At 40.3% G+C, this 57,671-nt stretch carries 50 protein-coding genes and 1 tRNA gene (1 of these 51 running past the window's edge); 8 read left to right on the top strand and 43 right to left on the bottom strand.

What is annotated here, in order from left to right; translation table 11 throughout:
* The 5 genes from alr to FC85_RS15220 form a co-directional block, all read right to left on the bottom strand.
* A protein-coding gene (gene alr / locus FC85_RS15240) for an alanine racemase (protein WP_057866380.1) crosses the window boundary here: on the bottom strand, positions 1-1,110 show its 5' portion. It extends 15 nt beyond the left edge of the window; 1,110 of the gene's 1,125 nt are visible here — the first part of the coding sequence; it begins with the start codon at positions 1,108-1,110; its stop codon lies off the left edge, out of view.
* A gap of 4 nt (positions 1,111-1,114) precedes the next feature.
* The gene (acpS, locus tag FC85_RS15235) at positions 1,115-1,474 is read right to left on the bottom strand and encodes a holo-ACP synthase (RefSeq protein ID WP_057866379.1); all 360 of its coding nucleotides are present in this window, start codon (positions 1,472-1,474) and stop codon (positions 1,115-1,117) included.
* 130 nt (positions 1,475-1,604) lie between these two features.
* Positions 1,605-3,113 (bottom strand): degradosome RNA helicase CshA, encoded by a 1,509-nt coding sequence (cshA, locus tag FC85_RS15230; RefSeq protein WP_057866378.1) that lies wholly within the window; start codon positions 3,111-3,113, stop codon positions 1,605-1,607.
* A gap of 247 nt (positions 3,114-3,360) precedes the next feature.
* The gene (locus FC85_RS15225) at positions 3,361-4,743 is read right to left on the bottom strand and encodes a UDP-N-acetylmuramoyl-tripeptide--D-alanyl-D-alanine ligase (RefSeq protein ID WP_057866377.1); all 1,383 of its coding nucleotides are present in this window, start codon (positions 4,741-4,743) and stop codon (positions 3,361-3,363) included.
* Between the two features lie 56 nt (positions 4,744-4,799).
* The gene (locus FC85_RS15220; RefSeq protein WP_057866376.1) at positions 4,800-5,567 is read right to left on the bottom strand and encodes a hypothetical protein; all 768 of its coding nucleotides are present in this window, start codon (positions 5,565-5,567) and stop codon (positions 4,800-4,802) included.
* Between the two features lie 149 nt (positions 5,568-5,716).
* Between FC85_RS15220 and FC85_RS15215 the strand changes: the two genes are divergently transcribed.
* Complete coding sequence (locus FC85_RS15215; RefSeq protein ID WP_057866375.1) at positions 5,717-6,184, top strand: low molecular weight protein-tyrosine-phosphatase; 468 nt, start codon at positions 5,717-5,719, stop codon at positions 6,182-6,184.
* Here the strand turns inward: FC85_RS15215 and FC85_RS15210 are convergent.
* Entirely contained in the window at positions 6,181-6,900 is a 720-nt protein-coding gene (locus tag FC85_RS15210) for a class A sortase (protein ID WP_057866374.1), read from the bottom strand. The two genes, FC85_RS15215 and FC85_RS15210, sit on opposite strands and share 4 nt — an antisense overlap.
* Before the next feature lie 54 nt (positions 6,901-6,954).
* Between FC85_RS15210 and FC85_RS15205 the strand changes: the two genes are divergently transcribed.
* Positions 6,955-8,172, top strand: coding sequence for a multidrug efflux MFS transporter (locus FC85_RS15205; protein ID WP_057866373.1), 1,218 nt, complete (start codon positions 6,955-6,957; stop codon positions 8,170-8,172).
* 188 nt (positions 8,173-8,360) lie between these two features.
* Here the strand turns inward: FC85_RS15205 and FC85_RS15200 are convergent, their stop codons facing one another.
* The 5 genes from FC85_RS15200 to FC85_RS15180 all read right to left on the bottom strand — a co-directional run bounded on the left by FC85_RS15200 (position 8,361) and on the right by FC85_RS15180 (position 13,070).
* Positions 8,361-8,612 carry a type B 50S ribosomal protein L31 gene (locus tag FC85_RS15200; protein ID WP_057866372.1) on the bottom strand — a complete coding sequence of 84 codons (252 nt, stop codon included), beginning with the start codon at positions 8,610-8,612 and terminating at the stop codon, positions 8,361-8,363.
* A 103-nt stretch (positions 8,613-8,715) separates the two neighbouring features.
* On the bottom strand, positions 8,716-9,996 hold the full coding sequence (locus tag FC85_RS15195; RefSeq protein ID WP_057866371.1) for a UDP-N-acetylglucosamine 1-carboxyvinyltransferase: 1,281 nt from the start codon (positions 9,994-9,996) through the stop codon (positions 8,716-8,718).
* Between the two features lie 178 nt (positions 9,997-10,174).
* A complete protein-coding gene (locus FC85_RS15190) occupies positions 10,175-11,791 on the bottom strand; it encodes a CTP synthase (protein WP_057866370.1) in 1,617 nt (538 codons plus the stop codon).
* Between the two features lie 161 nt (positions 11,792-11,952).
* Positions 11,953-12,591, bottom strand: coding sequence for a DNA-directed RNA polymerase subunit delta (gene rpoE / locus FC85_RS15185; RefSeq protein ID WP_057866369.1), 639 nt, complete (start codon positions 12,589-12,591; stop codon positions 11,953-11,955).
* Positions 12,592-12,635: 44 nt separating this feature from the next.
* On the bottom strand, positions 12,636-13,070 hold the full coding sequence (locus FC85_RS15180; RefSeq protein ID WP_057866368.1) for a YwiB family protein: 435 nt from the start codon (positions 13,068-13,070) through the stop codon (positions 12,636-12,638).
* Between the two features lie 222 nt (positions 13,071-13,292).
* Here FC85_RS15180 and FC85_RS15175 point away from each other — a divergent pair, with 222 nt between their 5' ends.
* From FC85_RS15175 to yidA, 3 genes are read left to right on the top strand one after another with little or no spacing between them, the layout of a single operon-like run.
* The gene (locus FC85_RS15175; protein ID WP_057866367.1) at positions 13,293-14,120 is read left to right on the top strand and encodes a lipoyl protein ligase domain-containing protein; all 828 of its coding nucleotides are present in this window, start codon (positions 13,293-13,295) and stop codon (positions 14,118-14,120) included.
* 12 nt (positions 14,121-14,132) lie between these two features.
* The gene (locus tag FC85_RS15170; protein WP_057866366.1) at positions 14,133-15,479 is read left to right on the top strand and encodes an HD domain-containing protein; all 1,347 of its coding nucleotides are present in this window, start codon (positions 14,133-14,135) and stop codon (positions 15,477-15,479) included.
* Between the two features lie 4 nt (positions 15,480-15,483).
* Positions 15,484-16,290, top strand: coding sequence for a sugar-phosphatase (yidA, locus tag FC85_RS15165; protein ID WP_057866365.1), 807 nt, complete (start codon positions 15,484-15,486; stop codon positions 16,288-16,290).
* A 440-nt stretch (positions 16,291-16,730) separates the two neighbouring features.
* Here yidA and FC85_RS15160 read toward each other — a convergent pair whose 3' ends face one another.
* The 19 genes from FC85_RS15160 to FC85_RS15070 all read right to left on the bottom strand — a co-directional run bounded on the left by FC85_RS15160 (position 16,731) and on the right by FC85_RS15070 (position 35,860).
* Positions 16,731-17,102, bottom strand: a complete 372-nt coding sequence (locus FC85_RS15160; protein ID WP_057866364.1) for a DUF3899 domain-containing protein — start codon at positions 17,100-17,102, stop codon at positions 16,731-16,733.
* Positions 17,102-18,082 (bottom strand): ribose-phosphate diphosphokinase, encoded by a 981-nt coding sequence (locus FC85_RS15155; protein ID WP_057866363.1) that lies wholly within the window; start codon positions 18,080-18,082, stop codon positions 17,102-17,104. The genes FC85_RS15160 and FC85_RS15155 overlap by 1 nt, the downstream gene beginning before the upstream one ends.
* 72 nt (positions 18,083-18,154) lie before the next feature.
* Complete coding sequence (gene glmU / locus FC85_RS15150) at positions 18,155-19,531, bottom strand: bifunctional UDP-N-acetylglucosamine diphosphorylase/glucosamine-1-phosphate N-acetyltransferase GlmU (protein ID WP_057866362.1); 1,377 nt, start codon at positions 19,529-19,531, stop codon at positions 18,155-18,157.
* Between the two features lie 23 nt (positions 19,532-19,554).
* Complete coding sequence (gene purR / locus FC85_RS15145; RefSeq protein WP_083485169.1) at positions 19,555-20,373, bottom strand: pur operon repressor; 819 nt, start codon at positions 20,371-20,373, stop codon at positions 19,555-19,557.
* Between the two features lie 190 nt (positions 20,374-20,563).
* The gene (locus FC85_RS15140; RefSeq protein WP_057866361.1) at positions 20,564-21,367 is read right to left on the bottom strand and encodes a metal ABC transporter permease; all 804 of its coding nucleotides are present in this window, start codon (positions 21,365-21,367) and stop codon (positions 20,564-20,566) included.
* Entirely contained in the window at positions 21,360-22,043 is a 684-nt protein-coding gene (locus tag FC85_RS15135; protein ID WP_057866360.1) for a metal ABC transporter ATP-binding protein, read from the bottom strand. Before FC85_RS15135 ends, FC85_RS15140 begins: the two co-directional genes overlap by 8 nt.
* Before the next feature lie 405 nt (positions 22,044-22,448).
* Positions 22,449-23,309 (bottom strand): 4-(cytidine 5'-diphospho)-2-C-methyl-D-erythritol kinase, encoded by an 861-nt coding sequence (ispE, locus tag FC85_RS15130; protein ID WP_057866359.1) that lies wholly within the window; start codon positions 23,307-23,309, stop codon positions 22,449-22,451.
* A 130-nt stretch (positions 23,310-23,439) separates the two neighbouring features.
* Entirely contained in the window at positions 23,440-23,688 is a 249-nt protein-coding gene (locus tag FC85_RS15125) for a Veg family protein (protein ID WP_057866358.1), read from the bottom strand.
* A 97-nt stretch (positions 23,689-23,785) separates the two neighbouring features.
* Positions 23,786-24,676: a 16S rRNA (adenine(1518)-N(6)/adenine(1519)-N(6))-dimethyltransferase RsmA gene (rsmA, locus tag FC85_RS15120; RefSeq protein ID WP_057866357.1), complete on the bottom strand. Its 891-nt coding sequence runs from the start codon at positions 24,674-24,676 to the stop codon at positions 23,786-23,788.
* Positions 24,669-25,235 carry a ribonuclease M5 gene (gene rnmV, locus FC85_RS15115; protein ID WP_057866395.1) on the bottom strand — a complete coding sequence of 189 codons (567 nt, stop codon included), beginning with the start codon at positions 25,233-25,235 and terminating at the stop codon, positions 24,669-24,671. The genes rsmA and rnmV overlap by 8 nt, the downstream gene beginning before the upstream one ends.
* A gap of 5 nt (positions 25,236-25,240) precedes the next feature.
* A complete protein-coding gene (locus FC85_RS15110; protein ID WP_057866356.1) occupies positions 25,241-26,014 on the bottom strand; it encodes a TatD family hydrolase in 774 nt (257 codons plus the stop codon).
* A 355-nt stretch (positions 26,015-26,369) separates the two neighbouring features.
* Positions 26,370-28,397, bottom strand: coding sequence for a methionine--tRNA ligase (gene metG, locus FC85_RS15105; RefSeq protein WP_057866355.1), 2,028 nt, complete (start codon positions 28,395-28,397; stop codon positions 26,370-26,372).
* Between the two features lie 186 nt (positions 28,398-28,583).
* On the bottom strand, positions 28,584-29,432 hold the full coding sequence (locus tag FC85_RS15100; RefSeq protein WP_057866354.1) for a DUF72 domain-containing protein: 849 nt from the start codon (positions 29,430-29,432) through the stop codon (positions 28,584-28,586).
* A 28-nt stretch (positions 29,433-29,460) separates the two neighbouring features.
* On the bottom strand, positions 29,461-30,177 hold the full coding sequence (locus FC85_RS15095) for an NAD-dependent protein deacylase (protein ID WP_057866353.1): 717 nt from the start codon (positions 30,175-30,177) through the stop codon (positions 29,461-29,463).
* A gap of 18 nt (positions 30,178-30,195) precedes the next feature.
* The gene (locus FC85_RS15090; RefSeq protein ID WP_057866352.1) at positions 30,196-31,170 is read right to left on the bottom strand and encodes a hypothetical protein; all 975 of its coding nucleotides are present in this window, start codon (positions 31,168-31,170) and stop codon (positions 30,196-30,198) included.
* A 10-nt stretch (positions 31,171-31,180) separates the two neighbouring features.
* On the bottom strand, positions 31,181-32,431 hold the full coding sequence (locus FC85_RS15085; protein WP_057866351.1) for a hydroxymethylglutaryl-CoA reductase, degradative: 1,251 nt from the start codon (positions 32,429-32,431) through the stop codon (positions 31,181-31,183).
* Positions 32,432-32,542: 111 nt separating this feature from the next.
* Positions 32,543-33,478: a Ppx/GppA family phosphatase gene (locus tag FC85_RS15080; RefSeq protein ID WP_057866350.1), complete on the bottom strand. Its 936-nt coding sequence runs from the start codon at positions 33,476-33,478 to the stop codon at positions 32,543-32,545.
* A 23-nt stretch (positions 33,479-33,501) separates the two neighbouring features.
* A complete protein-coding gene (gene trpS / locus FC85_RS15075) occupies positions 33,502-34,518 on the bottom strand; it encodes a tryptophan--tRNA ligase (RefSeq protein WP_057866349.1) in 1,017 nt (338 codons plus the stop codon).
* Between the two features lie 394 nt (positions 34,519-34,912).
* Positions 34,913-35,860 carry an NAD(P)-dependent oxidoreductase gene (locus FC85_RS15070; RefSeq protein WP_057866348.1) on the bottom strand — a complete coding sequence of 316 codons (948 nt, stop codon included), beginning with the start codon at positions 35,858-35,860 and terminating at the stop codon, positions 34,913-34,915.
* Between the two features lie 164 nt (positions 35,861-36,024).
* Between FC85_RS15070 and helD the strand changes: the two genes are divergently transcribed.
* Positions 36,025-38,334 carry an RNA polymerase recycling motor HelD gene (helD, locus tag FC85_RS15065; protein ID WP_057866347.1) on the top strand — a complete coding sequence of 770 codons (2,310 nt, stop codon included), beginning with the start codon at positions 36,025-36,027 and terminating at the stop codon, positions 38,332-38,334.
* A gap of 483 nt (positions 38,335-38,817) precedes the next feature.
* On the opposite strand, the gene FC85_RS15060 is transcribed toward helD, so the two are convergent.
* From FC85_RS15060 to FC85_RS15050, 3 genes are read right to left on the bottom strand one after another with little or no spacing between them, the layout of a single operon-like run.
* Positions 38,818-40,149 (bottom strand): dihydrolipoyl dehydrogenase family protein, encoded by a 1,332-nt coding sequence (locus FC85_RS15060; RefSeq protein WP_057866346.1) that lies wholly within the window; start codon positions 40,147-40,149, stop codon positions 38,818-38,820.
* An 11-nt stretch (positions 40,150-40,160) separates the two neighbouring features.
* Positions 40,161-41,123, bottom strand: coding sequence for an ABC transporter ATP-binding protein (locus FC85_RS15055; protein WP_057866345.1), 963 nt, complete (start codon positions 41,121-41,123; stop codon positions 40,161-40,163).
* A complete protein-coding gene (locus FC85_RS15050; protein WP_057866344.1) occupies positions 41,120-42,649 on the bottom strand; it encodes an ABC transporter permease/substrate-binding protein in 1,530 nt (509 codons plus the stop codon). Before FC85_RS15050 ends, FC85_RS15055 begins: the two co-directional genes overlap by 4 nt.
* Before the next feature lie 139 nt (positions 42,650-42,788).
* On the opposite strand from FC85_RS15050, the gene FC85_RS15045 reads away from it, so the two are divergent.
* Entirely contained in the window at positions 42,789-43,766 is a 978-nt protein-coding gene (locus FC85_RS15045) for a polyprenyl synthetase family protein (RefSeq protein WP_057866343.1), read from the top strand.
* An 800-nt stretch (positions 43,767-44,566) separates the two neighbouring features.
* On the opposite strand, the gene cydC is transcribed toward FC85_RS15045, so the two are convergent.
* From cydC to FC85_RS15025, 4 genes are all read right to left on the bottom strand, one after another.
* Positions 44,567-46,309, bottom strand: coding sequence for a thiol reductant ABC exporter subunit CydC (gene cydC / locus FC85_RS15040; protein ID WP_057866342.1), 1,743 nt, complete (start codon positions 46,307-46,309; stop codon positions 44,567-44,569).
* Positions 46,306-48,036, bottom strand: coding sequence for a thiol reductant ABC exporter subunit CydD (gene cydD / locus FC85_RS15035; protein WP_057866341.1), 1,731 nt, complete (start codon positions 48,034-48,036; stop codon positions 46,306-46,308). Before cydD ends, cydC begins: the two co-directional genes overlap by 4 nt.
* 266 nt (positions 48,037-48,302) lie before the next feature.
* Positions 48,303-49,316: a cytochrome d ubiquinol oxidase subunit II gene (gene cydB, locus FC85_RS15030; protein WP_057866340.1), complete on the bottom strand. Its 1,014-nt coding sequence runs from the start codon at positions 49,314-49,316 to the stop codon at positions 48,303-48,305.
* The gene (locus FC85_RS15025) at positions 49,309-50,778 is read right to left on the bottom strand and encodes a cytochrome ubiquinol oxidase subunit I (protein ID WP_057866339.1); all 1,470 of its coding nucleotides are present in this window, start codon (positions 50,776-50,778) and stop codon (positions 49,309-49,311) included. The genes cydB and FC85_RS15025 overlap by 8 nt, the downstream gene beginning before the upstream one ends.
* A 344-nt stretch (positions 50,779-51,122) precedes the next feature.
* On the opposite strand from FC85_RS15025, the gene FC85_RS15020 reads away from it, so the two are divergent.
* Positions 51,123-52,763 carry an FAD-dependent oxidoreductase gene (locus FC85_RS15020; RefSeq protein ID WP_057866338.1) on the top strand — a complete coding sequence of 547 codons (1,641 nt, stop codon included), beginning with the start codon at positions 51,123-51,125 and terminating at the stop codon, positions 52,761-52,763.
* 254 nt (positions 52,764-53,017) lie between these two features.
* On the opposite strand, the gene FC85_RS15015 is transcribed toward FC85_RS15020, so the two are convergent.
* From FC85_RS15015 to FC85_RS14995, 6 genes are all read right to left on the bottom strand, one after another.
* Positions 53,018-53,956 carry a C40 family peptidase gene (locus FC85_RS15015; protein ID WP_225427563.1) on the bottom strand — a complete coding sequence of 313 codons (939 nt, stop codon included), beginning with the start codon at positions 53,954-53,956 and terminating at the stop codon, positions 53,018-53,020.
* A gap of 17 nt (positions 53,957-53,973) precedes the next feature.
* A complete protein-coding gene (locus tag FC85_RS15010; protein WP_057866337.1) occupies positions 53,974-54,819 on the bottom strand; it encodes a C39 family peptidase in 846 nt (281 codons plus the stop codon).
* A gap of 326 nt (positions 54,820-55,145) precedes the next feature.
* Positions 55,146-55,421, bottom strand: a complete 276-nt coding sequence (locus tag FC85_RS15005) for a hypothetical protein (RefSeq protein ID WP_057866336.1) — start codon at positions 55,419-55,421, stop codon at positions 55,146-55,148.
* 154 nt (positions 55,422-55,575) lie between these two features.
* On the bottom strand, positions 55,576-56,745 hold the full coding sequence (locus FC85_RS15000; protein WP_057866335.1) for an IS110 family RNA-guided transposase: 1,170 nt from the start codon (positions 56,743-56,745) through the stop codon (positions 55,576-55,578).
* A 206-nt stretch (positions 56,746-56,951) separates the two neighbouring features.
* Entirely contained in the window at positions 56,952-57,140 is a 189-nt protein-coding gene (locus tag FC85_RS15785) for a hypothetical protein (protein ID WP_147008496.1), read from the bottom strand.
* A 101-nt stretch (positions 57,141-57,241) separates the two neighbouring features.
* Positions 57,242-57,314 (bottom strand) — tRNA-Thr (locus FC85_RS14995).
* Positions 57,315-57,671: the final 357 nt, after the last annotated feature.

The raw sequence follows: 57,671 nt of genomic DNA, 5'->3' as shown, positions 1-57,671 counted from the left end.
GTTTAAACGGGAACTAAAACCACACACAACTTCATAATTAATAGTTCCAAGATAATTTGCCATATCTTCAGTAGTGATTTTTTCCGCACCTGATGTACCAATAATGGTAACTTGGGTTCCGTAAGGGTATTTTTTGGGCAATTTAATCATAAATTGATCCATGCAAACACGACCAACAATTGGGCAAAAATGGCCATCAACTAACACCGAGAAGCCTTGCATCTTTCTTGGCACACCGTCTGCATATCCCACCGGAACAGTCCCAATCCACTCATTATCAGTCGTCTGATAGGTCGCACCATAGCCAATTGATTTACCGGCTTGAACCAATTTAACATAAATGAGTGTTGATTGAAATGTCATAGCGGGTTTAAGCTGATATGGCAACTTAGTTATTTCGTTTCCAGAAGGGTTCAACCCATAAGTCGTAATCCCCAAACGAATAAGATTGCCTTCACATTTTTTATGCCATAAACTAGTAGCGGAATTAGCAACATGGACATATTTTGGCCGATGATCAATAACTGCCATAAAATCACGAAAGTTCTGATATTGATATTTAAAATACGATTCATCTTTACTATCAGCCGTCGCAAAATGAGTAAAGATTCCCTCAAAACCAAAGATGTCAGCTTGTTGATTCAAATAAGCGAGAGCTGATTTCAACTCATCGGGTTTTTGAAATCCAATCCGCCCCATCCCGGTGTCCAAGGCTAAATGAACGTTGAGTTTTAATGCTGTTTTTGACGCACTCAAAATTTGATCTGCTTGCTCTAACCACTCACTCGAACCAACCGTTAGTGAAATTTGGTTGTCTCTCGCGATTGGAGTATCAGTGGGGTCCGTAATGCCAAGGACTAAAATTGGCTGAGTAAATCCGGCATCACGTAATTCGAGTGCCTCATCAAGAAGTGCGACACAAAATCCATTTGCACCTGCTTTTTCAGCAACTCGAGCTACTTGAATAGCCCCGTGACCATAACCATTAGCTTTTAAAACAACAAATACGTCCGTGCCTGGCTCAGCATATTCTTTTGCATGTCGAATATTTTCATAAAGTGCTTCTTGATTAATGACTAGCTGTGCATTCCGAAGTTTTCCAATCACCATCTGCTTATCCTCGATTCTCTAAAATAACTTCAGTAACAACAATCTCATCCGTATGCGATATGGAGACAAAGGCATTCCCATCAAATGGGTGATGGGAAACAATCGGCTTGCCGTCCTCATTATTGATAATTGTTAAATCGTGAAACTTAACAATCGGGCCTAATCCGGATCCCATTGCTTTTGAATAAGCTTCTTTTGCAGAAAACCTACCGGAAATATATTCAAAGCGACGTTTTTCAGAAAGCGAATCAAGTTGATTAATCTCTTCTGAAGTTAGAATTCTGTTAATAAAATGACGATTACGTTCTACAGCTTTTTTTATTCTACAAATATCAGTAACATCAATTCCAATTCCAGCAATCATTAGCGTGTCCTCACAAATAAAAAGTTACAGTATATAATAACACAAAAAAAGACGGCTTGAACACAAAACAAAAGTTTTATGTCAAGCCGTCCCTTATTAAGTTTAAATTCCGAAGATCATGGTCGTCAAATTACGAATTTTTAATGGTAAAACGACGCTTTTTATTATTTGATCGATCGTTACGTTTCCGATCATGGTTACCACCATCATGCCGACTCCGATTGTGACTTGAGTTCCGATCACCATTACGACGGTTCCGAGAACCATTCCAATGGCCACCGCCACGATGACCACCACCGCCATTTCGCCGGCCACCGCCATGGTGACGTGATAACGGTCGCTCAGGTGTAATTTTAACCTTCACATTGTCACGGGTAATATCGTTCAGCAACGCCGCAACCAAATCAGTGGCTTCATACTCATCAAGTAGCTTATCAGCCATTTTTTCGTATTTACCAGTATTAGTATGCTTGATTAACTTAGCAATGTCACTCTCAGCTGAGTTAAGCTGACCAACAAACGCTTCTTGTTCTGTTGGTGGCTTCAATGGGAGCATTCGCACCTTGGTTAATTTTTCGATCTCTCGAAGATAATCCATTTCATTTGGCGTTGCAAATGTAATGGAAACACCATGTTGACCGGCACGACCTGTACGACCAACCCGATGAACATAACCATCAGGATCTTGAGGGATATCATAATTATAAACATGCGTTACCCCGGAAATATCAATACCACGGGCAGCAACATCAGTAGCAACCAAAATATCAATCTTAGCTTGCTTAAATTGCTGCATAATTTGCGTTCGACGAGCTTGCGTTAAGTCTCCGTGTAACCCAGCGGCTTTGTAACCACGGGCTTCAAGGCCCTTAGAAACTTCGTCTACCCGACGCTTAGTTCGGCAAAAGACGATCGTAACTTCTGGATCTTGAACATCAAAGAAACGAGTCATGACATCGAATTTTTCATATTCTTTAACTCGAACATAATATTGATCAATTAAGTCAGTTGTTAATTCTTTTGCTTTAATCTTAACCTGATGGGGATCTTTCATAAATTGAACCCCAACCCGCTTAATTTGAGCTGGCATTGTCGCAGAGAACAACAGGGTTTGACGATCCTTAGGAGTTTGTTTGATGATTGATTCAATATCATCTAAAAATCCCATATTTAACATTTCATCAGCTTCATCCAACACTAAAGTTTTAATGTGTTCAAGCTTTAATGTATGTCGTCGAATATGATCAAGGATTCGGCCCGGAGTTCCAACCACAATCTGTGGGTGCCCCTTTAAGGCATTGATCTGGCGGCGAATATCTGCCCCACCATAAACCACTTGAACCTTTGCCTTTTCATCCTTACCTAAACGATAAACTTCCTCTTGTGTCTGAATCGCAAGCTCACGAGTTGGCGAAATAATCAGAGCTTGAACATTGGGATTGTCAAAATCAATATTTTGCAAGATTGGTAATCCAAATGCGGCCGTTTTTCCAGTACCCGTTTGGGCTTGGCCGATAACGTCTTCACCTTTAAGGACCATAGGAATGGTCTCAGCCTGGATAGGTGTTGCTTCTTCAAAACCGCTATTGGAAATAGCTGTTAGTAAGCGGTCTGATAATCCTAATTCACTAAACTTCAAATATGTTTCCTCCTAAATTGAAACAATTAAGGTTCCACAGCTAACTAGAAAAAAATCCGTTTTTCGTGATGCGTCAGCCACTTGACCATAAATCATTTATTACAAAATAACTTTTTTAGTCTACACCGTTTATCCTTATTTAGCAAGAGAAATGAATAGGCGGGTTAAACTGCTAAATTATTTGTTCAACAATACCTGTTCCCTGTTACCCAAAACAGTTTATGATTAATCGCGCACAAATCGTCTCCTAACCCCTAATAGCAGCAACAACATTTTCCAAATGAATGCCATGACTAGCCTTTAGTAACACTTCGTCATCAGCTTTTAAGTCGCTTGCCAAATCTGTCGTCAAATCCTGGAGCTGGCTGGCGTGATAATAATGAAGATTTTCAGGCGCAAAAAACGGCTTCAACCGATCAAACAATGCTACCATATCTTCGCCTATTAGATAAACCTCGGAAATTTCACTTGAGTCAATATTTTCTGAGAGCGAGGCATGCATTTGCTTAGATTTAGTGCCCAATTCCAGCATGTCACCTAGAACAGCAATTCGCCGACCTGCTGTTTTGGTCCGGCTAAATGCAGCCAATACTTCTTTAGCGGCCGTGGGGTTTGAATTATAAACATCACTTAAGATCTTTTCACCATTTTTTCCAGTCAACCATTCTGTTCGATTCTTGGTCAGATCAAATTTTTTAAGTCGATTAATAATTGCCAATTTGGGAATTCTAAAAATTTGAGCAACTGCAATTGCCGCCAAAGCATTATTCACATTATAGTCGCCAATCATTGGAATAGTGACATCTTCATCCGGCCATAAGTTAACATTAAACGTTGTTTGGTACTGACCATCACTGGTGCTAATCGGATAAATATCATTATTATGGTTCCGACCGAATGTGGATTTAGCCACCGAAACCTGTTTTGCTCGATCAATCAGTAATGGTTCATCTCCATCATAAACGAAGTAACCATCGTCTTTTAATCCATGGGTTATTTCCATTTTGGCATCCGCAATTTTATCCCGAGTTCCAAAAAACTCTATGTGGGCCTCACCAATCATTGTGATAACCGCCACATCCGGTTCAACTAATTTCGACAAAAAATCAAGCTGGCCTGGTCGATCCATTCCCATTTCAACAACTAGGAATTCAGTATTTGACTCCATTTGCAACAAGGTATATGGGACACCAATTTCATTATTAAAATTGTCATGGGTCTTCGTTACATTAAATGTGCTGGCAAGAACTGAAGCAATCATATCTTTGGTAGTTGTCTTACCATTACTGCCGGTGATTGCAATAACACGCGGGTTGATTTTGGCCAAATAATATTTGCTTAATTTTTGAAATGCTTTTAACGGATTATCAACAACCAGTGCGGGAATCTTTAATGGTAATCGATCAACATGGTCAGTTGCCCATAATGTCGCAGCTGCACCACTGGTGATCGCACGATCAATGTAATCATGTCCATCATGTGCACCGGCAAGTGGGATAAATAGTTTACCAGGCAACATCTTTCGAGTGTCAAAACAAACACCACTAACTTCGGTGTTTAAAGAATCATCTAAAATATCAGTTGTGTCGGCATTGATTGCTTTTGCAATCTCACCAATCGTCATTTTCATTAGTATTGCGCTCCAATTTTTATTAGCTACCTCAAAGTATAGCAAAAAACAAACGGCTAAACATGCGCCGCTTGATTCTGCCAATCCAGATGCCATTCAGATTTTTGCAAATTATATGTAAGATCACCCGCATAGTCGGTGTTCTCAACAACTGTTTTAGTTCTTAAAATAATTGACGCTTGATCCGGATTTTTTAAAATCCGCAAAGGGATATGATAAGTTCGGTTACGCTCGTGCAACGACCCAAACAGGATAAAAAGGCCATCATTTGCCTTTGTTATTAAATCAATCAAGATTGAGTTGTCAACGTCTTTAACGGCTAACGGTCTCAAAAAGACTCGCAAGGTATTGTGTGTATCACGCAAATTTCGTTTGAGTGCGATCTCCAGCACATGATTAAAATCAGAGAATCGACGATAATAAGTGCGTGTCGTATGATCGTTTTGAGTTAGATAGATATAATGATTTAATAACTTGGAAGAAAATGGTCGTCCCAATGGCGTTCCCATATGTGCCAGATACAATAATTCCGCAATCTCATAGGGCGAAAGATTATTTACACTATCTTCTGTATCGAAATCAATAAACTTCTTCTGTTCATTTGGATTTTTCAAAAGATAACGTTTAATCTCAGATGAACCCGTAATCAAATTAAATTTAGAATGAGAATTATAGCCATTTGCCCCTTGGTCATCATTATTCAAAAGTATGATGTTATCCGGCAACTCCTCTAAACCGTTAATATAATCAGCGGCACTAATTCCCGAGGATAAAATCATATTGGAGATTGGATTTGTGTTTATAAAAATGAAATTGCCCTTCATAGTTTCATTTCCTCATATCAAGTTCTAGTTTTATTGTACTCTCGTTCATGCCATCTGTCCCCAATTAACTTAAAAAACCATAAGTTTGCCCTTTGGTTAAATAATTGGTACCATTGTTATTAATTCAATATAATGATGAGGTTACGAAAATGACTAACGTTTTATTTGTTTGTCTTGGAAACATCTGTCGTTCACCCATGGCAGAGGCAATGTTCGATCAGATGGTTAAAAATGATAATTTGGAAAATCAAATTCACATTGATTCAGCAGGAATTAGTAATGAAGAAGAGGGAAACTCCCCTCATCCTGGTGCACAAGCAGAAATGAAAAAACATGGCATCGATATTTCCAGAATGATTTCTCGTCCAATAACTAACGAAGATTTTACTTGGGCCGATTTAATTATTGGTATGGATAGTCAAAATGTTTATTTTCTTAAACAGATGGCTCCAAAAGCCGATCAAGCAAAGATTCATCTTTGTTTGGATATTTTGCCAGACGAAGCTGGCCAAGACATTCCCGATCCTTGGTACGACCATAAGTTTGGCAGGACATACGCACAACTTTCACGTTCCTTGCCAAAGTGGTTGGCTTACGTGGAAACTAACTTCAATTAATTATTAGCGGGCCTCAAAAGGGCTCGCTTTAATTTTGGCGTTGCAGTATTCAAGGGATACTTGTTGACCAGTTTCCCTCTAATCATCAGTCTGCCAGCACCCGTTGCATCACAAGTAACTAAAGTAACAATTGGCTTTCTCGTTTGATCAACAACGTCTACTCGATTAGCAGCAATAAATTTACGCTGATAGGCTTGGTACTGATAAATCGTTTTCATATCAGTTAAAAAGATCCGATCACCAACTTTGGTCTTGAAATATAAGGGACCGAACAGAACATAATGATTCACCATGTGGTGGCCAGCCAGCGGATAATTTCCCGTTCCCATTTTCTGATCTGGTCTCATCGTTCCGGCAGCTAACGCCAGGGTTGTATTTGAAACACCCAACCCAATGGGCAAATGAATACCAGACTTAGGAACTAATATTTGACCGACCATTTCAATTTGATTACTAGCCATTCTTGCTTTGACCGCTGTTTCAAAGTCAAGTGACTTCACTTTTTTAAAGTTGTAGCTGACATTATGACGATGTCGTTTCGTATCTTGCCTTTGTCTTTGCTCAGCACGAAGAACGACCCTCCTGGATACTTTAGGATGGTAAGAATTGATAATTTGATTTTTAATTGGCCGATTAAAAATCATTACAAGCGCTACTAAAACGAGTAAGATAAACACAATATTAATAGTTATTTTAAAAAACACATTTTTTTTCATGGTTAACCCTCATCTGCATTAATACTACAAAATTAGTTAGGAGGAAGAAAACAATTGGCTACAAATAGTGCCAATCCAAACTCATGGCGAAAGAATTTAGCAGTGCTATGGTTTGGAACTTTCATGGCCGGCGTTGGCTTTAGCGAAATTATGCCATTTCTGTCACTCTATGTCGACTCATTAGGCAACTTTACTCATGATGAGTTGAGTTTGTACAGTGGCCTTGCCTTTGCAGCAAGTTATTTTGTGACGGCCTTAGCCTCCCCACTATGGGGGAAATTGGCAGATCGAACCGGACGTAAATTGATGCTGGTCCGTGCCTCGGCAGGCATGGCCATCGTCTTCATCTTAATGGGGCTCGTCACAAATGTCTGGGAGCTCATTGGTCTTCGATTACTACAAGGTGTCTTCTCAGGTTATATTAGCAATGCTAACGCTTTAATTGCAACTCAAGTGCCTAAGAGAAAAAGCGGCCAGGCATTGGGAACATTAGTTACTGGCAACGTGTCAGGAACCTTGCTTGGCCCTTTACTTGGTGGAACACTCGCTTCCATCTTTACTTATCGAGTCACTTTTTTTATTACAGGTTTTCTTTTTCTAATCGTATTCCTAATCACAACATTTATGGTTCACGAAGATTTTCAACCTGTTTTAAAATCCAAAATGTTAAACACTAAAGATGTCATTGGCGAATTGTCAAACGCTAAACTTGTCTTTGGAATGTTTGTTACAACAATGATCATCCAAGCAGCTAACAACTCAATTGTTCCCATCTTGGCGCTATATGTCAGACAAATTATGCATAATAGTCCCGCAACAACTTTTTACAGTGGAATTGTTGCTGCAGTTCCCGGAATTGCGACCCTATTTGCCGCACCGTTACTGGGGCGCCTGGGAGACCGACTGGGAACAGACAAAATTCTGATTGCCGGTTTAATTTTAGCAATGGTCGTTTATGTCCCAATGGCGTTTGTAACCAATGTTTGGCAACTAATTGCTTTGAGATTCCTAATTGGAATTTCCAATGCTTCGATGCTACCTGCCGTTCAAGCAATTTTGGCAAAAAACACCCCACCACACGTAACCGGTCGGGTATTCAGTTGGAACCAATCGTTCCAAGCAATGGGAAACGTTGCCGGTCCAATGATTGGATCGGTGGTTTCTTCTGAATTCGACTATGCTGGTGTCTTCATTTCAACCGCCCTTTTAGTTGTCGTTAACCTGACAATGGTTTATTTTAACACCCGAGCAATGAGAAAAGCTCGCGTATAATCTCTTTAACCACTTAGTTTAAAAAAGACAGGAGGCGTTCAAACCACTATGGTGCTTTGAACGCTTTATTTTCGCCAAATAATCCACCATCCCCAGTTCACATCATTGCATAACAAATACATTCCCCCAAAAGAAAGTTAAAAAGCCAACAAAAAAGCGAGGCACCAAGTGTCCCGCTAAAAGTGATGCTAGTTGTTTGTAAGACCATATTTCTTGTTGAAACGATCCACGGCACCATCGGCCTGTGTAAACTTTTGCTTACCAGTATAGAATGGATGAGAATCAGATGAAATTTCAACACGAATTAATGGGTAGGTGTTGCCATCTTCCCACTTAATTGTTTCGTCAGAACCCTTAGTAGAACCTGATAAAAATTTAAAACCGGTACTTGAATCTTGAAACACAACTTGATGGTATTCTGGATGAATTCCCTTTTTCATAATATATATCGCTCCTTTGCCCTGAACCAATCTGATGATCCAGAGATTATCGATTAGTCAACCTTGTTAGTTTACCATAAAAGAAATATTCAATCAATAACAATTAAACTCTTTCTTCAATTTCCAATTTAACATTAGCACCAATGCCTGTGAGCTTGTCAACAATGTTGCCATAGCCACGCAAAATATTTTCGGCATGTGAGATTTCTGTAGTTCCCTTAGCCATTAGTCCGGCGATTAACAACGATGCACCAGCACGAATTTCGCCAGCATCAACTTTTGCTCCAACTAGATGGGGTGAATTATCAACAACAATAATGCCTTCTTCAGTATCTTCCGACTTGATCTTACCACCAAGTTTAGTTAACTGAGAAATATGTTTAATTCGTTGAGGATAAATGGTATCAATAATAATACTACGCCCCTGAGCTTTGAACAGCAATGGTGTGACAGGTTGTTGCAAATCGGTTGCAAACCCAGGATATGGCATCACTTTGATGCGAATAGGATTTAAATGATTCGAAGGGCCAACATAGATGCTGTCTTCATAAACCGTCAAATCACATCCCATCTCCTCTAATTTGGCAACAAACGCTTCCAAATGTTCAGGAATAATGTTAGTGATTAAAATACCGTCACCGACTGCGGCGGCAAGTGATAAATAAGTACCAGCTTCAATTCGGTCTGGAATAATCGTATGTGTATTTTTAGCCTGCAGGGTTGGGACACCTTCAATTCGAATAACATCAGTGCCCGCACCTCGAATGTTAGCGCCCATATTATTGAGGAAAGTGGCAATATCAATAATTTCCGGCTCCTTGGCGGCGTTGCCAATCACCGTTGTTCCCGGTGCTTTAACAGATGCCAAAATTGTGTTAATAGTGGCGCCAACCGACACCATGTCTAAAAATATCTGAGCACCATGAAGCCCATTTGGCCCCGTGGTAATCGAAACGGTACCATCATGTTCACTCACTTGTGCCCCCAGTGCTTTAAACGCCTTAATATGCTGATCGATCGGCCGGGGACCAATATTGTCGCCACCAGGAAAACTGACAGTCGCCCGTTGAAACCGACCGAGTAATGCCCCCATAAAGTAATAGGAAGCTCGCAAGCTTTTAATCGCTTTGCTTGGCAATGGTGCTTCGACAATATTCGTTGGATCAATCGTCAAAACATCACCTTTAAACACTGATGAAACATTCATTGATTTTAAGATTAACATTAAATTATGAACATCTAAAATGTCTGGGACTGAGTCAAATTTAACAGGCGTATCTGCTAAAATGGCCGCTGGAATTAAGGCAACAGTACTATTCTTAGCACCGCCAATTGACACCTCTCCAGAAAGACGGTTCCCACCATTTATTATTAATTTACTCATCGAAACTTTCCTCACTTTTACATTCGAACATTTTTCATGTCAAGAAACATATTATAGAAAATAACTGCAAAATACAATACCTTCAATTGAATTATACAATTTGTAACAATTAAAACAATTCCTGAAGACACACAAAAAGGAGTCAAGCCTTGGCCTGACTCCTTTTTGTAGATTGAAATTACTTTGATCGTTCAATATATCGATCATTGGCAGCTGAAACAAACTCTTTGAATAAACCTTCAGGACGATTAGGTCTTGATATAAATTCTGGATGGTATTGTGATCCAACAAAAAACTTATTAGCTGGAATTTCAACAACTTCTACTAAATGGTTATCAGGTGATGTTCCTGAAATGACCATTCCGTGTGCTTCCATTTCTTTTCGATAAGCATTATTAAATTCGTAACGGTGACGATGACGTTCTGAAATGACATCCGCATTATTATACGCAGCGGCAGCTACCGTTCCGGGTTTTAACTTACAAGGATATGCACCAAGTCTTTGAGTACCACCCATATCGTGGACGTCCTCTTGGTCAGCCATTAAATCAATCACGTTGTGTTTTGTCCGAGGATTCATTTCGGTCGAATTAGCATCTTTATCGCCGAGAACATCTCTGGCGAATTCAACACAAGCCATTTGCATTCCTAAACAAACGCCAAGATATGGCACATCTTTCTCACGCGCATATTTAATTGCCGTGATCATACCCTCGATTCCGCGATCACCAAATCCACCAGGAACAATAATCCCATCAGCCGGTGCTAGTAACTCTTCAACATTCTCGGGCGTAATTTTCTCCGAATCAAGCATTTCAAGATCAATATCGGCATCAACCGGGTAACCCGCATGCTTTAAAGCTTCTGCAACTGATATATAAGCATCGTGCAGACCAACGTATTTGCCAACCAGGGTAATGTGAACTTTTCGCTTCAAATGCTGAACATGTTGTTCAAGCTCTTTCCATTCTTCCATGTCAGCAACAGGTTTTTGAATGCCAAAATGATCAAGAATCTGCTGATCCATTCCTTGCTTTTGCAACATTAGCGGAATCGTATACAGCGTTGGAACGTCTAATGATTCAACAACAGCCTGTGGTTTAACATCACAAAAGAGAGAAATCTTTTTACGCATAGAATCAGTGATAGGCTTTTCAGAACGAACCACTAATAAATTCGGTTGAATTCCCAAGCTGCGAAGTTCTTTAACACTATGCTGAGTTGGCTTAGTCTTCATTTCATGAGCAGCATGTAGATAAGGCACTAACGTTGTGTGAATATAAAAGGTGTTCTCGTCGCCAACTTCCGTCTTCATTTGACGAATGGCTTCCAAAAATGGCAATGATTCAATATCACCAACCGTACCACCAATTTCAGTAATCACAATTTCGGCATCAGTCACTTTGGCTGCCCGCATAATTTTTTCTTTGATCATTCCCGTAATATGAGGAATAACTTGCACGGTTGCGCCAAGATAATCCCCATGTCGTTCTTTTCGGAGAACTTCATCGTAAATCTTACCCGTTGTAACGTTCGAGTACTTATTCAAATCATTATCGATGAATCGTTCATAATGGCCAAGATCTAGATCAGTTTCGGTTCCGTCGTTAGTAACAAAAACCTCACCGTGTTGATACGGATTCATGGTTCCTGGGTCAACGTTGATGTACGGATCAAACTTTTGAATAGTAACATTTAACCCTCGATTTTTCAACAATCGGCCTAATGATGCTGCCACAATTCCTTTGCCTAAGGAAGAAACAACGCCACCAGTTACAAAAATATATTTGGTCATTATATAATCCTCTCCTCTTAATAATTAGCCGGGGAATTCACAAATAAAAAAATCCCTATCCAAAAGTGAATAGGGAACATTTTAATCATCGTTCAGATGTCCTTGAAAACTTCAAGGAGCCCAAAAAACATAATACATACATTCTCAACTTTAGTCAAGGATTAATGACCATCTTTTGAGTTGAAATCATCGTCGTCATCGTCATCGTCGAATGAATCATCATCGTCATCATTCAATTCATTTAACTGGCCTTCAATCCCATCCGGTAAATCGGTATCATCAGGATCGTCGGTGTCATCATCAATGTCTTGAAGATCTTTATTGTACTTACCAAGATCTTCACCACTCTCATCGTCTGAGTCTTCATCATCGTCGTCATCCACCAGATCTTCGTCGTCTTGATCTTCGGGATCATCATCATCGTAATCAATGACATCGTCATCATCGGAAGCATCGGCAAGAAAAGCATTAACCTTGCGTCGTTTCTTACGCTTAGGACGATCCTCATCTTCATCTTCCGCATGAACAGTGGCTTCATCAATGGATTCGTATGGGTACCATGTTCGCAAGCCCCAAAGATTATCGCCAAGCGAAATAAAGCTACCGTCAATGTTCAAATCAGTATAAAATTGCGACAATCGTTCTCTAATTTCCTTGTTACTATCGCCTAAGTAACCCTGCACAGCATTAGCCAAATCGGCAAATGGCATCGTGTCGCCACGTTGGGCTAAGATTGCGTGGGCAACCTCGATCATCGATAGTTCACTTTTGTTTTGGCCTTTAAAGACTTCTAATTCCAAACTGGTACACGTCCTTTCAACAGTCTAAAAACTACTATACCCGATTAAATTGTAAATTGCAATCGAATATGATACTTACCTAGTAATTCATTTCCTGCGTACAACAAATAATCAATTTCTATATTTCCCCGAAGCGGCTGATTTAAAATTTCCATATTCAAGGAAGACGTCACAGTTTGAATATCTAAATTGCCATACGGTGTTCGGTATCGGGCAGCGACTCGTTTGCCATCACTAAACAGCAATTGTAATCTATTTTGAGCAGAACGGGTTAATTTAACATCCCCATTCTCCATAATTTTAATTGTGACGGGGACTGGTCCTTCATCAGCATCCTCATTATAACGAATATAAATACTGGTACCCATTTTAACCAGTTGTCCGGTTACGTCAAACATAAAATCAGACGTTTTACCATCCTGAACAATACTAGTTTCCAAATGAATTTGCGCGGGTACGCCAGTTGCTAAGTTGTCCATAATGCACCTTCTTTACTGGGACTTATCTAACTAATTAATTATATGAAGAATTCATCGCAAGTACAAGTGTTTTGAATTTAATTCAGTCCTTCATTACCATATTTAAGAGAATTATTGCTCAAGCAAACCCAAGCTGATCTCTTTGACTTTGCCCACTTGTCCTGGGACACTTTCTGTTATAATTAGGATAGCTGTTTATTCAATAACAAGTGGAGGTTTAATATGCCCTTTACAAATGAACCAATTACTGTCATCGATCAAACTTATGACGGCAGCAATAAATTAGATGCTTTTGCTGATACCAACGCCTTACTGGAACTTTGTGGCACATATCAGCGGCCATTTATTCATTTTTGGACAACGGCATTACCAACACTAATTTTAGGTATTAACGACCGCCATCTGCCTCGCTTAAACCAGGCCTTGCAAAGCCTAGTTGCTAATAAATACGATTACTTTCTCCGAAACTCTGGCGGATTGGCTGTCATTAGTGACTTGGGTATCCTAAATATTTCGTTGTTTATCCCCCAGGAAACAGTAATTTATACAGTTGACGATGCTTACGAAATTATCAAGGGATTAATTAGCATGTGTTTCCCACAACTGGACATTGCCAGCTACGAGATTGAACATTCTTATTGCCCAGGCAAGTATGACCTAAGCGTCAATGGTCAAAAGATTGCCGGTATTGCCCAACGCCGAACTCATGATGCCATCGTCCTCATGCTGTATCTCAGTGTTTCCGGCGATCAAGATCACCGAAGCGACGTTGTCACTGATTTTTACAATGCAGGCGACGCTTATTCACAAACGGACTGGAAGTTTCCTGTTGTCGACAAAACAACGATGACCACCATTCAACAACTGGGGATGCCGACCGTTACGCTGAAGGATGTTGAGAATAAATTTTTAGCAAGTGTCAGTAAGGAGGGCATTTCACTCGACTTAACCGGTTATCAGGAATTATTGGCATCAGATGAGTACCTATTACAACAAAAAAAGCAGTTGCGAAAAATGCAATTACGAAATGAACAACTGCCAAGAATCTAAGGAGATAATTTTTTGGATTACGCACATCAACAACTAAAAAGAGAAAAGGTATTTCGTGATCCGGTTCATAACTACGTCTACGTAAAATATCAGGTCATTCTTGATTTGATTAACACAAGTGAGTTCCAACGGTTACGCCGAATTCATCAATTAGGCACAACATCACTAATTTTTCACGGCGCTGAACATTCCCGTTTCTCTCATTCAATGGGTGTTTACGAAATTGCCCGGCGAATTATTGAATCATTTCAAAAGAACTTTCCATCGCAAAAACCAGGTGACGGCTTATGGGATGATTCCGAAAAACTAGTCACCCTTTGTGCAGCCCTACTACACGATATTGGTCATGGTGCTTATTCGCATACTTTTGAACATATTTTCGGTACAAATCATGAAAAAATTACCCAGGCAATTATTACATCAGATTCAACCGAAATTAATCATGTGCTCAGAAAAGTCAGCCCGGATTTCCCTGAAAAAGTAGCAAGTGTGATTAACAAAACTTATCCTAACAAACAAGTTGTTGAAATGATCTCCAGTCAACTTGATGCGGATCGAATGGATTACTTATTACGGGATGCTTACAATACTGGTGTTAAATACGGGACATTTGATCTTTCAAGAATTCTAGAAGTAATGCGACCATATCAAGATGGTATCTGCTTTGAAATGAGTGGCATGCACGCTGTCGAAGATTACATTGTTAGTCGATTTCAAATGTATCAGCAGGTTTATTTTCACCCTGTTTCCCGATCGATGGAAGTTATCCTAAACCGGCTATTGCAGCGGGCCAAATTCATCTTTAGCACGCCAACGCATAAAGATCCACAAACGCCTTATTTACTGTTACCATTCTTCCAAGGTGATTTTAATTTGGCCGATTATCTGCAGCTTGACGATGGCGTTTTAAATACTTACTTTATTCACTGGAAACGCTATCCAGATGATATTTTAAGTAATCTGGCCAGTCGCTTCATCGACCGAAAACCGTTAAAGTCCGTTAAATTTAATGCTAACACTAAAGAATTATTACCAAGGCTACGACAAATTATCGAACAATCCGGTTTTAATCCTGATTATTACACCTCAACAGACAATAGCTTTGATTTACCCTATGATGCTTATCGTCCGGGTAAAAAACAAATTGAATTGATGCAAAATGATGGTACTCTGGTTGAACTTTCAACAGTCAGCCCCATTGTTAAAGCAATTTCTGACAAGCAAACCGGTGACAACCGCTTTTTCTTCCCAAGAGAGATTCTTAGACCTGAAGAAAATGTTGATCTTTTTCAACCCGAATATGATGAATTTAAAAATCACATTCGTAACGACCAATTAATAAACGACCCAAAGGAGTAACGGAATGACTATCAAGTTAATCGCAATCGACATCGATGGGACCCTTTTAAATGAAAATAACGAGCTTGCTCAGGCAACAATTGATGCTATTACTTCAGTTCGCAAAAAAGGAATCAAAGTGGTACTTTGTACTGGAAGGCCTTTAAGTGGGGTTCAACCTTACTTGGACAAATTAAGCATCAGTGGTGCGACTGAATATGCCATCACCTTTAACGGCGCCATGGCACAGGATCTCGAAGGTCATGTCATGGCACATCACACGCTAACTTATAACGACTTTTTGGAAACCGAAATGATTGCCAGAAAATTAGGGGTTCATTATCAGTTTGAAACAATGGATAGTATTTATGCATTTAACCGTGACCTAAGCCCTTATAGTATTGGCGAAAGCTATTTGGTTCGATTACCGGTTAAATTTAGATCCCCGGAAGAGATCAATCAACACATGGTCATTTCAAAAGCAATGTTTGTCGATTTTCCGGATCTGATCACCAAGGCCAATCAGAACCTTCCTCAACAACTTCGTGATCAATTATACGTGGTTCAAAGCGAACCATTCTTTATTGAGTTGATGAACAAACAAGCCAGCAAGGGAAATGCGCTGAGTGATTTAGCCACTCAACTTGGGATGTCCGCCGATAATGTCATGGCAATCGGTGATCAAGGCAATGATCTCACTATGGTCGAATATGCCGGCTGTGGCGTTGCAATGGGAAATGGTATTGATACAGTGAAAGCTGCCGCGTCATTTATCACAAAGCCCAACTCTGAAGATGGGGTTGCATATGCCTTAAATAGATTTATTAAATAATTTCAATAATCAAGCCCCCATAAAACCAACTTCTTTAGAAACTTGGTTTTATGGGGGCCTGATTATACTCTCAGAAAGAATTATTTATATTAAATGACGAGACCGGTTTAAAATTAATTTTGTCCTATTTTCTTTAATTTAATCTTGATTATTGCCAAATAAAAAAGGGCACGAAAAGCAACCCTCAGTCGTACTATGAAATTGAGAATGGAACAACAATTGTTTTGCCCAGTTTCTATGAGTGTAAACACGATGATTACTGAGTAGAGACGTGGGGACCAACAAGCAACCCCCGGCCATCCATATAAGTCCCCTAACTTAACATTCCAAAGTCGGAAATATTAAGTTAGGGGACTTATATTCTGAGATCTAACCGCTTGCTGGCCCACTCTGTTTCCAACACGATCGGAGACTATCCGTTTTCGTCTCACAGTGTTCTTTTAAATACTAGTCAAAACAATTCCCAGACCAATCATAAAAATACCAACAGATAAACAAAAGCGGGCATACCGATTAACTTTAATTGGCTGGTTTTTAATTGACGCCACTTCTTTGGCTTTAGGATACTTAGGCCCATTTTCTGATTCCAAATCAGACTTTTTTCGAAATGAAAATCGCCAGCCGGTAAACAGGTGACCAGATCCCACAATAAAGATCGAAGCAATCACCAGTAATGCAAGCCCGATCAGAAAATCAAGGTTTCCTAAAAACATCAATCCTGACGAACCACTTATTAATAACCAAATCGCATTAAATAAAGCAACGATAATGATCCAGATAAATGATAAATGGGTTTTATACAGAGCCTTCATTAATCCTGATCACCACGAAATCGATTATTAAATAATGGGCTAACTGGTTTGTTTTCATTAATCCGCTTAATGGCATCACCAATCAATGGACCAACCGAAACTTGTTGAATCTTATCAAGATGCTTTTCTTTTGGTAACTGAATTGTATCAGTCACAACCAATTGTTTAATTGGCGATTTTTTAATCCGATCAATTGCTGGTCCTGACAAAACGGGGTGCGTACAACAAGCGTAGACTTCAGTGGCACCGGCATCAACGAGCGCTTGGGCGCCTAGCGTGATGGTCCCGGCTGTATCAATCATATCATCGATCATCAGACAGCGTTTACCCTTAACATCGCCGATGATATTCATAATTTCAGCAACGTTTGCTTCAGGACGTCGTTTATCAATAATTGCGATTGGTGCCTTCAAAAACTCTGCCAATGCCCGAGCTCTTGAAACACCGCCATGATCAGGTGAAACAACGACATCATTGCTACCAAATCCCTGCTTGATAAAATGATCAGCTAACAGTGGTGCACCCATTAGATGGTCAACGGGGATGTCAAAGAATCCTTGAATTTGAGCCGCATGAAGATCCAATGTTACCACCCGATCGACACCATCTTTTTGAATCATATTAGCCACTAATTTAGCGGTAATTGGTTCACGTGAACGGGCCTTGCGATCTTGTCGTGCATAACCGTAATACGGAATCACAACATTGATGGTCCCAGCACTTGCTCTTCGTAACGCATCAACCATGATCAATAATTCCATCAAATTATCGTTAACTGGAGCAGATGTTGATTGAATAATAAAAATATTGTCGCCACGGATACTTTCTTCGATATTAATCCGAATCTCACCATCACTAAAACGATCAACAGATGTTTTACCCAAAGGCACGCCGACAGTCTCTGCGATTTTTTCGGCTAATGGACGATTTGAATTTAGCGCGAAAATTTTAAGTTTAGAATCAAAATATTGCTGAGCCATATGATCCTCCAATTTATTTTTTGTTAACTCATTTCTAACCTAATTATACAATGTTTTATTAGAAAATTATTGTTAATCCTTCTGATATGGTAATTTTTTGAAATAGCCAGGCTTATTTGTCTGTCGTGAACGGGCAATTGCCATGTCATACTGGTTAACAGGCCGATTAATTGTTGAACCAGCGGCAATAAATGAATGATCTTGAATATCAAGCGGCGCAATTAAATTCGAGTTGCTGCCGATAAATGAATCGTCGCCAACTGTCGTTTCATGCTTATGAGCACCATCATAATTGACAAAAATAACGCCACAGCCGACATTAATATTTTTACCAAGTTTTGCATTACCAACATATGTTAAATGACCAACCTTGGTTCCTTCACCAATCGAGGCTTTCTTTACCTCAACGAAGTTCCCCAAATGAACGTGCTTACCTATCAATGCGTGTGGTCGCAAGTGACTGTTTGGTCCAATGTCTGAGTGATCCAGCATTTCTGACTCTTCAATCAGTGAAGATGTGACAGTCACGTGATCATGAATAACCGAATTCCGAATTTCAGAATTGGCCCCAATATAACAATCGTTACCGATCACCGTATTACCCTTAAGCTGGACACCTGGTTCAATAATGGTATCCGATCCAATCTTGACACCGGCATCAATATACGTCCGTTGTGGGTCAATCATTGAAATACCGTCAGCCATATGTTGGCGATTAATCCGCTCCTGCATAATCCGAGTGGCATCAGCTAAGGCAATCCGATCGTTGACACCCATTGACTCATTGAAATCGTCCATTTTGTATGCAGCAATTGTCTCGCCTTCCTGCTTCAAAACTTCAATGACATCCGTTAGATAATATTCTCCTTGAGCGTTATGATTATTGATTTTATGCAGTGCTTCAAACAATGAGCGGTTATCAAATACGTAAACACCCGTATTGATTTCGTCAATAGCTTGTTCTTCAGTCGTCGCATCTTTTTGTTCAACAATCTTTTCAACAATTCCCAAATCATTGCGAACAATCCGACCGTAACCTGTTGGATCAGGTGCCTTGGAAGTCAAAATTGTTGCTTTGGCTTTTTTGTTTTGATGATAAGTGAACAAATTTTCAAATGTTTTAGTTGTGAACAGCGGTGTATCCCCACTAACCACCATCGTCATCCCATCAAGGTCTCCTAAAAGCTTTTCGGCCTGAAGAACGGCATGCCCAGTTCCTAACTGCTTTTCCTGGACAACGTATTTGGTTCGGTTACCAAGATTCTCGCGAACGGCGTCCGCACCAAAGCCAACAACTGTCACAATATTGTTCATATTTGCTTTTTGAACTTGTGTTAAAACGTGATCGACCATTGTCTTCCCACAGAGTCGGTGTAAAACCTTATATAGTTTTGATTTCATCCGAGTCCCTTTGCCTGCAGCCAAGATAATTGTATTCTTTGTTGCCATCATAAATGTCTCCCCAATGCGTTCTAATTAAATATCTTTTCCAAATAATTACCTGGTTGTGAAATAACGGTGTTATTTTCAGCATCTACTCTCATCAACGACGTGTAATCACCAACTGATCGGCCATTTGGAGCAGTACTTTCAGCCACAACACCAACACCAATTAAATTAGCATCAAATTCATCAACCATAGAAATCATACCACCAACGGTGCCACCACCACGCATATAATCATCAACAATCAATACGTTTGAATCCGGTTTTAAGCTCCGTTTTGACAATGACATTTTTTCGATCCGGGTTGACGATCCAGAAACATAGTTCACATTAACCGTTGATCCTTCAGTGATCTCCGTATCATGTCGAACAATCACAAATGGCACATTTAAGAAGTCAGCAACACTTTGGGCAATTGGAACCCCTTTAGTTGCAATCGTCATCACAGCATCCACGTTTTGATTGAGATACTGGGTCGCAAAAATTCTACCAATTTGGCGTAACGTGGCTGGGTTTCCCAATAAATCAGACATGTAAACATAACCACCAGGAAGATATCTTGTATCTGAAGACATTTCTTCGATTAGCTGGCTAACGACATCTTGGGCTTCTTCCTTTAACATGTATGGTAAAAATCTGGTACCACCAGCAGCGCCGGGAATTGTTTCAAGTAACCCCGTTCCACGGGCTTGGAATGTTCGTTTTAAAATCGTTAAATCTTCACTGATTGATGATTTGGCTGAGTCGTAACGATCCGCAAAAAATGTCAACGGCACAAGTGTATGTGGCCGTTCCAACAAGTATCGAGTCATATCGATCAATCGATCACTTCTTCGTATCTTCAAAAATCCCACCTCTAGTTTATGTAATATCTATTTGATTTTATCATAAATGTTCGGCTTTTGGGGGCTCTATATCAAAATATAATGTTTTCGAAATGATTTACGATTTTAACCAACCAAAGATTCATGTTTATTTGGGGGTAACACAAGAAATCGGCCGCTAAACCAACCCGGTTAATTAAGGTGAAAGGTGCTATAAACTCGTCTTTCTTACCGCATTAAATACCAATGCCAAGGCATAAATAACTGCTTCAATCGTTGCAATAAAAAATGTAACCGGCCAATTTGTTAAATATCCAAGATAAAGGCCGACCCAAACACCAAACAAAGCAAAACCAACGGCTAATCCCATCATTTTAGCAACCGTATGAACATAATACTTTGCACTGGCAGCCGGTAGTGTTAATAGCACAAAAATCAACAGCGACCCAACAATCTGGGCGGCAACACTCACGCTAAAAGCCAACATCACTAAAAAAACAATCGAAATGAGTGACCGATGAATATGATTCGTATTAGCCCCAACTGAATCAAAAGAATCATCTTTTAAATTCCGATAAATCATTAATAAGATTAATAAAATGACACCCGATAAAAAGGTCATTTGAATCACTTCATGATGACTGATGCCAATCACACTTCCGAATAAAATACTGGTTGCATAACTGGAATTTTTGCTTGAAAGCGATAAAAACAGAATGCCCATCCCAATAAAGAGCCCGGAGATTGCACTAATCACAGCCTCCCGACGAGATTGGACAGACCCACTCAATTCACCGACCAAAACTGAACTAACAGTGGTAAAAGCTAGCATCCCGTTTAATGGCAGCCAACCGATGAAAACGGCAAAGGAAGCGCCCGCAAATCCAATTTCAGACAATGTGTGAGCCATAAAAGGCATATCCCTCGCAATGACAAAGACTCCCATCATCCCACTCACAATCGCAATTAATGTACCTGCAAAGTAGGCATTTCGCATAAACTCTAGCTCAAACATATTGTCCCTCCTGATTTTCATTGTGCAGGTCACTCATAGCGCCTGTTGTATATTTCCCCTTTCTCAGCCACAGATAATGATCTGGGTATTTATGAATCAGCTGCATGTCGTGCGAGACAAAAAGGATCGTTAGCCCCAATTGCTTATTCAGCCGAAGAACGACATCCAGTAATTCCTGCTTCGTATTCGGGTCAAGACTGGCAGTTGATTCATCCAGAATCAATAAATCAGGATCATTCACCAAAGCTTGACCCAAATATGCTTTTTGCTTTTCACCACCGGATGCTAAACCAAGTGGCCGGTTAGCGATGTCAGTCAAGCCAACCAGTTCGATCACTTTTTTTATGCGCGCTTTCTCTTTTTTCGATAACCAAGGCAGCTTAATACCGGTAAAATTAAGCGCGATAAAATCCTTAATTGATAACGGAAATTCGATGTCAACATTTCTAAACTGAGGAACGTAACCAATTTTCAATCCGTCTTTTAAACGGACTTCGCCACTTGAGGGACGTAGTTGATTTAAAATAATTCGAACAAGCGTTGTTTTTCCGACCCCATTTTCACCGATCACCCCTAAGAACTCGCCCCGGTTAACCTTAAAGCTTAAGTTAGTGAGAACTGGATGGTTAGGAAAACTTAGTGACAAATTTTCAACAGAAATTAATGTTTCACTCAAATGAAAGCCTCCAATGTATGTAAAAAGTAATTATTACTGTTTTAGTTTAAAGTAAATTGAGATTTTGTCAATTACCGTTATGCATAAATTGCTTCAATATCACCTTAATCCGTGCCTGTCTCGGCGCCTAAATTTATCAGTCATGTTGATGTCAAAATAGATCACTGATCGACTATTTTAAAGATAGTTTCCTGTTAAGTCCACGCTTTCATGATCCGTTACAACCACCGCTACCGTTATAAGTGTTAAAGGCTTGTTTAATCATGCAAAAATCAAAAATACCCCGATCCGACAGTAAAAATGATGTTAGATCGAAGTATTAATAATCGCCAATGACTTGTTGATTGTTTAACAAAATGAACAGTTATTTTTCTTACACCGACATCCGTGCCCAATTGAACTCACTTAGTCCATCGAACACTCGGGTTGCGTCAAATAAACCTCGCTACAAAATCCTGAAATACTATTAAAAACCCGACGAGCCCGCGTTTCATTAGGACAGATACCAAAAACAGTCGGTCCACTGCCACTCATCACCGATCCATCAGCGCCATATTTTAAAAGACGTTCTTTGATCGTTGAGATTTGGGGATGATTTGCAATTGTGATTGACTCCAATGCATTCCCCATGTTATTAACAATTTGGGAATAATGATCATTCTGAATACCACTTAAAAGCGCGTCAATATTGGGATGATCAATTTTCGTATGCACCATTCGTCTAATAATTCGGGGAGTCGATACGCTAACATTAGGCTTAGCCAATACAAACCACATTTTAGGTAATTTTTTAAGTGGTGTCACGATCTCTCCCCGTCCCTCCACCAATGCTGTGCGACCGTAGATACAATAAGGCACATCAGAATCAACTTGGAGCCCTAACATTGCCAGTTGCTTTTGCGATAACCCCGTTTGAAACATTTCATTGAGGGCTCTCAATACTGCAGCTGCATCCGAGGAACCACCGCCAAGTCCAGCGGCAACCGGAATATGTTTCTCAATTGAAATGATAATTCCAGCTTTAATGTGAGTCAGATTTAAAAAAAGTTTTGCAGCCTGGTAAGCAAGATTTCGGCGATCATTTGGCAAAAAGCCGGCATCCGACCTAATCTTAATTGCACTTGATTGGATTGTCTCAACTTGGACATAATCGACCAAACCAATTGAAGTCATCACCATCCGCCACTCAATTGAACCATCGGGGTGCACAAAAGGTGAGTCAAGCCCTAAGTTTAATTTTGCTGGTGCTCGAACAATCATCTTCATGGCCCACACCTCTCCTCATCGGCTGCTTAATAACAAAAGTATACTAAATTATTTATTAATTGTCAGCGAATCCAGTGAAAAAATGGCCAAAACAAAAAGGCCTCCATGGCCCCAGAAATAGGTAAGCATCTTATTCGGCTTGCACATTGTCAAAATCGACTTCAATGTTTTTAGTTAAGATATCAGTATAACTATATGAAACTCGTTCAAAATTAGATTTCCCTGGATCTAACTCCACAACAAAAACTGCAGGAAAAGTCTCTCTCAAAACGCCTCGGCGCTTGGTGGTCTTTCTTCGTCCGATTTGAGAAGTCACTAAAACGTGTTGCCCAATATGATCATCCATTTTATGTTTGATCACAGACAGTGTAATTGGCATTATATTCACCTCACAATAAATCATTATAGCATGTGAGGAACAGAAACGCAAATTTTACCACATTTCGCTTTATCTATCAACACAAAAATAATAAAGATTAGTTTAAGATACCTCGTTTATGAAACTCATTACCTAACATGACAAACTGATCCACTGTTAATTGTTCAGGTCGAACACCTGGGTCAATGTTAAGAGTAGCCAAGATTGCTTTCATTTCTGCCTTAGTCTCAGTTGTTTTGCCGAAGATGCCTTGTAAATTATTCCAAAGTGTCTTCCGTTGATGCATAAAACAGCCCCTGACAAAACCGACAAACCGTTTTTGGTCAAAAGGTACCGACTCTTTGCGTGTTTTCTTTGTTAACCGAACAATGGCAGAGTCAACTTTGGGTTGAGGAATAAATGCAGTCCGCGGAACAATAAACGGAATTTCGACATGATTTGATTCTTGAACAATTACTGACAATGACCCATAAGGCTTAGTGCTTGGCTCGGCATTCAACCGATCAGCAACTTCTTTTTGCATCATTACCACAATTGCTTCAAAGTCGATTTGATCTGACAATAAATCCATGACAATTGGCGTGGTAATATAATATGGCAAATTAGCGACCACTTTTACCGGCCGATTTGGTTCAAAATATTGTCCGATCACCTCGGGCAGATTAGCCTTCAAAATATCCTGATTAATAATCGTAATATTATCATATGGCGACAGAGTTTCTTCCAAGACTGGTAATAAGTTTTGATCAATTTCAAAACCTAATACTTGGTGGGCAGCCTTGGCCAATTGTTCAGTCAAGCCGCCAATTCCAGGTCCAATTTCAATCACATTATCTGCTTTTGTAATTTGAGCAGCTTCAACAATGTGGTTCAAAATATTAAGATCTGTTAAAAAGTTCTGACCAAGACTCTTCTTGGCCGACAAGCGATACCGGTTAAGGATCGCTTGGGTTCGTGCTGGACTTGCAATTGCTGGATAATCAGTCATTTTTACCGTCCTTATCAATTTTCTTGACCGCATCTACGAATTGAGTGTGCGTAATTCCAAACATTCGTAACCGATGTTGGAGTTGCTTACCATTGACATACCCGATATGCAACAGCTCCCCCAGCTGCTGACGACGTTGTTTGGATTGAGGATTTCCCATTAAACCGTCGGTCATCAACTCTTCCCGGGAAATCAATTCCTCGGCCGATTGATCCTCGGTATAGACTCGATGGAGCGCATCCTTAATACTTTCAACGCTGGCGTGTTCAACACCCAGCGACCCCTCAGAACGTTTAGGAGCCCCCTGCTTCTTAGTAATAAAAGCATGTTTTACGTTGGGAACTTCGGCCGCAATTGTTTTGCGAATCTTCTCGCCGGAAAAATCCGGGTCGGTGAAAACAATCACACCACGAGTCTTGGCCAATTTTTTAATTAAGGCCATCGTTTCATCCGGAATTGCCGATCCGCGAGTTTCAATCGTATCAGCGTCCACTGCCCGTAAAATTCGCTTAGTGTCATCTTTACCTTCAACCACAATCACTTCTTTAATTTTCTTCATCAAATCTAGTCCTCAATTCCAAATAGTCGCAATGCGTTCGCATAAGTATGAGCAGCAATATCATCAGGATTAACATCACAGAACCGAGCAATTGCTTCAACCGTATACAGTGTATAAGCCGGTTCATTTTGTTTGCCCCGCAAAGGCTCAGGAGCTAGATACGGTGCATCTGTTTCCACTAACATCCGATCAAACGGGGTTTGCCGGACTGATTCGTGAACCTCCCGCGTCTTTTTAAAGCTGGCAACACCACTGTAAGACACCAACATCCCTAAATCTAAAAATTTCTTTAGCCACTCCGGATCACCATTAAAGCTGTGCATCACACCACCGATATCAGAAACATTCATTTCTTTTAAGATGGCATACGTATCTTCAAAAGCATCCCGATTATGAACAGAAATTGGAAGATGCAACTGCTTGGCGATATCAATTTGCCGCTTGAACACTTGTTTCTGAACAGCTCTTGGTGACGTTGTCTGATAGTAATCCAACCCAATTTCTCCCAATGCAACAACTTTGGGGCTTTGTAACTGTTCAATCAACAATTTTTCCTGTTCGTCATGGTAGTGAATCGAATCCTCAGGATGCCAACCAATAATAGAATACATATCTGGATATCTTGCTGATAAAGCCAGTGAGCGATCGTTTAAAACCTGGTTTGATCCGACATTGGCCAATTTAACAACACCCAGGGCTTTCGCATGTTGCGCGTACTTTTCAACGTTTGAATAAAATGCATCGTCGTTTAAATGTGTATGTGAATCAAAAATTTTCATGATCTACCTCGTTATTACCACTTACAACAAAATATGGGTGACTGGTCATACCAATAATTTCTGATAAATAACTAAACTCCCAGTATTTTGATGGGTTGTTTTTTCCCGTTGCAATCGAAATCACTTGGCATTCACTTAAACGCTGCCAAATTGCCTAACTCTGGAGGCTTCTCAGCGACAACAAAAGGACCAGAACAAATCACGCTTTGTCCCAGCCCCTTCATTATACATAATTATGATCTAATCGTACCAATTCTACTATTTTTAATCCCGACAGATAGCCGTCAAAGCCCATTGACCCAGTAATTATTGGTAATCCCAATCACCAGCTCTAATCCGAAAACTGCCGATGTTGTTACTCTAGTGTGATACCATTCTCAAAATGGGAATCAACCGTGACTAGTTCAACATTACCATCCGGATGCTCAACCGAAAGGAGCATCCCTTGACTAACTTGTCCACGCATTTTCCGCGGCTTTAAGTTGGATACAATGATAACTTTCTTGCCAACTAATTTTTTGAAGTCGGGATACCACTGAGCGATTCCGGAAAGGATTTGACGGTCACCATCATCGCCGGCATTTAGTCTAAATTGAAGTAACTTATCAGCGCCTTGGACCTTGTTAACATCCTGAACTTCAGCAACTTTCAACTCAATCTTTTCGAAAGCATCAAATCTAACTTCCTTCTTAGTCAACTTAAGATCGGTTGTTTCGGGATCAAATTCCTTTTCAGCCGCTTGCTTCATTGCTGCTCGGCCCTTAGCCTTATCATTTTTCGTCATCTGGGCCTTAATGAAGTCAACTTCTTCATCAACATCAACCCGGGGGAAAATTGGGGTTCCCTTAGCAGCACACTGACCACCAGCAGGTAAGTCAGCGAATCTAAGTTCTTTGAGATTGATTGCCTCAGTAAGACCTAATTGTTGAAAAATTTCTTTGGGTGCATGAGTCATAACTGGACTAATCAGCTCTGCGATGACCCGTAAACTAGCTGCCAAATGTGCCATAGTTGAAGCCAATTTGTCTTTATCAGCATCGTCCTTAGCTAAAACCCACGGCTCGGTTTGATCAATATATTTATTGGTTTGGGATACTAATTTCCAAATCTCAGCAAGCGCATCTGAGAAATGTAAGTCATCCATCAATTGTTTATAGTTCTTGGTGACTTCAGCAGCTGTATTCTCCAGCTCCGTGTCAAACTCTGTAACCCCAAGTCTGAGTTGTGGAATGATGCCGTTCTCATACTTATTAATCATTGAAACCGTTCGATTCAGTAAGTTTCCAAGGTCATTTGCCAAATCAAAATTTACCCGGTCAACAAAATCTTCCGGTGTGAAGATCCCATCATTAGCGTAAGGCATTGCCCGGAGCAGATAGTAACGTAATGCATCCAATCCGTAACGATCAACTAAAGTCTCTGGATAAATGACATTTCCCTTAGACTTGGACATCTTACCATCCTTCATTAATAGCCAACCATGGCCAAAGACCGTTTTGGGTAATGGCAACCCAAGCGCATGCAAAATAATTGGCCAATAGATGGTATGGAAACGAACAATTTCCTTACCCACCATTTGAACATCAGCAGGCCAATATTTCTTGAAGTTACTATCATCTTTGCCATCATAACCCAATGCAGTAATATAGTTTGACAATGCGTCAATCCAAACATATACCACATGCTTAGGATCAGACTTGACGCGAACCCCCCAGTTGAAACTGGTTCGAGAAACGGCAAGGTCTTCAAGTCCCGGCTGGATGAAGTTCTTAATCATCTCATTCATTCGTGAAGCAGGCTGAATAAAATCTGGATGGTCCTTATAATACTGAAGTAGCCAATCCGCATACTTACTCATTTTAAAGAAGTATGATTGTTCATGAACTAATTGAACTTCATGGCCGCTTGGCGCCTTACCACCGACAACCTTGCCGTCGTCATCACGATAAACCTCAGCGAGTTGACTCTCGGTAAAGTATTCTTCATCAGAAACCGAATACCAGCCCGTATACTCACCTAAATAGATGTCACCAGCATCAAGTAATTTCTGAAAAATGTCAGCAACTGCTTTTTCGTGGTAATCGTCAGTTGTTCGAATAAACTTGGTATTAGAAATTTCCAATTTTTTCCAAAGTTCTTTAATGGTTCCTGCCATCTTATCAACATAACTTTGTGGTGACATCCCCAATTGTTCTGCTTTTTGTTCAATTTTCAACCCATGTTCATCGGTTCCGGTCAGAAAAAATACATCGTAACCCATTGCCCGTTTATAACGAGCTTCCGCGTCACAAGCAATTGTTGTATATGAATTACCAATATGTAATCTCCCTGATGGATAATAAATTGGAGTTGTGATATAAAATTTTGGCTTACTTTCTGCCATGAAAGTACCTCTTTTCCAAACTTATTAATCTTTAATAATTACAATCCAGTATAGCAAAAAAAGTAATCGTATGCGAGATAATTTGGTGAACGAAAGCTTGTTTAAACGACTTCATCAACCAGAAAATCTTCAACTGATTGATTGGGGCCGCCAAGATTAATCCCCCATTATTCCAGTCCATTCACTTTAAAACAAATCCATCTGTAACGGCGATAAATGATCAAACGAAATTCCCAACAGCTTCTGTAACTGCAAAGCATTATCAGCCGCATCCCGGCCAGCATTATTATTGAAAATAACGCAAACTTCCTTACAGTGCTTTTGCAAGGCCAAAATGGTTTTACAAAACTGTTGTAATTCTTCTTTTGAATAACGATAAAGAGTCCGCTTCGATCGCCAATCACTGCCGTTTTCCGTCCAGCCTTTCACATTTCTACCATGCAGTCGAAGTAAACTCAACTGATCATTGGTAACAATTGGCTCAAATGGAACTCCCATGTTGGTCGTATGGGGTTCATCGACCGCAACGAGTGTCATCCCCAATTCATGTAAATAACCCGAAACATCCCGGGTGATTTCTTTGCCAAACCAGCTGGCATTCCGAAATTCCACTGCAATCGGATACCCAACCATCAACTGGCTGATTCGACGCAAATATTCAATTGTTTCAACGCTACGGCCAAAATAGGGTGGAAATTGAAACAGAATTGTTTTTAACTGACCCGCATCTACCAAAGGGGCAATTGCCCGTTGATACCGATTAAAAATTTCAAGCCGTTCTTCATTTCCCACGGGATCCGAACTGCCTTGATCATGCATCGTCATCACGCGATTCGCCTTTAAAACAAATTGAAAGTTATTCGGAACTTGCTGTTGCCAGTTAATGATCACTTCAGTTTTAGGAACTGCATAAAATGGCGTATCCAACTCAACAACTGGAAAATGAGCACTATACTCCGTCAGCCTGACTTTTCGTTTCTGACCATCAATCAACGACGGATGCTCTGAAAATGTTGTTAAACCAATTGTAATCATGCGTCTGCCCCTTTCTGATAAACCATGATTAAACGCTTAGTTGATCAAAAAAGTCGACGGCATTCTCCTTAATCATTGTAAATGGAAATGCAAAGTCTAACTTCTCTTCGTTAATTGCAAGGACTTTAGCATTTTGGGTGCGATAATCAATTAAACCAGCAAATGGATAAACTCTAAACGACGTGCCGACAATCACGATTAAATCAGCGTTTGATACAGCACTCACACTCATTGAAATGGCACTTGGATTAAGCCCTTCTCCGTACAACACAATGTCGGGTCGTAAAACACCACCACAGTTTCGATGATACATGCTCTTCAAATACTCGTGATAATCAACTTTTTTCCGACACTTCTGACAGTAGACGTTATAAAGATTCCCGTGAAACTCAATCAGGTTTTTGGTACCGGCTTTTCGATACAGACTATCGATATTTTGGGTCACAACTGTTGCCCCACGTCTTTGGGTAAAGGCAGCCTGTTTTTCATGAATCACGTTTGGCTTGGCGTCTGGATAATACATATTTGATTTTTCATACTGATAGAAAACTTTAGGTTCATTGTTTAAACAATCAGTACTTAAATAATACTCCGCGGGTTTATCAGATTTATCATTTGTATAAAGACCGTTCTTAGAGCGATAATCAGGAATCCCTGAAGCCGTTGATACACCGGCACCAGTTAGAAAAACAATATGTTTTGCATTATCAAATTCGCTTTGAATTTTAGGATCAATTGCAGTCATTGAATTCCTCCTCAACTTTTATGACTTACGTTCAATATAAGGCATTTTTAGTTCATCAAACAACTCTTTCACCGTTTTATTGTAAATCGTCTTGAAAAATTCTGGATTATCTTGATTTCCTTTGGGATTAGCAATTACGAACGAGTTTTGGTCATCCACCCGATTGAATCCAACATATGCCCGCGTGTTGCTGCTAACCTCGATTAGTTCCGAATGGTACACCTCAAATAATTGTTTTACCTGCAGCCCTAATTGTCGTTTTGACAAGACACTCGTTAATGTTGTGAATTCATCATTGTGTAAAGGCGGTAGCTCCCACTTTCGCAACTGTTCATCAAATGCCTTAAATAGTTTAACAACATTTCGTCGCAAACCAAATGGCGAATCAGTCGGCTTCTCCGTAATAACCTTATAAAGGTTCCTAGCAGCAGCCAATGAAATTGGAAAATCGCCGCTGAGTTTATCAGCAACAGAATCAAAATGGTCACCATAAAACACAAGTGCATCCAACAAAGTCATTAATCGTAACGTCATTTGATCGTCTACCGGATCAGGTTCGGGCTTAATGGTTGCATAAATTCCCTTAAGATACATCTTTTCAATTTCATCATTAATCAAACCATGTTTCCGCTGTTCTGAAACAACAACGAAATGAGACACAATATCATACAATTCGGTACCCATCATTTTTAGCTGATCGTCAAGCTGATCCTGACCGGTAGTTAATGAAAAGAAGACTTGTGGAAAGCCTCGTAGAACCATCAGCAAATGGAGCAACTCGTGGGATGCTGTATAGTTTGGCGCGCTTAAATCAGCAATTTGAACCGTGATGTTCTTACCATCCTGAACTGCTTGGGCTTGATCATGGCGGACATAACCAGATTGAAGCTTACCAATAAACGTTACTGTGACCGTCCCTGGGAAAAAACTGTTAACAGCGTCAATTAAACTGTGAACACTGTCGTTTAATTCGATATTAATTTCGTTATTCATTGAAATTCTCCTATTTTCGTAATTGATTTAAAAGTCGTTTAACAGCTAAAGAATCCGGCTGTTTTAATTGGCGCAGTTGCGGCAAAATTTTTGGTAATTCAGCTTCAGTCGTCCCGTTTGCCATTGCCAATGATTTTAATTGTAAATTCATATGTCCACGTTGAATCCCGTCAGTTACCAAGGCTTTCAATGCTGCTAAATTTTGAGCCAACCCAACCGCTGCAATGACCATCATTTCCTCATGAACATTTTTAACACCCATAATTGCTTGATTGACTGACACCAGTGGTAATACTTTAGTGGCACCACCCAAAAATCCGATTGGCATCGGCACCGTCATTTCGCCAACCAATTGATCATGATCAATTCGCCACTGACTAACGCCACGATAGCTGCCATCCCTGGCCGCAAACGAGTGAACCGCACTTTCAACTGCTCGCGAATCATTTCCAAGTGCAATCACGGCAGCATCAATGCCATTCATAATACCCTTATTGTGGGTGGCTGCCCGATGAATGTCAATCTGAGCAACTCGACTAGCATCAACGATCCGTTGTGCCACTTGCCGACCAGTCATTGTTTGGGTAGCTAATTTATCACTATTAACACAACCGGAAACTCGAACCAGACTGCCATCAGCAAAATTTGATAAAATAGCCATCGTAATCTCAACATGTAATTGTTCTCGAAGCCAATTCGCAACAGCCTCCAACATGGTGTTAATTAAATTGGCACCCATGGCTTCACCAGTATCAACTGTCAGATCAACGGATACGAATGAAGAATCCAGTTGCCGAACGGCCAATTCACGGGCACCCCGACTATACTGTAAAATCCGTTGATGACTTTTGTTGGCCACTTCAATGGCTTCGGCCTGGTGCTGTTGAATAAACCGATTAACCTTTTCAAACTGACTAGTCTTGATCACAACCTGGCCAGTCACCAGCCGATCCAAAACAGCCGCAGAGACCCCCTTGCCGTCCGCTAATAATTTACTGCCATTGCTGGCCGCTGCAATCACAGAAGGCTCTTCAGTGACCATTGGTACCAAGTATGGCTGATCGTTAACAACAAGATTAGTGACAATTCCCTCCGGCAGCGCATAATCGGTCAGATAATTTTCGATTAAATTAGTGGAAACACCAGATGCCCCGGCCTGTAATTTTTGAAATTGAGCAGCATCTAGTTTAGCATTGGCCACGATTAACTGTAATCGCTCCTGATAAGTCTTTTTATAAAAGTGATCCCATTGCTGATTCATTGATTTCCTCCAAAGATAACTGGATCCAAGATAATGACATTTGGTCACAAAAGGGCCTCTCCCAAGATCGTCTCTTGATTTCAGCCCTGTATTCAAACCATTTATTGAAAATTACTTTTTGCGATGATAATGACGGTCAACGTATTCCGTGATAACGCCTTCACGGACACCACTTTCCGAGAAAATAACCTTTTTAGCTTCAACCTTATCCATTAAGACAATCAAAGGGAGTAGACCACCGACAATGATATCGGCTCGATCGACTTCCAAGCCTTGAATTTGCTGCCGGCGCTTGACATTTCCTTTCAACAATCCTAAATAGGTCCGGTTAACCTGTTCATAGGTTAAATGATAACCGTGAATTGCATCAATGCGCATCATGTTTTGACGACGCCGGTTGATTCGGGCCAGTGTCCGATTCGCCCCACCCAATAATACCAGCGGTTGATGACGGGAACGGCTTAACCACTTCACTTTTGAATAGAGCTTTCGAATATTGAATTGTGCATTAAACAAATTAGCACCGGTAATATTGTCGTCCAAATGATAACGTTCCGTAATATTAACAGCACCGATTGGAATACTGGTCAAATTTGTGCTCTCACCATGGTTAACCCGAATAAGTTCGCAACTCGCCCCACCAATGTCTAAAATCAAACAATTTCGAATTCCCAGACGGTTAATCACACCTAAGTAATCATAATAGGCTTCTTGATTTCCCGAAAGCACTTTAATGGTAATCCCAATTCGAGACTTGACCCCTGCTAAAAACTGGTCTTGATTTTTTGCCTGACGTACCGCAGCGGTTGCCATTCCGATCACTCGCTTAGCATCATATTCCGTATAGATCTTTTTGAAATCGGCTAAAGCGCGGATCGTTCGCTCCATGGCCTCGGGCTGAAGGATCTTTTCGCGTCCCATCCCTTCCGACAAACGACTGTCACTTTTAATTCGTTTAATTTCCCGATAAGAACCATCACTTAAAATTTGGTTAATTGCCATTCTAACCGAATTAGAACCAATATCCAAAATTACAAGGTTTTCCATCCCTGCCATCCTTTCTGGACAAACTAGTTAAAGTAATTGATTCCAATTGCATCACGAACCTCTTTCAAAGTTTGATTGGCAACTTGATTAGCATATTCGCTACCTTTTTTCAAAATATCATAAACACTCTGAACATCTTGCGCATAACGATTACGTCGTTCACGGATCGGTTTTAGCTCTGCCTGGAGAACGTCATTTAAGTACCGTTTAATTTTAACATCCCCGAGCCCACCATGACGATATTGTGCCTTCAGGTCAGCAACTTGCTCCTTGTCTGAATCAAAAATATCCAAATAAGTGAACACAGTATTGCCTTCAACTTGACCAGGATCGGCAACGTGAATGTGATTTGGATCAGTATACATTGACATCACTTTCTTTTGAATCGTATCTTCATCGTCCGAAAGATAAATCGCATTGCCTAATGATTTACTCATCTTGGCATTGCCGTCCAGCCCAGGAATTCGACCCATTCCTTTTGGTGGGAAGTAGCCTTCCGGTTCAACTAAAATATCTTCGTGGTAAATTGTATTGAACGAACGTACAATTTCTCGTGTTTGCTCCAGCATCGGTTCCTGATCATCGCCAACGGGCACCGTTGTTGCTTTAAATGCCGTAATATCAGCAGCTTGGCTAATCGGGTACATGGCAAATCCAACTGGAACACTTTGCCCAAAGTCCTTTTGTTTAATTTCATTCTTAACAGTTGGGTTACGATTTAAACGTGAAACGGTCACCAGATTTGAATAATGTTGTGTTAATTCGCTCAACGCTGGAATTTGCGACTGAACTAAAATCGTTGACTTTTTGGGATCAATTCCCACTGCTAAGTAATCGAGCGCAACCTGAATCAAACTGTGTCGAATTTTTTCTGGATCACGCGCATTATCGGTTAATGCCTGCATATCAGCAATCATAATAAATGTCTCGTAGTCACCGGAATTCTGTAGTTCAACTCGGTTTTTTAATGACCCAACGTAGTGGCCAATATGTAATTTTCCAGTTGGGCGATCGCCTGTTAAAATAATCTTTTTTGTCATCAAAATTCATCCTTTCGTTACCTGTCATTTACTCATGTACTTGTGGATAATTGGCAAACCAGCGGTATCCAAGCTACAATTACCAACACACACGAAATGGGTTCGCGTATCAAATTGATAAAAAGCGCCCTATTGTCTTCACAATAGGACGCTTAAACGTGGTACCACCTAAATTGTAACTATCGTATTTAGTTACCGCTCTTGACGATATGGAGTCACCCGTATTCGTTTCCAATTCGTTTCGTCACGATTGCTTTCAGCTAATGCAATCTCTCTGTTGGCCGACGATTCTACTCATTTCTTAATAACATTTTAATTTTACTTATTAATAGTCTAAATGTCAAAAAGTTATTAATAAAGAAACATTTCTTTTAGATAAACTTCCCAGAACTAACTAATAGCCCTCACTTAAATCAACCTGATTACGGGCAACCCGGTCATTCTTCAAAATTGACTTGAGATTCTCGCGTAAAATTGCAAATGCTGCATCACCATATTCAACGAAGCCACCAGAAATATGAGGTGTCATAATCACATTTGCCATCCCCCACAAAGGCGAATCAGTTGCAAGTGGCTCTTGTTCGTAAACATCAAGGCCTGCCCCTGATAGCTTCCCAGCCTGAAGTGCACTGACAAGTGCCTCTGTATCTACCGAGGGTCCCCGGCCAACATTAATAAACAAGGGCTGATTTGTTAACGTTTCAAAAAACGACCGGTCAAAAAAGTGATGCGTCTGTTCCGTCAGTGGCATAATATTAATAATGATGTCTGCTGCTTCAGTGGCCTTTATTGCATCATGATCCGTAAAGACTTGGTCGAAGTTGGCCGCGGGGTGGCCATGTCGACTAATGCCAATTGTCTTGACACCAAACACTTTTAATTTATTGGCAATCTCTTGACCAATATGGCCAGTTCCATATATGGCCGCCACCTTTTGATGCAATGTCGTAATTGTTGGCCGAATCTGATCGCCGATCCATTTAGACTGCTGCTTGGCATGCTCGCTTTCCAAGACACCACGAACAAACGCCAACACATAAGCGATAACTGTTTCAGAAATTGGCTCCGCGTGAATGCCGCTGACATTAGCAAGCAAAATCCCCTTTTGTTTAAAGGTTTTTAATGGTAAATAGTCAACACCAGCGGAATTGGACTGGACAAAGCGAAGTTGAGTCGATTGATTCAAAACTTCTGTACCCAATTGATTCCAACCATAGATTGCCGAAATCTTTGTGATTAAACTCGGTGTCACTTGTTCAGGATCAATGATTTCTAAATCAGGAATCTGAGCTAACTGCTTTCGATTAGCCGAACTGAGTTCAAATAAATTTAATAATTTCAAGTTAATTCTTCTTTCTGAATCGCTAATTTTTACAATCATTATACAATGATTCGCTAATAAATTAACAATCTGGTCCATTGAATTGACAGAAAAGTAAAATCAATCTAAAATTGTGCAAGCGTTCAGAATTGATGACGGAATAGCAGACGAATGGAGGAGCCCTTTTGGAAAATAAAGAACAGCACAAAGAACAGTTACGGGTTGATAAGGTCGTTTCAAAAATCGACAAGAAAATTATCAGTACAAAAGATGAATTTGACCGGGCCCACACAGAAACCAAAAAGGTTCAGCAGACTTATTCTGATAACACTTCAGTCAACTATTTTGAAGTCGATGACCGAATTGAAACCAGTGCCGAACTTCAACAACAACGGGGCTTGGTTTCTCGATTAACAGAAAACGAGAGTATCCTTAAAACCCAGTTATCAACCTTACATGATTTAAAAAAATCACCTTATTTCGGTCGAATCGATATCCAAGATGATGGACAACCAGATGACGAAACCCTTTACATTGGGATTGCATCATTTGAAAACGCCGATGGTGAATTCTTGGTTTATGATTGGCGCGCCCCAATTTCGAGTATTTATTATAATGGCACGCTGGGCCAGGTGGCTTATGATACCCCAATGGGTGAACAAAAAACAACCCTTAAAAAGAAGCGTCAATTTCAAATTGTCAATGGCCAGATCCGGAATATGTTTGACACAAATGAAACTGTGGGCGACGAAATGCTTCAGAGTGCATTAGGCGCGCAGAACGACGATTATATGCAAAACATCGTGGCAACCATTCAACACGAGCAAAATGATATTATCCGGGACACCAAGAGTAATTTGCTTGTTGTTCAAGGGGTTGCCGGTTCAGGAAAAACATCTGCAATTTTGCAGCGAATTGCGTTCTTACTTTACCACAGCCGCGATACGCTGGAAGCTGATCAAATTATCCTATTTTCACCCAACAAACTTTTTAGTCACTATATTTCCGAAGTCCTGCCAAGTTTGGGTGAGCGTAACATGCGCCAGGTCACCTTCGACGAATTTATTGACAATCGTTTGAAGGGATTAAACGTGCAAAGTTTATTTGAACGTTATGAAACCGATGATGCATTAACTCCTCAGCAAAAGCTGATTCGGGGATTTAAAGAATCAGCTAAGTTTATGGATAACGTAAAAGATTACTGTAATCATTTATCCGCCTCCCAAATTTTCTTCAGTGATATTATTTTTAACGAAGCTGTTTTCTTTAGTAAAGAAGAAATCCGCTCAATCTTTGATGGCTTTCCAAAAGCCATTACCGTATCCGATCGGTTCTTTAAAACCAAGAACGAACTGATCAAACGTTTAAAGAAGCGAATTAACCATGAAACTGGTAAAGACTGGGTTAACGATGAAATCGACCAGCTAAGTAATGAAAAGTATCATGACTTGCTAGCCGGTCACGCACTGGGCGAATTTCAAAACGAAGATGATGAACGATTCTTTATTGCCAAAAAAATTGTTACTGACAGATTGGAAGTTGTCTATGACGCTATCTTCAACAACAACTTTTTGGATCCTTATCTCCAATATGCCAACTTCTTAAAGACCGTTGATCTGCCACAAAACATTGATCAAAAGAAGTGGCAGCAAGCTACCAGTGAATTTAATGATGCAATTGAATTTCACAGTATTAAATTAGATGATTGCGCACCGCTTCTTTACATGCGGGATTATATCTGCAGCAGTGGTCAAAACAACACAATGAAATATTTGTTTGTTGACGAAATGCAAGATTACTCGGTAGCCCAATTAAAATATCTTCGGTATGCGTTTCCTCAAACCAAGTGGACACTTTTGGGCGACAGTGAACAGGCACTCTTTAAAGATGTTGAGCAGCCAAAGGAAATTCTTAATAAATTAAATGCTGCTTTCAACGTCCGTCATTCAAGATTAATCAGCTTAAAACGTTCCTACCGTTCAACTTACCCAATCACAACCTTTGCCAAATCAATTTTACCCAATGGCGACGATATCGAAGCGTTTAATCGGGATGGGGATCTTCCCGAACTAATCGTGTTACCAAATTTTGACAATGCCATTAAACGGCTTGAAAAAATTGTTCCTAAACAACGGAGCACTTATGGCACCGTTGCAATCCTCACAAAAAATATGGAGGAGGCCAAACAAGTTTACGATCGAATTCATAGTAAACTGGACGCAACCTTATTAAAAGACGCTGATCGAACATTGCCCAAGGGCGTTTTGGTTCTTCCAATCTATTTGGCAAAGGGATTAGAATTTGATTCGGTTATTGCTTGGGACACATCAGAAAACAATTATCCGGATGAAACCCTGCTGGGAACGCTGTACACCATCATTACAAGAGCCATGCATCACCTCACTTTACTTAGTATTGGCGATGTGACGCCGTTAATCTCGGATCAGTCATTAACAACCAGTCGAGTAAAAATTGAACGAACAATTAAAAGATAGCTGGGAACATTGATTTGGCATTTAAAAAGTAATGGCCGGGACTGAGGCAAAAGTAATTTTGTCCAGTCCCGTTTTGGGTAATCACGAGTATTACCGAGTGAAGACATGCGGCTAAAGCTATGCGAAGACAGCATCAAGTTTGACGATTGATCTGTATTGACAAAATAAAAATGTTTAATGACCTAGCGATGCTTAAATAAAGGATAGTCTCAACGTCTCCCCAATAAGACAAATCCCCCTTGATGGCTTCTTTTTGATAATTACCAAACCTTACTCGGTCGAAACGTGCAAAGCCAAGCAGCTCCCGGCCATATAAGGCAAATCTCTTGATTACTTAACCGTAATCACCGATGCTACTTGGCCGAAACGTGCAAAGCCAAGCAGCTCCCGGCCATATAAGGCAAAAAGACGGATATCCCTGAATCTGGGATATCCGTCTTTTTGCCTTATATTCTGGGAGCTAAGCGCTTGGCTTTGCACTCTTTAAATTAAATACTGCACATCACTTGCCAACGTTGGGTACGCTAAAATTTGTTGATTGAAATCATCAATTTTCATTTGGTTATCAATCATTGATGTAAACAAATTGATTAAGTAATCAGCGTGATTACTTAAAACCGTTGCCCCAACAACCGTTTCATTATCCCGATCCACGACGACTTTCGCCTTTGCAAGCGGCTCATTTAGACGATGATAGCTGTACCACTTAGTCATATCATTTGTGATTAACAGATAATGTTTATTATCATCCGCCACTTTGGATGGTAATCCAACTTGTGCCAAAGAAGGCTGACCAAACACCAAAGTTGGAATTTCGGGAAAATTGATTTTTCCAGAATTTCCATTAAGATGTTTGGCTAGGTAATTGGCTTCAAAACCGGCTACTGGTGTCAGTTTGGGGCGACTAGTGCTGACAACATCACCCATAGCAAAGACCTTTCGATTGGACGACTGTAAATAATTATTGACAATAATCCCGTGTGCATCAGCATCAATGCTCATATTTTCCAGACCAATCGTATCAATATTAGGGATTCTACCTGCCGTACAAAACACCATATCAGTCGTTAGTTTGAATTTATCATCGCCGCTTATACAATACCGATCCCCCTGTTTTTCAATTGCGTTAACATCCGTATTGAGTTGAACATCAACGCCAATAGCTTGCAAATGGGCAACAACTTCATTTACTAATTGTGAATCAAATTGCTTTAAAGGATGGCTATTGTGATGGATTAGATGGACCTTGGCCCCTGCTGCATGGGCGATCCCTGCCAATTCAAAACCGATATAACCACCACCTACAAATGTGACATCTGCGGGCATTTCATTCAAATTCAAAAAATCAGTACTGGTCTTAAAAAATTCTTTACCGACAATGTCTAAAATTTTTGGCCGCTGACCAGTCGCAATCACAAATTGATCGGCACTTAACAGATTATTTCCGGCTTGCAAGTAACCATCTTCCGTAAAGGCAGCGTGCTCGTGGTAGGTGTCAACACCATCCGAAACCAACGAATGTTGCATCGCGTTTGAAATTGGGTCAGTATACTGCCTCTTATGACGCATCAGGTCTGGCCAGTTAACACTGACGTGACCAGAAATACCATTTCCTTGCATATTATCAACAGTTTGAGTGACTTCCAACCCCGATAATAAAATTTTCTTGGGATCACAGCCACGATTAGGACACGTCCCACCAAATAAATTATCTTCAACCACTGCCACAGTTTTATTTTGACGCCGCAGCAAGTGTGCAAGTGTGCCACCCGCAACACCACCGCCTAAAATAACAACTTCATAACTTTTCACGATTCAAAACCCCCTCAAATTGTACTTAAAAAACGAATAATGCTTTCATTATTGAAAAAACCAATGGTCTCTTGATGAGTACCAATAACGCCAACTAAAGCAGTGGATGCTAAAATTCTCAGGACTTCTTTTAAATTCGACGTTTTCTCAACGGATGGTACATTCCGCTGATTGACAATCAGCTTAGGTGTAATCAGAAAGCCCGCCTCAATCACTTGACTAACCAAAATTTTGTTGAGATCGGAATAATTATTTTTACTAAAGAAGTCAGCGACAAACTGATTCGTCGGATTATTTGTAATGACTTTTGGTGATCCAACTTGAAGTAATTTTCCGTTCTTCATAATCCCAATTCGATCACCTAAACGCAGTGCTTCGTCCATATCGTGAGTAACAAAAACGATCGTATTGTGATATTGATGATGTAATTTCAATACCAATTGTTGAAGTGATTCACGAGCAAGCGGATCTAAAGCACTAAACGGTTCATCCATTAACACGATCGCCGGATTTCCAGCCAGGGCTCTTAAAATTCCAATCCGCTGTTGCTGACCACCCGATAACTCATTTGGCAGCCGAAAACGATAACTCTGATCTAAGCCAACCTCCTTTAACAAACGTTTAATCAGTTGATGAATTTGTTTGGTAGGCAAATGTTGCATTTCTGGGACAACTGAAATATTTTTTGCAACCGTCATTGTTGGGAAAAGTGCGATTTGCTGCAAGACATATCCAATCTGCCACCTCAACTTTGGCAATGAATAATCACGCACGTTTTTTCCAAACACCAAGACCTCACCATCACTGGGCTGAAGTAATCGATTAATCATTTTCAAGGTCGTTGTTTTACCACTACCGGAACTACCAACCAAAACAAAAAATTCACCAGGTATGATTTTCAAATTCAAATCCGTAATGACCGGATGACCGTCAAATGATTTGACAACGTGTTTAAATTCAATCACTGGTTGTGTCATTTTGGAGCCCCCTTTAACATGTGATGTTGATTGAGATAATGATGTGCAACCGAAGCTGGTGACTTCTTCTTGATATTTACTTCATAGTTCATTTGCTGAATCTGCTTCTCTGTAATGTGATCAGCTAAGCGGTTCAAAGCATGAACGACCCCAGGATGGCGCTTGGCAAAGCTCGTTTTCATTAAAGGCGCGCCCTGATAAGTTGGAAATACACGTTTATCATCCTTCAATACCGTTAAATGATATTGACGCAGCTCACTATCCGTCGAATAGCAGTCAATCACATTGACTTTTCCCTCATGAATGGCTCGATAGCGAAGCTCAGGTTCCATTCCCTTGACCGGAAAGTTCACATGATATTGTCGTTTAATGGCTTTCAAGCCATCCGGTCGGTCCATAAATTCCAAACTCATCCCGGCTTTTAACTTCCCTTGAATCGATTGCAGATCACCAATTGTCTTCAAATGATATCGTTTTGCAAACTGAGTCCGAACGGCAATTCCATACGTGTTATTATATTTCATTGGTTTCAAATAGGTCATTTGATTGTCAGTCGCTAACTGCTGCTTAGCCAGCTGATAAATCTGCCAAGGGTTGCTGGGCGTTGTTTTTGAGTGCGTTAAAGTTTCTAAAACAGTCCCGGTAAATTCCGGATAAATGTTAATTTGATTGCTTTTAAGCGCATTAAACAAAAAGCTGGTTTTACCAAAATTGGGCTGAAGCTCAACGCTCATTCTCGGATCCTGTACATGAATCAAATCTCGATACATGTTAATCAAAATTTCCGGTTCCGCACCCAATTTACCAGCGATCACAACCTTCTCATTCAACTGAGTAATTGCGTGGTAGCCACTGGTACCACCAACCAGAATTGCCAGGCAGCTCAACAAAATAAGAGCATGCTTACCGGCCATCTTTTGCAGGAAATCAATCAGAAACGACGTTATAATTGCCAACAAAGCAGCTGAAATTGCCCCAATGAGAATCAAATCAGTATTATTTCGATCAATTCCAAGCAAAATAAAGCTTCCCAAGCCACCGGCCCCAATCAGTGCGGCTAATGTTGCCGTACCAATAATCATGACCATTGAGGTTCGAATTCCAGAAATAATTACCGGCATAGCGATTGGTAATTCAACCCGAAATAATTTTCTGGGAAGCGACATCCCCATCGCATCAGCAGCTTCTTCCACAGATGGATCAATTTCTGTTAGGCCAACATATGTATTTTGAAATATTGGTAGTAATGCGTAAACAACCAAGGCAATCACTGCCGGAACTTTACCGATCCCAACAAAAGGAATCAGCAACCCCAAAAGTGCTAAAGAAGGAATCGTTTGTAAAATTCCGGTTATCTGTAGGAAAAAAGCAGCAATTTTCTTATATTTCCGGACCCAAATTGCCAGTGGAACCGCAATCAGCACAGAAATCAGCAATGCCCAAAACGAGATCTCCAAGTGCTGCCCAAGCGCTTGAAGCAACGATTCCTTTCGATTAAGTAACGTATCGACAAAGCCAACCAACATTCTCACCACCCAAATTTCTATTTACCCACTTATTTTACCAGTCTTAGCTGATAAATCCATCTCGTTCAATTGACATCTGTCTCGGGAATTTGTATCTTAGATGATGTAGTTAAAATTTTCTTAAAGATTGAGGTATCTCATGGTTCATCAACTTTGGCGTCAATTTCCACGCATACAATTTAAATTAATTCGGCTTGAGCCATACTTGCTCCAAGCCGTAAATCTGTCTAATCGACCAATCCACCATAAAATTACCGAACTACTTAAATCCGGGGGGAAATTCTTACGGCCAGGTTTCTTTTACATATTTTCAGAATTCGGAGAGAAAACCAATGCTGCTAAATTGCGAGCTGGAGCTGCGGCAGTTGAATTACTGCATGTTGCAACCCTAATCCACGATGATGTCATTGATGAATCAGCCCTTCGTCGGGGCGTTACAACGATTCACACGCAATATGGGCAGAAAAACGCAATTTACGCTGGCGACTATCTGTTTACATGTTACTTTGCCCAAGTCCTTAAATCGACATCAGATCCACAGGAAATGCATCGTCACGTTAATGCAATGCAATTTATTTTAAATGGTGAGTTAGATCAAATGACTTTTAATTACCATCAAGAAATGACTCAAGACGATTACTTTCATGAAATTACGGGTAAAACCGCTGAACTTTTTCGCCTCTGCTTTGAGCAAAGTGCCATCCTAACCAGTGCGCCAGCGGAAATTGTCGCACTGGGCGGCCGGATTGGACTTACGATCGGTCGAGCTTACCAGATTCTCGATGATATTCTGGATTACAGTGGATCGACTAAAAATACAAAAAAACCAGTTTTGGAGGATCTCAAATCTGGTGTCTATACATTACCATTAATCTTGGCACAACAAACCGCCCATAATCAGCTCAAACCATTTCTAGATAAAAAACAACATTTATCTGATCAGGATATTTCTGAAATTCAACGAATTGTAGTTGAGTCTGGCGGCCTAAAACGCGCACATCAAATTGCCGATAGACTAACTAATGAAGCACTAGACCTCATTACGCAATTGCCAGACCAACCCGCAAAACAGGATTTAACAAAATTAACCCGTTTATTGCTGACGAGAAATCAGTAATCACCTGTGCGACTTATTTTAATTACAGACGATCATTTGGAAAAGACTTTTAAAAAGGTTAATTCAAATTTAAATTAGGTGTATCATAAAAGTGCCTTGGGAGGACAGAATTAACCGGTAACGAGGCCGGTGCAAGCGTATGTTTCGCCGTTCCCGTTTTTTGATCACAGAATCTATCAATTAAGATCGGTTCTAAAAATGGAGCTGGACAAAAGTAATTTTGTCCAGCTCCATTTTTGTAGTCACGGCTATTACCAAGCAAAAACGTGAGACAAAAGGCAACTCCCTGACCTACAACCGAATTATCCCACTATACCACCCGATACCACCCGGAATATTGGGATAATCCAATTGTACTCTGGAAGTTAACCGCCCTGTGTCTCATTCTGACTGGACTTGGCCTTCATTTTCCTGCCTTTTAAGTTGGAATCACCGATCTCATCAGTTTCTTACCCCGTTAACATCGATGATATCTGGCTTAAACATGCAGCACAACCCTTCAATTTCTTAACTGTGATTCATCTCTAAACGTGCAAACCTAAGCTCCCGGAATATAACCCCTTAATCAGAATCCGGCGCTCAAGTCAACCGAGCCTAAACGTGCAAAGCCAAGCAGCTCCCGGCCATATATGACGCATCTCTTGATTACTTAACCATAATCACCGATGCTGCTTGGCCGAAACGTGCAAACCTAAGCAACTCCCGGCCATATAAAGCAAAAAGACGGATATCCCAGATTCGGGGATATCCGTCTTTTTGCCTTATATTCTGGGAGCTAAGCGCTTAGCTTTGCACTCTGGTTACTTTCCCCGATCCAAATCATACAACTGTCTAAATCTTGCTTCTTGTTTGTACAATTCCTGCGGCGTTCCCTGCATATCAAAATTACCGTGTTCCAAGAAGCGGACCTGGTCCACATGGGCAATTCCTGCTAAATGATGGGTTACCCAAATAATCGTTTTATCATGTAATAATTCAAAAACCTTATCCAATAACTTTTTCTCCGTTATTGGATCCAAACTGACTGTCGGTTCATCCAAAATAATAATTGGCGCATCCTGCAAAAGGATTCTTGCTAATGACAAACGCTGCCTTTCACCGCCTGAAAACCGTTGACCAGCCTCTTGCACCTCAGTGTTGTACTGAGCCGGTAACGACTCAATTAGATCTTTTAAACCAACGGCTGCAATTGCGTCTTTGACTGCATCATCAGAAGCATTGGTATTTCCCAATCGAACATTATTCATAACGGTTGTATCAAATAAGTAAGGTTGTTGATCTAAAATTCCAAACAATGATGATCGAACATCCTGTAAGCTAAGAATGTTTTGACCATTGATCTCAACACTCCCATCATCTGGAGTTAAGTCACCAACCATCAACTTTAATAACGTACTTTTACCAGTTCCACTAGGTCCTAATAATGCCACCTTTTCTCCTGGATGGATCGTCATGGAAATATGATCGACCACTTTACGATCACCATCAGGGTACTGAAAACTTAGTTGTTTGATGGAAAGGTCTTTAAATGGTTCTGACAAACTTGTTTGTTTAACAGGATGGCCATCCCCGCCAGCATCCAACTGATTAACCCGCTCGATTGAACGACGATAAACCGGCCACTCACTGGCACCCTGACTAATATTTAAGAAAGGTGAAACAGCCGGAAAGATCGCCAAAGCAAACGCAGCCACCCAGTTAGCCAAAGATTTGGTTGCTGTAAACGAATATGCTGACCATACCAACAACACCAGGACACTTAACAACACCATTACTTGAACAAAGAAAGAACGCCACCATTGATAGTAATGATCATGTCGACGTAACTTGGCAATTTGTTCAATTGGCTTCTTCTGTAAAGCCATAAAATCGTCATATCGGCCGGATATCAACCAATCACCCAATCCTAGTACTTCATCAGTTAAATTCGTGTAGAAAGTATGTTGGATTTGATGCTGACGATATTCACGAACCCCATTAGTCGTAACCGAAATTAAAGGCATTAAAATAATAATCACACCAAGCAACAGCAGTAATAAGATACCAACAACCCAATTCATTGCACCAATGGCGATCACAATGAACACATAAAGGAGCCAACCAATCACCATCGGAAAGACCGTCCGTAAATACAGATTCTCAATATGTTCGATATCATCGACCAAAATGCTCAGAATATCACCTGTCTGATGCGATCTCTGAATGGCTGAAGCTTTTTTCTCAACAGACTGATATAATTTCTTTCGAAAATCAGAAACAATTTTTAAAACCCAATTATGACTGGTAAGCCGTTCAACATATCTAAACGACGGCCGGGCAATCCCAAATGCCCGCGCCAGCACAACTGGAACATAGATATAAATAATACTTGAAGGTCGCCGGGCAGCTTCACTGATTAAATAGCCAGAATTAAACATGAGTGCGCCACCGGAAAAGAACGTCATAAATCCAAGAAATAAGACTAAGATGAGCAATCCCTTATATTTTCGTAAATACGGCATTACCCAAGTATCATGTGCGAATGTTTGTCGCAATCCTTTCATAAGTCTGACGCCTCCATTTCTGAACGTAATTTAACATAATCGCCATTTTGATTTGCCAGTTCTTGAGGCGTCCCCTGTTCAACCAACCGACCGTGATCCATAACCAATACATAGTCCATTTCACCAATCCAATGAAGCCGATGAGTCGCAAAGAAAACCAAATGATTGTCAAATACGGGTAAAATATCTTTTTTTAACGCTGCCTCAGTCTCAATATCCAAATGGGCAGTTGGTTCGTCAAACAAGAGAATTTTTCGATCGGTATCTAAAAATGCCCGCGCCAGTGCAATTCGTTGGGCTTGACCCCCACTAACACTTCGAGCTCCTTCACCAATCATGGTTTCCAATCCGGCCGGCAACGACTTGATCCACTTAGTAAGGCCTGCCCGCTCAGCCGCATTTCGAATCGATTCAGATGTTGCATGATCCACGTAAAAGGCAATGTTTTGCGCCAATGTTGCATGAAATAAATATGGATTTTGTGGAATATACAAAAAGTTTTGCTGCCAAGCTTCCTGATTCAAATGGGGCAGTTTTTGACCATTAATCGCAACTTGATCGGGTTGATCAGGTGACAAAAAACCACCAATCAGATTAACCAAAGTTGATTTACCAGATCCAGATGCACCAATGATCCCAATCTTTTTCATCCCCTGAATGTTAATGGAAATATTTTTTAAAGCCGGTTGCTTGCTCTCAGGGTAGGTCAACGAAACGTGACTAAGCACCAACTGAGATTGGTTATCCCACTTAAATGATGGCAATTCATCACGTTGCTTCATTTCCGGCTCATTTAAAACATCCAAAACTGCCGTTAATGCATTTTTCCCGTTTAACGTGGCATGATAGTCGTTGGCAAAATTCCGAATTGGCATGAAATATTCTGGTGCTAACACCAAGATTGTGAGCGCTGGCAATAAAGTTACTTTGCCGTCCAACAAATCAAACCCAAGGAAAACGGCAACGACAGCAATAGACAACGTTGTGAAGAAATCGAGTGCAAAGGTGGATGTCAACGCAATCTTCAGTGTTGACATTGTTTCTTTTCGGTAAGACTCGCTAACTTCGTAAACATTGTCTGCGTAACGCTTAGAAAGTCCTAATTGCTTGAGGGTTGAGAGCCCCCGTAATGTATCGACGAAGTGGTTGGACAATCGCTGATAGCCTTCATATTGGCGATCCGCCTTAGCCTGCGCCGCATACCCCAGAATGATCATGAATAAAATAATGACGGGAAAAATAATAAATAAAAAGATAGCCTGTTCCCACCGAAGGAACAAAATGTAAAGCAACACCAGCCATGGTGTAATCGACATATCCAACACCTTGATAATAACCAACATTAAATAAGTTTGGACTTTATCAATACCTTCAAGTGCCATGGTCACGATGTTACCGGTTCCGCGTTTTTCAATCTCTGCCGGTCCAAGTCGGAATATTTTTGCCATCAATTTTTCGCGAATTTGACCACTTGTTTTTTCAACGTACGGAAAGAAAACCCGATTTTGCCAAACCGTGAGCAAATGGCGGCATAGAAAAGCAATCATAAAAATGATAGTTGGACCAACAATCGCCTTAAATGATTGTAAATTCCATAAACCAACAATCGCAATTGATAAATAACGAGCCTGAACGATAATCGCAACTGCCTGAAAAAAGACAAGTACCCCCAAAATGATGACGTATCGTCGCATCCCCGGTAAAGCGAACAATCTTTTGTCAATCAAAATCTTCACTCCCCAATATTCAAAAATACTTACAATGTTTAGTATAGAGAAAAATTGCACACAATGAAATAGGCCATCTTCAAAAAAGAACGAAATCACATGCCGATCATTGTAAAAAAAGACGACAACTGACTATAATCACCCAGTGTTGTTGGCATGACATTTTTCATAACCAATATAAAAAAGAAACGAAACCGGAATAGTTTGTTCCTAATTTCGTTTCTTTATAAAATCCATTTATTCTTCTAATAAGACCTAATATCAACTTACTCTTTGGCAGCTGCTGGTGATTTCAAACGCTTATAAAATACCCAGTAACTCCAAACGAAGTAAATTAACACAATCGGCAAAATTGAAAATGTCAAAATTGTCATCAAGTGTAGCGTATAGGGTGAGCTTGAAGCATCCTTAATCAAAATTGATTTTGCATTGGTTGTGGCAATCATGACTCGTGGAAATAGGCCGTTAAAGATTAACACAACAACACTAATCAGCGATAAGCCACTTGAAATAAACGATACCCAATCATGCCGAGCCTGAGCACCCCACCATGCAGCTAACGTAAAGATAACCAAAGCAACTAAGATCGACCAAGTAGAGATTGGTTTACGACTGAAGAAGTCAGTATACATCATGAGCAAAATAACAAAGACAACCTCACCTGCTAATAAAACGGGGTAAAGAACCTTGCTCCATTTTTGAGCCCGGTCACGCAATTCGCCGCTGGTCTTTAATCGAATAAAATTGAGTCCGTGGATGAAGCACAGTAGTGAAACCGCAACCCCACCAACTAATGAGAACCAGTTAACGTATGTGGTAAAAGTACCAAAAATATTTCCTTGAGAATCCATTGGAACACCTTGAATCATACTGGTGAACATCATCCCAAATAAGAATGCGGCACAGAAACTACCAATTGTTGCAGCCCATTCCCAGAAATTACGCCATTGGTCCGTTTGCATATTTGCCCGAAATTCAAAGGAAACACCTCGGAAAATCAAGGCAACCAGGATTAGGAATAAGACGATATAATATCCGGAGAATAAGGAAGCATACCACATTGGGAATGAAGCAAACATGGCACCACCAGCGGTAATCAGCCATACCTCGTTACCATCCCAATGAGGTCCAATCGTTTGAATAATGGTATCTCGTTCGTCACGATTCTTTGCGAAGAAGCGAACTGCCATTCCAATGCCAAAGTCAAATCCTTCAAGGAAGAAGAACCCGCTGAATAGCACACCAATCAACAGAAACCAGAGAAATTGCAGATTACTCATTATGAGCCGCCCCCATTTCATATGGATCTACTTTCTTAGAAGTCTCGTCAGGCTTGGTTGAATAACCATCAGTCGTTACAGAATCTGGACCAGCCTTGAGAACTCGATGACTCAAGAGAATCATCACTAGTCCTAATCCGGCAAAGATCAAGAAGTAAACGATATTAGTAAATAATAGTCCGACAACTGTTGATGTTGGCGATACCGCATCAGCGATCGTTAACAACCCATAGACAACCCATGGATAACGACCAAACTCTGTGATGAACCAACCAGCGGTATTCACAATGAATGGTAACCAGAGACAGATCCCCATAACATATAAGAACCAGCGCTGTCTCATAATTGCTTGCGACTTCTTGCGGTTAAACCAAAGACCAATGATTGCAATCAAGCCGAACAACCCTGCCGAAACTGCCATAAGACGGAAGCTCCAGAACAACGTCTTGGTTGGTACATAATAATTCTTAATATTTCGGCCTTGACGTGTATTGTCATATTTAGCTTTTAACTCTTTGTTAACTTGATTTTGGCCCTTAATTGTTCCACTTAATTTATGATAACTTAAAATATTCAGAACATAAGGAATATCAATTGACCAAGTCGTTTTATGATTCTTAGTGTCAAGCCCCGCAGCAGCAGCCCACTCGCCTTTATTGGTTGAGTTCTTGTACAATCCTTCCATTGCTGAGAATTTCATTGGTTGACTATTAATTAGGTAACGAGTTTGGGTATCACCTGACCAAACAGAACCTAAGCATGCGCACAAACCGATGATTAAGCCAACTTTCAATGACTTACGGTAGAAATGTTCATGATCTTTCTTAAGTAATCGCCATGCCGAAGCACCTGCAACAACAAATGATGCCGTTAGAAAAGCACCAAAGATAACGTGTGGAAATTCATTCCACAATTGACGGTTACTAACAACTGCTGAAAAGCTAGTCATTTGAACACGATGGGTACTTGCGTTAATTGCGTACCCAACTGGGTTTTGCATAAAACTATTTGCAGCCAAAATCCAAACTGCTGACAATGTTGAACCAAAAGCAGTTAACCAGATAAACAAACAGTGAATCACCTTGTTGAATCGATCCCATGTAAACATCCAAAGACCGATAAAAGTTGATTCCATGAAGAATGCGGCCAGCGCTTCAATTGCAAGTGGTGCACCAAAAATGTCCCCCATAAATCGAGAATATTCCGACCAATTCATTCCAAATTGGAATTCTTGGATAATACCAGTAACAACACCAACTGCAAAACTATATAGGAAAATCTTCCCCCAAAATTTTGCCATGTTCTTGTAGGTATCATCCTTCTTAATAACGTAGACCGTTTCCATAATCGCTACAATAAATGCTAATCCAATTGAAAACGGAACAAAGAAGAAGTGAAACACAGTGGTCATCGCAAATTGAAACCGCGACAAGCCTAAAACTGATAAGCCAATATTGAACATTGTTGTATCCCCCCTTAACTAATACATTATGAGTTCTCCTCATATAGGTCTATTGTATCGACATGTGAGCGAATATTCAAATGAAAATGTCATTCAAATATCATCATTTGCTTATAAGAACCCCGTTCTGGCTCCAATAGCCAACCGAAATATCTGGAAGCGGCAACAAATTTGTCACCTCAAGCCCAGTCTGGCCTCTCTTAAAAGATTGTAATGGCTATCATTAGACAATCCACGACAGGACTTTTATAATATAGTTGATAAGATTTATTAATGCAATCATTCGTCATTTTGTATATTTATTTACTAATCTTATTACACTATTAATTGAGGGGGGAATTGTTATGTCAAAGAATATCGTTGTCATTGGTGCTGGCTTTGCTGGTGTTTACGCGACAAAGCGACTTGCTAAACAGTTCAAAAGTAATTCCGACGTAAAAATTACTTTAATTGATCGTCATTCTTATTTCACTTATATGACGCGACTACATGAAGTGGCCACAAAACGAGTTGATCCAGACAGTATTCAATATGATTTGCAACGGATCTTTCACAAGCAAAAAAATGTCCAACTGGTAACAGATACTGTTACCCAGGTGGACAAGGACAAGAAGGAAGTTATTGCCGAACATGGCACTTATCCATTTGATAGCCTATTAATTAGCTTAGGTGGAGAACCAAACGATTTTGGGACTCCCGGCGTCAAAGAAAATGGATTTACACTTTGGTCGATGGAAGATGCGCTGCGGCTACGCGCTCATATCAGTGAAATTATCCGGCAAGGTGCGATTGAACGTGATCCAACAAAACGTCAATCCCTGTTGACGCTGGTTGTTTGTGGGTCTGGATTTACAGGTGCCGAAACCGTTGGGGAATTAATTGATTATCGAAAAGTTTTAGCTCGTGAAAATAAACTTGACCCTAATGAAATTAAGATTGTTCTGGTTGAAGCTGCACCAGCTATTATCAAGATGTTGGATCGGACAAATGCTGCCCATGCTGAAGCCTACTTCAAAAAAAATAATATCGATATCAGACCATCTTCAATGATCACTAAAGTCAACGCAGATAGTGTTGATATCAAGGATCAGGATTCAATCTCAACTCATACTTTAATTTGGACCGCGGGTGTCAAAACGAATCACATTGCTGATGATTTTGGCATCGATGCTGGCCGTGGCGGCCGATTAATCACTAACCAGTATTTGCAGGCAAAGGGGTTCGAAGATAAAAGTATTTACGTTGCCGGTGATGATGCCAACGCAACTGAACAAGGAGCCGAAAGAGCCGTTCCTCAAACAGCACAGGAAGCCGAGAATGAAGCAAAGGTTGTTTCGGACAATATGGCGGCCGATATCAACGGTAATCAGAATTATACCGAATTTAAAGATGATAATAAGGGCTTTACTGTTTCATTCGGTGCTTACTACGGCATTGCCCAAGTCTTTGGCGGCAAACGTATTCGTGGTTGGATTGCCACAATTATGAAACATTTTACCAACATCCTCTACTTCATGCGTATTCGCTCCGGTTATTTTATGTTTCAATATATTTTAGATGAATTTTTCCGCGTCGATAATGATCGAACCGTCTTTGGTGGTCATACAGCACGTCGAAGTAACGTTTTATGGAGTGTCCCACTTCGACTATTCTTTGGACTGGCGTTCTTCTTGGACGGTCTAGCCAATATGAATGGTTCCGGTGGTTTTCTTGTCGTCGGTTACCCAGAATTGGCAATCTGTGAGTTAATCATTGGTGGACTCATCTTCTTGGGCTTCTTAACATGGTTGGCTAATTTAGCAATCATCGTACTCTTCTTTAGTGCCATGCTGACTTGGTCAACTGTTTGGGTAATCTTTGTCGCATTGGCCTTAATGAATGGTTCAGGTCGCTCATTTGGATTAGACTATTGGTTTGTTCCTTGGTTACAACGTGTCTGGGGCAAATCCAGGTATGGTGTACCACAATCAGTTTACAAGAAATAACTATTAATTTATAAATCAATCCAGTCTAATTTGGAACGATAATTAAAAAGCTTCCGAATAATCTCAAACTAAGATTATTCAGAAGCTTTTTTAGTGCCATCGAAAAGCAATATTATTCATTGTTTGGCAATCAATTTTTCTAAGATTATCATGATAAATAAGCTTTTTGCGAACCAATCGATCCTTATTCTGCTGTCAGGCTCCAGATTAAGTAAAAAGCTGAAACACAAACGGTAAAATTTTATCTCTTATGCTTAATTAAATGGCCGCGCAATACCAGCAACATCAGATCGTTGGCCATTCTTGATTGGCTGGATCATAATTCTTGGTGGCCAACTTTCAATCACTTTATTTTTTCCAAGGTAGATTGCCACATGCCAAATCACATGAGTCCCAGGTTGATAATAAAACACGAGGTCACCTCGTTGCCGGTGATGATAGGCAACGTGCTTGAACTTCTCACTTGCCCAAAGATTGCGGCTGTTCCACTCATTACCTGGATAAGCATGATGAATTGCACTGATCGGTGCGGGATTAATTCCACCTGCATAAAGTGCCTGTATTACCAGCCCAGAACAATCAGTGCCATATTTGGGACTACTTGATGAACCAACTAAGTACGGATTACCAAGATAACGATAAGCCTGTTTAATCATTGCCTGAATGTGTGCTTGACGACCTTGCCAAATACTGGCTCTCAGTGGTGCAACATAACTATCAATTGCCGTCCATGACTGTTTTGTAAATCCCATTCTCAACCAGGTCTTTTCATTCACATTGCCAGTCACCTTTAACCCGTGGCGTCGTTGAAATCGTTTGACAGCATTAAAGGTTGCTTGGTTATAATTGTTGTACCCAGTATAAGTCCCCATTTTGCGCATAATAAGCCAAGTCTTAATTCCTTCAAAATGCCTTTTGACGGTATAACCAATGTGCCCAAATGGTTTAATTTGCTGCGATTGAACCTGATAGTAGCGTTTAGGGTTTTGATATGCTTTTGCTTTTCTATTCGCCTTATCAAGGTGATTGCTGCTTACAGAAGGGACAGTTGATTGCCCACTCCATAATTTATTATCTTCGGTCTCTAAAAAGCTGGTAGTGTTTTGAGTATTCGCATGAGCAACCATGTGACCTCCTAGAAACACGGCCACCACTGCCAAGCTTAATCCCCAAACTTTTATTTGTTTAATCAATTTTCTTAACCCCTCAATTAATAACTCAACGCTCGATAGGCATCTAAACGCCAATGCTTTTGAAATGTATGATTCGATAAACTTGATCTTCTAACCGTCCACGGATCATTGTAATAAATACGTGACTTGGAATAGCCGGTCACGGTAACGGCATGATTTGCAAACCCGTCAAAGTTTGCCAACCATACAACAGCCAAATGATTTTGATGGATTTGCATTTTAACTGCTGAAAGCGATTTTCCCGTCATATTAACTGAAGTGCCAACGTGTTTAGCCACAAGTTTGGTTAAGCCAGCCGGATAAACATACCAGCCATTCCTTGAATAAGGACTGCCAACAAATCCTTTGTTAGGATTATGGCTTCGTGGCATCTCTTTAGCCAGTTGTAATTTGGTCACTTGTTGGCCGGCAAACTGCAGCATCATAGTAACGGCCGTTATTTCACAACCAGTTGGTAATTCTGGCCGTTGTGCGATCAATGGCGCAGTTAATCGGTAGTTGCTCTTTACTGTCCCATTTTGATGAATCCAACCGGTAAACGTGTGATGAGTAAACTTTAGCCAAGTACCTTGGTTAGTTTGCTCTTCACGGGTAATATGAACGTCTTGCTCGTGAAATTTCCGTCCATACGCAATTGGTTCAAAATTATCCGGCGATGTTCCATAGCCCCCAGAGGAATATATCCCACAATTGTGTTTTAAATTGGGACCAATTTTAGTGTGATAATCAACGATTTGCTGATTTAAAATCTCCACAGGCGTTGCCGCACGCGCATTAACCGACTGAGATTGAACGCCAAGCACCAACCCAACAATCAAACTAAACAACTCTACAAAAACCCAGCCAATGTGATTACTTTTCATCTCGTTCTCCTACTGCCTCAAGTATTAATCATATTTTCATAAGATTATATAAAAATAAGTATAACAGATCACTTCAAGAAAATCAGAGAACGTTTTGGGATATGCCTAATGCCAACAAGCTTTTCCCCCGAATTTCTGACAGGCTTTTGGCTATCAACACACTTTTTGGACAAGTTACTTAGTACATACTCCTTCTCAATTAAATTTTTTTTACAATTAATGCTGAGATTTCGATTCAGATATGTAGTAATTGCATCACAACTTTAAAAAGATTGAACAAAATTTCTTTTTTTCATATTTGCAACCCCCAATCACATATCTTTAATTCAGTATTCAGGGTATGGCAATGGAATCCCTCGAAGTTGATAATCACTCTTATACATTTCATATATTTGATTGCACATTTTCCAATTTTCGGATAAAAATTGATCTCGCTCAAAATTATGTACGGATACTATCAGCTTCACTTGTGTCGGCCGATCAATCTTGTAATCAATTTGAATTTCACGTTGAATCCCTTTTCGACGACCTTGATAGCCCTTCTTATAAGGCTTAACTCGACCATTAAAACTAACCTGATCGCCAAGCTGTAAAATTCCCAACGATCTAAATCCTTTTGTTACATTAAACCAGAGATGGTCTGTTAGTAATTGATGTTGTTCGTCTTTTATAAGAAAGTAACCTAAAAAAGGACATACTAACCTAACGGTAGTCAAATACCGAAAAAATTAGTATAATTTAGTTAGGTAAAGTATTTTATTGACCAACGAGCGCTTTCGCTCGTTGGTCTTTTCTATACTCTTGATAATTTGAACCAGTTTCAATCATGGCATAGGTAATCCTAAGCAGTTTATGAGCTAATGCGACTACTGCCTTTTGCGCACTCATATGACCTTTTAAACGATAGAAAAAGTCTTTTAATCCAGAGCAGGTTTGTCTTTTCGCACCTAGCGCTGCGGTTACCAGGGCAGTTTTCAAATAAACATTTCCATGCAAAATGTGACTGCTTTTGGATTGGCCAGCTGATTCATAATTTCCAGGACATAGGCCAGCCCAAGAAGCCAAATGATGAGCGGTCGGAAACGGGCTTACATCTGTCCCAACTTCGGCGATCACAATTTGGGCAATGTGTTTACTAATCCCTGGAATGGTTTGAAGCCGAAGATACAATTCTTCAAGTGGTTGAAGTTGTTCTTCAATTAGTAATTCCAAGGCATGAATTGCCTGTTGAACATCTGCCAATAATGCAAGTTCAATCTTTAAAATTTGGCGATCACTAGGAGACAGACTGCCGTCTAAAGCAGCGACAATCATTTCCGGTTTAGCTTTTAGCTTGGCGTGCATACATTTAGAAACTGTTTGCAGGTTAATCGGTTTTCCTTGGATTAATAAAGCTAACAATTTCTGGCCAGAACTACCAAAAATATCCGTTACATAGGTCGTTAACTTAATGTTTGACCGTTGAAGGATATTATGAATCTTGTTTTTAATACTCGTAGCCGTTTCAGTTAGGGACTTGCGTGTACGAGTTGATTCGCGCAATTCTTGAATTGGCCGTGGTGGAATAAAACTAGCAGCGACTAATCCCAACCGAGCTAATTCGGCGATCCATTCCGAATCCTTTTGATCAGTCTTTTTACCCGGAATATTTTTAATAATTCTGGGGTTACATAAGACCATTTTGAAACCATAAGGTTCCAAAATTTGCCAAACCGGCCGCCAATACTGACCGGTACTTTCCATTAAGACGACTTCAACTCCCTTTTCTAACGGCCAGTTCGCGCATTGACGCAATTCGGGTGATGTTGTTCCGTAACGCCGACTGTTCTTCCGGGGCTTTTGATCAGCTCGACCAATTAAAGTGGTGAGGGTGATCTGCTTTTGGTGTACGTCGATTCCACAACACTTCTCTGTAATGACATCCATGTCAGCACCTCCATTTAGAATAAAAGTTGGCGGTTAACCTTACAGCCTTGAGGAATGAAATTTTATAAGCGTGCTCGAAGCAACAATGGGTTAATCTCGAGGACCGAAGGGCATCGGTTTTATATTCGGGCTTATTAGCACCAAAAAGATAACGATGTACAATGAAACCGCCTTCACCTATATTATACAAAGGAAGACGGTTCTTTTCATTGATGGTTACGAGGAAAAGCGAAGCGCTCCTCGGAGAGTTTTATATTCATTAGCAAAATCGTTGGGAGTGCGTGACTTTTGTTTCGATCTGAATACTTAAAGCCATATTTCTTAAATTCACCTGAAAAGTAGCAACGATTCTTACTTCCCTTTTCACGTAATTTAGTACGCATTTTAGATGTCATTTGGAAGCTCCTTTAATTAAATTTTTAGGGAACACATGTTCACCTGAATTATATCAAATAGCAGTATTCCAAGACAACACCTTTACGATTTTTTATTTTTAAGCCGTTTCCGGGATTTGAACCCGGGACCTTTTCCTTACCATGGAAATGCTCTACCTTCTGAGCTAAAACGGCATTTTAATTATCCCACTTCATTTATTTCCACGCAATATGGGAAATAGAAATTAAAGTTAGAGAGTGTAGCAATCATTTTCCAATATTAATAACACCTAATCCTCTTTTTTAAATTAATTAATTACTATACTGATAAAAAGATCCTAGACATACTGGGTTTAACCGTTAGTATCCATTTCCGGAAACATGTAGGTTTTGGTTCCTATCGGTAGCTCATTTTTTTCATTTAAAGATATCTACACCAATATTGATACTAAAAAAGCCTTCGGTAGTTATTGCACTATCGAAGACTTTCTATTTTAGCGTGGCAACGTCCTACCCTCGCAGGGGGCGATCCCCCAACTACTCTTGGCGTGC

The sequence above is a fragment of the Lentilactobacillus diolivorans DSM 14421 genome, assembly GCF_001434255.1.
GTDB classification, from domain to species: Bacteria; Bacillota; Bacilli; order Lactobacillales; family Lactobacillaceae; genus Lentilactobacillus; species Lentilactobacillus diolivorans.
Note: the sequence above shows the minus strand (reverse complement) of the source record. Positions and strands in the feature narration are given on the sequence as shown.

Bases quoted from the DNA above. Each gene is read 5' to 3' on its own strand.
- acpS (WP_057866379.1), bottom strand. From the start codon at position 1,474: ATGATTGCTGGAATTGGAATTGATGTTACTGATATTTGTAGAATAAAA.
- FC85_RS15225 (WP_057866377.1), bottom strand. From the start codon at position 4,743: ATGAAAATGACGATTGGTGAGATTGCAAAAGCAATCAATGCCGACACA.
- FC85_RS15220 (WP_057866376.1), bottom strand. From the start codon at position 5,567: ATGAAGGGCAATTTCATTTTTATAAACACAAATCCAATCTCCAATATG.
- FC85_RS15215 (WP_057866375.1), top strand. From the start codon at position 5,717: ATGACTAACGTTTTATTTGTTTGTCTTGGAAACATCTGTCGTTCACCC.
- FC85_RS15210 (WP_057866374.1), bottom strand. From the start codon at position 6,900: ATGAAAAAAAATGTGTTTTTTAAAATAACTATTAATATTGTGTTTATC.
- FC85_RS15200 (WP_057866372.1), bottom strand. From the start codon at position 8,612: ATGAAAAAGGGAATTCATCCAGAATACCATCAAGTTGTGTTTCAAGAT.
- FC85_RS15195 (WP_057866371.1), bottom strand. From the start codon at position 9,996: ATGAGTAAATTAATAATAAATGGTGGGAACCGTCTTTCTGGAGAGGTG.
- FC85_RS15190 (WP_057866370.1), bottom strand. From the start codon at position 11,791: ATGACCAAATATATTTTTGTAACTGGTGGCGTTGTTTCTTCCTTAGGC.
- FC85_RS15180 (WP_057866368.1), bottom strand. From the start codon at position 13,070: ATGGACAACTTAGCAACTGGCGTACCCGCGCAAATTCATTTGGAAACT.
- FC85_RS15175 (WP_057866367.1), top strand. From the start codon at position 13,293: ATGCCCTTTACAAATGAACCAATTACTGTCATCGATCAAACTTATGAC.
- yidA (WP_057866365.1), top strand. From the start codon at position 15,484: ATGACTATCAAGTTAATCGCAATCGACATCGATGGGACCCTTTTAAAT.
- FC85_RS15160 (WP_057866364.1), bottom strand. From the start codon at position 17,102: ATGAAGGCTCTGTATAAAACCCATTTATCATTTATCTGGATCATTATC.
- FC85_RS15155 (WP_057866363.1), bottom strand. From the start codon at position 18,082: ATGGCTCAGCAATATTTTGATTCTAAACTTAAAATTTTCGCGCTAAAT.
- glmU (WP_057866362.1), bottom strand. From the start codon at position 19,531: ATGGCAACAAAGAATACAATTATCTTGGCTGCAGGCAAAGGGACTCGG.
- FC85_RS15140 (WP_057866361.1), bottom strand. From the start codon at position 21,367: ATGTTTGAGCTAGAGTTTATGCGAAATGCCTACTTTGCAGGTACATTA.
- ispE (WP_057866359.1), bottom strand. From the start codon at position 23,309: ATGAAGATGATTGTTCGAGCACCAGCAAAATTAAACTTAGGGCTTGAC.
- FC85_RS15125 (WP_057866358.1), bottom strand. From the start codon at position 23,688: ATGCCAATTACACTGTCTGTGATCAAACATAAAATGGATGATCATATT.
- rsmA (WP_057866357.1), bottom strand. From the start codon at position 24,676: ATGACTGATTATCCAGCAATTGCAAGTCCAGCACGAACCCAAGCGATC.
- rnmV (WP_057866395.1), bottom strand. From the start codon at position 25,235: ATGAAGAAAATTAAAGAAGTGATTGTGGTTGAAGGTAAAGATGACACT.
- FC85_RS15110 (WP_057866356.1), bottom strand. From the start codon at position 26,014: ATGAAAATTTTTGATTCACATACACATTTAAACGACGATGCATTTTAT.
- metG (WP_057866355.1), bottom strand. From the start codon at position 28,397: ATGGCAGAAAGTAAGCCAAAATTTTATATCACAACTCCAATTTATTAT.
- FC85_RS15100 (WP_057866354.1), bottom strand. From the start codon at position 29,432: ATGATTACAATTGGTTTAACAACATTTTCAGAGCATCCGTCGTTGATT.
- FC85_RS15095 (WP_057866353.1), bottom strand. From the start codon at position 30,177: ATGACTGCAATTGATCCTAAAATTCAAAGCGAATTTGATAATGCAAAA.
- FC85_RS15090 (WP_057866352.1), bottom strand. From the start codon at position 31,170: ATGAATAACGAAATTAATATCGAATTAAACGACAGTGTTCACAGTTTA.
- FC85_RS15085 (WP_057866351.1), bottom strand. From the start codon at position 32,431: ATGAATCAGCAATGGGATCACTTTTATAAAAAGACTTATCAGGAGCGA.
- FC85_RS15080 (WP_057866350.1), bottom strand. From the start codon at position 33,478: ATGGAAAACCTTGTAATTTTGGATATTGGTTCTAATTCGGTTAGAATG.
- trpS (WP_057866349.1), bottom strand. From the start codon at position 34,518: ATGACAAAAAAGATTATTTTAACAGGCGATCGCCCAACTGGAAAATTA.
- FC85_RS15055 (WP_057866345.1), bottom strand. From the start codon at position 41,123: ATGACACAACCAGTGATTGAATTTAAACACGTTGTCAAATCATTTGAC.
- FC85_RS15050 (WP_057866344.1), bottom strand. From the start codon at position 42,649: ATGTTGGTTGGCTTTGTCGATACGTTACTTAATCGAAAGGAATCGTTG.
- FC85_RS15045 (WP_057866343.1), top strand. From the start codon at position 42,789: ATGGTTCATCAACTTTGGCGTCAATTTCCACGCATACAATTTAAATTA.
- cydC (WP_057866342.1), bottom strand. From the start codon at position 46,309: ATGAAAGGATTGCGACAAACATTCGCACATGATACTTGGGTAATGCCG.
- cydB (WP_057866340.1), bottom strand. From the start codon at position 49,316: ATGAGTAATCTGCAATTTCTCTGGTTTCTGTTGATTGGTGTGCTATTC.
- FC85_RS15025 (WP_057866339.1), bottom strand. From the start codon at position 50,778: ATGTTCAATATTGGCTTATCAGTTTTAGGCTTGTCGCGGTTTCAATTT.
- FC85_RS15020 (WP_057866338.1), top strand. From the start codon at position 51,123: ATGTCAAAGAATATCGTTGTCATTGGTGCTGGCTTTGCTGGTGTTTAC.
- FC85_RS15010 (WP_057866337.1), bottom strand. From the start codon at position 54,819: ATGAAAAGTAATCACATTGGCTGGGTTTTTGTAGAGTTGTTTAGTTTG.
- FC85_RS15000 (WP_057866335.1), bottom strand. From the start codon at position 56,745: ATGGATGTCATTACAGAGAAGTGTTGTGGAATCGACGTACACCAAAAG.
- FC85_RS15785 (WP_147008496.1), bottom strand. From the start codon at position 57,140: ATGACATCTAAAATGCGTACTAAATTACGTGAAAAGGGAAGTAAGAAT.